45 protein-coding genes and 1 pseudogene are annotated in these 41,002 nt (G+C 46.8%); 26 read left to right on the forward strand and 20 right to left on the reverse strand.

From position 1 onward, the window contains the following. Positions 1–218 precede the first annotated feature (218 nt). The 4 genes from H0Z19_RS06440 to H0Z19_RS06455 all read left to right on the forward strand — a co-directional run bounded on the left by H0Z19_RS06440 (position 219) and on the right by H0Z19_RS06455 (position 5,065). The gene (locus tag H0Z19_RS06440) at positions 219–1,985 is read left to right on the forward strand and encodes a long-chain fatty acid--CoA ligase (RefSeq protein ID WP_290724977.1); all 1,767 of its coding nucleotides are present in this window, start codon (positions 219–221) and stop codon (positions 1,983–1,985) included. Positions 1,986–2,024: 39 nt separating this feature from the next. Next, positions 2,025–3,452 (forward strand): 4-hydroxyphenylacetate 3-hydroxylase family protein, encoded by a 1,428-nt coding sequence (locus H0Z19_RS06445; RefSeq protein WP_290724979.1) that lies wholly within the window; start codon positions 2,025–2,027, stop codon positions 3,450–3,452. A 22-nt stretch (positions 3,453–3,474) separates the two neighbouring features. Beyond that, entirely contained in the window at positions 3,475–4,638 is a 1,164-nt protein-coding gene (locus tag H0Z19_RS06450) for a 3-hydroxyacyl-CoA dehydrogenase (protein ID WP_290724981.1), read from the forward strand. A gap of 85 nt (positions 4,639–4,723) precedes the next feature. Next, the gene (locus tag H0Z19_RS06455) at positions 4,724–5,065 is read left to right on the forward strand and encodes a CGGC domain-containing protein (RefSeq protein ID WP_290724983.1); all 342 of its coding nucleotides are present in this window, start codon (positions 4,724–4,726) and stop codon (positions 5,063–5,065) included. Positions 5,066–5,098: 33 nt separating this feature from the next. Here H0Z19_RS06455 and metG read toward each other — a convergent pair whose 3' ends face one another. The 3 genes from metG to thsB all read right to left on the reverse strand — a co-directional run bounded on the left by metG (position 5,099) and on the right by thsB (position 10,174). Next, positions 5,099–7,081, reverse strand: a complete 1,983-nt coding sequence (metG, locus tag H0Z19_RS06460) for a methionine--tRNA ligase (RefSeq protein ID WP_290724985.1) — start codon at positions 7,079–7,081, stop codon at positions 5,099–5,101. A 41-nt stretch (positions 7,082–7,122) separates the two neighbouring features. Further along, the gene (locus tag H0Z19_RS06465) at positions 7,123–8,439 is read right to left on the reverse strand and encodes a PAS domain S-box protein (protein ID WP_290724987.1); all 1,317 of its coding nucleotides are present in this window, start codon (positions 8,437–8,439) and stop codon (positions 7,123–7,125) included. 97 nt (positions 8,440–8,536) lie between these two features. Further along, positions 8,537–10,174, reverse strand: a complete 1,638-nt coding sequence (thsB, locus tag H0Z19_RS06470; protein WP_290724989.1) for a thermosome subunit beta — start codon at positions 10,172–10,174, stop codon at positions 8,537–8,539. 118 nt (positions 10,175–10,292) lie between these two features. Between thsB and H0Z19_RS06475 the strand changes: the two genes are divergently transcribed. Next, positions 10,293–11,319 (forward strand): IS630 family transposase gene (locus H0Z19_RS06475; RefSeq protein WP_290724991.1). Its coding sequence is split into 2 segments (ribosomal slippage): positions 10,293–10,763 and positions 10,765–11,319, totalling 1,026 coding nucleotides; the frame shifts between segments, so codons are not numbered across the junction. 29 nt (positions 11,320–11,348) lie between these two features. Further along, positions 11,349–11,516, forward strand: a pseudogene (locus H0Z19_RS12030) (LSM domain-containing protein); the annotation flags it as partial. A 339-nt stretch (positions 11,517–11,855) separates the two neighbouring features. On the opposite strand, the gene H0Z19_RS06485 reads toward H0Z19_RS12030, so the two are convergent. Next, positions 11,856–12,419 (reverse strand): Lrp/AsnC family transcriptional regulator, encoded by a 564-nt coding sequence (locus tag H0Z19_RS06485; RefSeq protein ID WP_290724995.1) that lies wholly within the window; start codon positions 12,417–12,419, stop codon positions 11,856–11,858. A gap of 193 nt (positions 12,420–12,612) precedes the next feature. Here H0Z19_RS06485 and H0Z19_RS06490 point away from each other — a divergent pair, with 193 nt between their 5' ends. The 8 genes from H0Z19_RS06490 (at position 12,613) to H0Z19_RS06525 (ending at position 17,453) form a co-directional block, all read left to right on the forward strand. After that, positions 12,613–13,194: a DUF2589 domain-containing protein gene (locus tag H0Z19_RS06490; RefSeq protein WP_290724996.1), complete on the forward strand. Its 582-nt coding sequence runs from the start codon at positions 12,613–12,615 to the stop codon at positions 13,192–13,194. 19 nt (positions 13,195–13,213) lie between these two features. Then, positions 13,214–13,708 (forward strand): DUF2589 domain-containing protein, encoded by a 495-nt coding sequence (locus H0Z19_RS06495; RefSeq protein ID WP_290724998.1) that lies wholly within the window; start codon positions 13,214–13,216, stop codon positions 13,706–13,708. After that, a complete protein-coding gene (locus H0Z19_RS06500) occupies positions 13,705–14,178 on the forward strand; it encodes a hypothetical protein (protein ID WP_290725000.1) in 474 nt (157 codons plus the stop codon). The genes H0Z19_RS06495 and H0Z19_RS06500 overlap by 4 nt, the downstream gene beginning before the upstream one ends. Positions 14,179–14,260: 82 nt before the next feature. Then, positions 14,261–14,578: an H/ACA ribonucleoprotein complex subunit GAR1 gene (locus H0Z19_RS06505; protein ID WP_290725001.1), complete on the forward strand. Its 318-nt coding sequence runs from the start codon at positions 14,261–14,263 to the stop codon at positions 14,576–14,578. Continuing rightward, positions 14,496–15,476: a transcription initiation factor IIB gene (locus H0Z19_RS06510; RefSeq protein ID WP_010878796.1), complete on the forward strand. Its 981-nt coding sequence runs from the start codon at positions 14,496–14,498 to the stop codon at positions 15,474–15,476. The genes H0Z19_RS06505 and H0Z19_RS06510 overlap by 83 nt, the downstream gene beginning before the upstream one ends. A 92-nt stretch (positions 15,477–15,568) precedes the next feature. Next, entirely contained in the window at positions 15,569–16,483 is a 915-nt protein-coding gene (locus H0Z19_RS06515) for an ABC transporter ATP-binding protein (RefSeq protein WP_290725006.1), read from the forward strand. Beyond that, positions 16,446–17,252 (forward strand): ABC transporter permease, encoded by an 807-nt coding sequence (locus tag H0Z19_RS06520; RefSeq protein ID WP_290725008.1) that lies wholly within the window; start codon positions 16,446–16,448, stop codon positions 17,250–17,252. The genes H0Z19_RS06515 and H0Z19_RS06520 overlap by 38 nt, the downstream gene beginning before the upstream one ends. Before the next feature lie 51 nt (positions 17,253–17,303). Beyond that, the gene (locus H0Z19_RS06525; protein WP_290725010.1) at positions 17,304–17,453 is read left to right on the forward strand and encodes a hypothetical protein; all 150 of its coding nucleotides are present in this window, start codon (positions 17,304–17,306) and stop codon (positions 17,451–17,453) included. Here H0Z19_RS06525 and tpiA read toward each other — a convergent pair. From tpiA to H0Z19_RS06540, 3 genes are read right to left on the reverse strand one after another with little or no spacing between them, the layout of a single operon-like run. Next, positions 17,450–18,112: a triose-phosphate isomerase gene (gene tpiA / locus H0Z19_RS06530; protein ID WP_290725012.1), complete on the reverse strand. Its 663-nt coding sequence runs from the start codon at positions 18,110–18,112 to the stop codon at positions 17,450–17,452. The genes H0Z19_RS06525 and tpiA overlap by 4 nt on opposite strands. Positions 18,113–18,121: 9 nt before the next feature. Further along, a complete protein-coding gene (locus H0Z19_RS06535) occupies positions 18,122–19,306 on the reverse strand; it encodes a bifunctional 5,6,7,8-tetrahydromethanopterin hydro-lyase/3-hexulose-6-phosphate synthase (protein WP_290725014.1) in 1,185 nt (394 codons plus the stop codon). Between the two features lie 39 nt (positions 19,307–19,345). Next, positions 19,346–20,173: a DUF362 domain-containing protein gene (locus tag H0Z19_RS06540; protein ID WP_290725015.1), complete on the reverse strand. Its 828-nt coding sequence runs from the start codon at positions 20,171–20,173 to the stop codon at positions 19,346–19,348. Between the two features lie 78 nt (positions 20,174–20,251). Between H0Z19_RS06540 and H0Z19_RS06545 the strand changes: the two genes are divergently transcribed. Continuing rightward, positions 20,252–21,046, forward strand: coding sequence for a DUF166 domain-containing protein (locus H0Z19_RS06545; RefSeq protein ID WP_290725017.1), 795 nt, complete (start codon positions 20,252–20,254; stop codon positions 21,044–21,046). On the opposite strand, the gene H0Z19_RS06550 is transcribed toward H0Z19_RS06545, so the two are convergent. Both H0Z19_RS06550 and H0Z19_RS06555 read right to left on the reverse strand, forming a co-directional pair. Next, positions 21,018–21,584, reverse strand: coding sequence for a hypothetical protein (locus H0Z19_RS06550; protein ID WP_290725019.1), 567 nt, complete (start codon positions 21,582–21,584; stop codon positions 21,018–21,020). The two genes, H0Z19_RS06545 and H0Z19_RS06550, sit on opposite strands and share 29 nt — an antisense overlap. Then, positions 21,581–22,216, reverse strand: a complete 636-nt coding sequence (locus tag H0Z19_RS06555) for a diacylglycerol/polyprenol kinase family protein (RefSeq protein WP_290725021.1) — start codon at positions 22,214–22,216, stop codon at positions 21,581–21,583. The genes H0Z19_RS06550 and H0Z19_RS06555 overlap by 4 nt, the downstream gene beginning before the upstream one ends. A gap of 73 nt (positions 22,217–22,289) precedes the next feature. Here H0Z19_RS06555 and H0Z19_RS06560 point away from each other — a divergent pair, with 73 nt between their 5' ends. Next, positions 22,290–23,153 (forward strand): radical SAM protein, encoded by an 864-nt coding sequence (locus H0Z19_RS06560; protein WP_290725022.1) that lies wholly within the window; start codon positions 22,290–22,292, stop codon positions 23,151–23,153. A gap of 27 nt (positions 23,154–23,180) precedes the next feature. Here the strand turns inward: H0Z19_RS06560 and H0Z19_RS06565 are convergent, their stop codons facing one another. Further along, positions 23,181–23,540, reverse strand: a complete 360-nt coding sequence (locus H0Z19_RS06565) for a DUF4367 domain-containing protein (protein ID WP_290725024.1) — start codon at positions 23,538–23,540, stop codon at positions 23,181–23,183. 10 nt (positions 23,541–23,550) lie between these two features. Beyond that, positions 23,551–24,156 (reverse strand): outer membrane lipoprotein carrier protein LolA, encoded by a 606-nt coding sequence (locus H0Z19_RS06570; protein ID WP_290725026.1) that lies wholly within the window; start codon positions 24,154–24,156, stop codon positions 23,551–23,553. Positions 24,157–24,246: 90 nt separating this feature from the next. Here H0Z19_RS06570 and H0Z19_RS06575 point away from each other — a divergent pair, with 90 nt between their 5' ends. Then, positions 24,247–24,999 carry a DUF169 domain-containing protein gene (locus H0Z19_RS06575; protein ID WP_290725028.1) on the forward strand — a complete coding sequence of 251 codons (753 nt, stop codon included), beginning with the start codon at positions 24,247–24,249 and terminating at the stop codon, positions 24,997–24,999. Here H0Z19_RS06575 and H0Z19_RS06580 read toward each other — a convergent pair. Then, entirely contained in the window at positions 24,986–25,633 is a 648-nt protein-coding gene (locus tag H0Z19_RS06580; RefSeq protein WP_290725029.1) for a hypothetical protein, read from the reverse strand. The two genes, H0Z19_RS06575 and H0Z19_RS06580, sit on opposite strands and share 14 nt — an antisense overlap. Position 25,634: 1 nt before the next feature. Next, positions 25,635–26,630 (reverse strand): CaiB/BaiF CoA-transferase family protein, encoded by a 996-nt coding sequence (locus tag H0Z19_RS06585; RefSeq protein WP_290725031.1) that lies wholly within the window; start codon positions 26,628–26,630, stop codon positions 25,635–25,637. 49 nt (positions 26,631–26,679) lie between these two features. Between H0Z19_RS06585 and thrC the strand changes: the two genes are divergently transcribed. The 3 genes from thrC (at position 26,680) to H0Z19_RS06600 (ending at position 29,086) form a co-directional block, all read left to right on the forward strand. Further along, positions 26,680–27,870: a threonine synthase gene (gene thrC / locus H0Z19_RS06590; protein WP_290725033.1), complete on the forward strand. Its 1,191-nt coding sequence runs from the start codon at positions 26,680–26,682 to the stop codon at positions 27,868–27,870. Positions 27,871–27,934: 64 nt separating this feature from the next. After that, positions 27,935–28,510: an eight-cysteine-cluster domain-containing protein gene (locus tag H0Z19_RS06595; protein WP_290725035.1), complete on the forward strand. Its 576-nt coding sequence runs from the start codon at positions 27,935–27,937 to the stop codon at positions 28,508–28,510. A 24-nt stretch (positions 28,511–28,534) separates the two neighbouring features. Continuing rightward, entirely contained in the window at positions 28,535–29,086 is a 552-nt protein-coding gene (locus H0Z19_RS06600) for a GMP synthase subunit A (RefSeq protein WP_290725037.1), read from the forward strand. Here H0Z19_RS06600 and H0Z19_RS06605 read toward each other — a convergent pair whose 3' ends face one another. Continuing rightward, positions 29,087–29,953 carry an ATP-binding protein gene (locus H0Z19_RS06605; protein ID WP_290725039.1) on the reverse strand — a complete coding sequence of 289 codons (867 nt, stop codon included), beginning with the start codon at positions 29,951–29,953 and terminating at the stop codon, positions 29,087–29,089. Next, positions 29,950–31,455, reverse strand: coding sequence for a site-2 protease family protein (locus H0Z19_RS06610; RefSeq protein ID WP_290725041.1), 1,506 nt, complete (start codon positions 31,453–31,455; stop codon positions 29,950–29,952). The genes H0Z19_RS06605 and H0Z19_RS06610 overlap by 4 nt, the downstream gene beginning before the upstream one ends. A 70-nt stretch (positions 31,456–31,525) precedes the next feature. Here H0Z19_RS06610 and H0Z19_RS06615 point away from each other — a divergent pair, with 70 nt between their 5' ends. Then, a complete protein-coding gene (locus tag H0Z19_RS06615; RefSeq protein ID WP_290725043.1) occupies positions 31,526–32,899 on the forward strand; it encodes an aspartate aminotransferase family protein in 1,374 nt (457 codons plus the stop codon). Here the strand turns inward: H0Z19_RS06615 and H0Z19_RS06620 are convergent. After that, entirely contained in the window at positions 32,885–34,402 is a 1,518-nt protein-coding gene (locus H0Z19_RS06620) for an FGGY-family carbohydrate kinase (protein WP_290725045.1), read from the reverse strand. The genes H0Z19_RS06615 and H0Z19_RS06620 overlap by 15 nt on opposite strands. 88 nt (positions 34,403–34,490) lie before the next feature. On the opposite strand from H0Z19_RS06620, the gene H0Z19_RS06625 reads away from it, so the two are divergent. Further along, a complete protein-coding gene (locus H0Z19_RS06625) occupies positions 34,491–35,609 on the forward strand; it encodes an MFS transporter (RefSeq protein ID WP_290725047.1) in 1,119 nt (372 codons plus the stop codon). Here H0Z19_RS06625 and engB read toward each other — a convergent pair. Beyond that, positions 35,568–36,161: a GTP-binding protein EngB gene (gene engB, locus H0Z19_RS06630; protein WP_290725049.1), complete on the reverse strand. Its 594-nt coding sequence runs from the start codon at positions 36,159–36,161 to the stop codon at positions 35,568–35,570. The two genes, H0Z19_RS06625 and engB, sit on opposite strands and share 42 nt — an antisense overlap. 29 nt (positions 36,162–36,190) lie before the next feature. Next, positions 36,191–36,826, reverse strand: a complete 636-nt coding sequence (locus H0Z19_RS06635) for a hypothetical protein (protein ID WP_290725051.1) — start codon at positions 36,824–36,826, stop codon at positions 36,191–36,193. 282 nt (positions 36,827–37,108) lie between these two features. Between H0Z19_RS06635 and H0Z19_RS06640 the strand changes: the two genes are divergently transcribed. Further along, complete coding sequence (locus tag H0Z19_RS06640) at positions 37,109–38,446, forward strand: DUF1566 domain-containing protein (protein WP_290725052.1); 1,338 nt, start codon at positions 37,109–37,111, stop codon at positions 38,444–38,446. A 6-nt stretch (positions 38,447–38,452) separates the two neighbouring features. Here H0Z19_RS06640 and H0Z19_RS06645 read toward each other — a convergent pair whose 3' ends face one another. Both H0Z19_RS06645 and H0Z19_RS06650 read right to left on the reverse strand, forming a co-directional pair. Next, positions 38,453–38,725 (reverse strand): archaellum operon transcriptional activator EarA family protein, encoded by a 273-nt coding sequence (locus H0Z19_RS06645; RefSeq protein WP_290725054.1) that lies wholly within the window; start codon positions 38,723–38,725, stop codon positions 38,453–38,455. 9 nt (positions 38,726–38,734) lie between these two features. Next, positions 38,735–39,409 carry a hypothetical protein gene (locus tag H0Z19_RS06650; protein WP_290725056.1) on the reverse strand — a complete coding sequence of 225 codons (675 nt, stop codon included), beginning with the start codon at positions 39,407–39,409 and terminating at the stop codon, positions 38,735–38,737. A gap of 114 nt (positions 39,410–39,523) precedes the next feature. Here H0Z19_RS06650 and H0Z19_RS06655 point away from each other — a divergent pair, with 114 nt between their 5' ends. The 3 genes from H0Z19_RS06655 to H0Z19_RS06665 form a co-directional block, all read left to right on the forward strand. After that, positions 39,524–39,739, forward strand: a complete 216-nt coding sequence (locus H0Z19_RS06655; RefSeq protein ID WP_290725058.1) for a 4Fe-4S binding protein — start codon at positions 39,524–39,526, stop codon at positions 39,737–39,739. Between the two features lie 16 nt (positions 39,740–39,755). Further along, positions 39,756–40,436 (forward strand): ferric reductase-like transmembrane domain-containing protein, encoded by a 681-nt coding sequence (locus H0Z19_RS06660; RefSeq protein WP_290725060.1) that lies wholly within the window; start codon positions 39,756–39,758, stop codon positions 40,434–40,436. After that, positions 40,388–41,002, forward strand: a 615-nt coding sequence (locus H0Z19_RS06665; RefSeq protein ID WP_290725063.1) for an FAD-binding protein, incomplete at its 3' end; no start/stop codon positions are given. The genes H0Z19_RS06660 and H0Z19_RS06665, both read left to right, overlap by 49 nt.

Below are 41,002 nucleotides of genomic sequence, written 5' to 3' on the forward strand. Positions count from 1 at the left end.
CGCCGAGAACTGCTACGGTTTTTATCCTCTCCTTTACATCCATATTAATCACCTGTCCAAATTCACGAAATTTGCTTTTCTTAATTTTCTATCTTTATCATAATCCTTATTTAGGTTTTACGTTTTTGGTGCGAAATTTGTTCGTATACAGTGAAAAATTTTAATTTAAATAATCTTAAAAAACGAAAAGCTTAAATTAAAGAAAAAATAGTGGAAATATGGAAGTTCCTGAGTTTATCAAAAACAGATACTGGCTCGAAAAGTCGTGGGTTGAAGGGTTGCCAGCAGACGTGAAAATTCCAAAAAAGCCCATTTACGAAGTTATAGACGAGGCATGTCAAAAATACGCGGAAAGGACGGCAATAATTTTCTACGGATATGAGATAAAATACGGCCAGCTTAAAGAGTACATAGACAGGTTTGCAACCTCGCTTTCAAAAATGGGTGTAAAAAAAGGTGACGTTGTAGCCATTTATTCCCCCAACTGTCCGCAATTCGTCGTAGCCTACTACGGGGCAATGAAAGCAGGTGCGACTGTTACAGCCATTTCTCCACTCTTCGCTCCAAGGGAGGTGGAGTATCAGCTTAATGACAGTGGAAGCAAGATCCTCGTAACCGTAGAGCAGCTATATCCAAATTTCGCCAAAGTTCGTGAAAACACGGGTGTTGAAGAAGTCATAGTTGCAAACATCGCAGGAGGAGAGGCGAAGGTTGAGGGGAAGTTTGTAGACTTTCGCGAAATGCTCGCTTCTGAACCTAACCCTCCTGAAGTTAAGTGGAACGTCAAAGAGGATGTTGCAGTTCTTCAGTACACTGGCGGAACGACAGGATTGCCAAAAGCTGCGATGTTGACACACTACAACGTGGTCGCAAACTTGTACCAGCTCATTCCGTTTACCGAGATACTGAGGAAATGGTTCAAGTCGCACAAGGTAATCAGGGAGGAAGGAGAATACATAGTCCTAGATTTCGACGGGAAAGAGTACAAAACGTTCAAGGACTACTACGAGAAAGACTACAGCCCTAGAATCGCAATTCTGCCGTGGTACCACATTTACGGGCAGACAGTTGATTTGAACACGGGCCTTGCCACAGGAGATATTTTGGTAGTTTTTGCACGGTTTGAACCAGAGAAGATCCTCGAAGCTATTGAGAGATACAGAGTAACAACCTTCATGGGAGCTCCAACGATATTTGTTTACTTCGTCAACAATCCAGAACTTATGAAGAAGTACGATCTTACATCGCTGCTTTACGTGAACAACGGAGCCGGGCCCATTCCACCAGAAGTTGTGGAGAAATGGGATGAACTTACAAAGGATGCAGGTAGAGGTATTCTCGTAGAGGGTTATGGATTGAGCGAAACATCTCCTGTGACGCACACAACCTTCGGCCCACCTTTCAGAAAGAGGAAGGTTGGGTCATGTGGACCACCAATCCCCAACACCTATGCTGCAGTAATTGATCCGGAAACAATGGAGTTCCTCGGTATTGGCGAGGAGGGAGAACTGGTCATCTCAGGCCCGCAGGTAATGAAGGGCTACTGGAACCGCAAGAAGGAGACCGAGGATGTGTTTTTCGAGGCAGGTGGAATGAAATGGCTTAGAACAGGAGACATAGCAAAGATGGACGAGGATGGATACTTCTACATCGTCGACAGGCTGAAAGACATAATCAAGTACAAGGGACATAGCGTCTATCCAAGGGAAATTGAGGATGTAATGTACGAGCATCCAGCAATCAAGGAGGTCTGTGTTGTCGGAATTCCGGACGAGGTTGCGGGAGAGACCATCAAGGCCTTTGTAGTTCTCGATGAGAAGTACAAGGGCAAGATTACAGAAGAGGACATTATTGAGTGGTGCAAGGAAAGAATGGCTGCCTACAAATACCCGAGAATTGTGGAGTTCAGGGATGAACTACCTAAATCAGCAGCAGGAAAGTATCTGCGTAGAGTTTTGAGGGATGAGAGCTTAAAGAAGAGGTGAGGTGTTTTCAAATTTTAATATAATTTTGAGGTGGTATATATGAGAACGTCAGATGAATACAGGCAGGATTTGTATAGAATGAAGCCCAACATCTATGTTAGAGGTAAGAAGGTTGGTAGAGATTCACCGGATCTGAGTGGGGGGATAAACGTAATTTCCAAGACCTTTGACCTCGTGGAAGATGAGCGGTTCAGAGACTTGTTGGTTGCGAAATCACATCTGAGTGGCAAGAAAATCAACCGGTTTACTCACATAAACCAATCTGCTGAAGATCTGATGAAGAAGCAGGAAATGACGAGGAAGCTGTGTCAGCTTGTTGGAGGATGTATACAGCGCTGCATGGGGTGTGATGCGGTAAATGGGCTATCGGTTGCAACTTTCGCAGCGGACATGGAACACGGCACAGACTACCACAAGCGGTTCATGGAGTACGTGAAGGAGTTTCAGGAGAGAGATCTGGTTGCTGCATGCGCCCAGACTGATGTGAAAGGAGATAGGAGCAAGAGGCCGCACCAGCAGGATGACCCGGACATGTATGTTAGAGTAGTGGAGAGGAGGAGTGACGGAATAGTTGTGAGAGGTGCAAAGAACTGCATAACGATGGGAGCTGTTGCGGATGAAATAATAGTCGTGCCCACTAGGGCAATGACCGAAAACGATAAGGACTACAGCGTTGCCTTCGCCGTTCCGGCTGATACGGATGGTGTTAAGATAATTTCCAGGACTTCAAGATTGAGAGCGCATGAAGGCCTGGAAATGCCTCAGGGAGAGATTGGAGATGACGAGAACATGATAGTATTCGATGATGTCTTTGTGCCTTGGGATCGCGTTTTCATGTGTGGAGAGAATAAGTACGCCACTCTCGCAGCACACCTCTTCGCCCTCTTCCACAGGCACAGCTACACCGGCTGCAAGCCTGCAACGACGGATGTAATAATGGGCTTTGGGGCTCTGATTGCAGACTACAACGGAGTTTATGGTAGGCACAACATAAGGGAGAAGCTTGTTGAACTTGCTGCCACGGCCGAGCTGGTTTATTCTGCGGGAATAGCTTCTGCAGTCCACGGTCAGAAAACACCTGCAGGTACATTCATTCCCAACGAGGTTTATGCAAATGTTGGAAGGAGGCATGCTGGTTTGAACTACTACAAGGAGCTTGAGATTCTTGCAGAGCTAGCTGGCGGGCTGCCTGCTGCACTGCCATTTGCCGAAGACTATCTGAATCCTGAGACGAGGCCGTACATTGAGAAGTACATCAAAAGAAGGGCGGATGTGCCGGCTGAGCATGTATACCGCTGCCTGTTCGGAATATCGAACATACTCTGCTCCTCGCTTGGAGGCACAATGGCAGTTGCGGGAGTGCATGGGGGAGGTTCGCCGGTCATGGAAGAAATAGCGATCTGGAGGAGCTATGATTTTGAAGAGAAGAAGGAGATTGCAAAGTACCTGGTGGGGGTAAAGGAGTAGTCTGAGCACAAAAGGTGGTTTTGTGGATATAAGAGAGAAAATAAAGAAGGTTGCCGTCCTCGGAGCAGGCGATATGGGGCACGGAATTGCTGAAGTGTGCGCAATTGCCGGATACGAGGTCTGGATGAGAGATATAAGGGAGGAATTTGTCGAGAGAGGGATGGCAAGAATAAAAGAGAGTCTTGAGAAGCTGGAGGGGAAGGGAAAAGTGGACGATAAGAAGGTACTATCGAGGCTTCATCCAACAACTGATCTGGAAGAGGCGGTAAAGGATGCCGATATAATAATAGAAGCGATTCCGGAAGTTATGGACTTAAAGAAAAAGGTTTTCTCGGAATGCGACGAAATTGCCAAACCCGATTGCATATTTGCAAGCAACACGTCTTCGATGAGCATAACTGAACTCGCCAAAGCAACCGAAAGAGAGGATAAGTTCCTCGGTCTGCATTTCTTCAACCCTGTAGTACTGATGAGGCTCGTTGAAGTGATAAGGGGAGAGAAGACGGGTGATGAAGCGGTCAAAACATGTGTTGAGTTCGTCAAGAGCATTGGGAAAACGCCTGTTGTTGTCAGAAAGGATGTTCCGGGATTCATAGCTAACAGAGTGGTGGCTCCCGGCATGGTTCTGTTGTTCTCCATACTCGAAAAGGGAATCGCAACCCCGGAGGAAATAGACGCAACAATGAGAAAGATAGGCTTGCCAATAGGCCCGTGCGAGCTTGCAGACTATACGGGGCTTGACGTTAATTACCACGTCATGAAGTACTACGAGGAAACCGTAAGCCCCGACTATAAGCCACCGGAATTTCTGGAAAAGATGGTTAAGGAAGGAAATCTCGGAAAGAAGGCAGGTAAAGGTCTATACGACTGGAGTGCTGGAAGACCACAGATTGATTTGAGCATAGCAACGGACAAGGTAAATCCGATGGACTTCTCAATCGTTGAAATAAACGAAGCATGCAAGCTGGTTGAGATGTGTGTTGCCGACCCGGAGGATATCGACACAGCACTCAAGCTCGGATACAGCAGACCTCTTGGCCCGTTTGAGCTGGCAAAGAGTATTGGGGCTGAGCAGATAGAAAAGCGACTTGAGGAATTGGCAAAGCAGTTCGGAAAGAAAATATTCGAACCTGCCGAGTTCATAAAAAGTGGAAAGCTGAAGGCCGTGCTTGAAGAAAACCAGTAGGATTTGAAGGGAGTAATATAGAGCAGATAGGACACACGAAATATGGAAACAGCAAATTTTTTAATTCAGATGCTGACATAGTAGCATGAAGGACGTTTTTATTGTTGCATGTGGTAGATATATGGACACAACCTATGGTTGCCCCGGAGAGTGGCGCTGTCTGAAGGCTGCTGCGCTCGGTGAGGGAAAGTTTGACGAACCTGTTAGAGTGATGTCCTTCGTGAGGTGCGAGTGCCCGGGAACTACACTCGTTCCAAACATTGGTATGGCAATGAAGCTGTCTGAGGTTAAGCCTGAGGAAATATATCTCAGCTCTTGCATGCTGAGAGACCCCGGCTGTCCTTACAGAAGTGCAGAGGAGTGGGCGAAGATAATTGAGAATGCTTTCCAGATTCCCGTGAAGCTTGGAACTCACGAGTACAAGTAATTTTTTTCTTTTTTGATAAAAAATTTTAAAAAATCAGCAAACTCTTGTTCCCGGCTCAACTTCCTTCTCCGGAACCAGCAGCACAGCTTTCCCGTCTTTCTCAGCTGCAAGAATCATTCCCCTGCTTTCAACTCCCATGAACTTCGCAGGCTTGAGGTTCGCAAGCACGACCACAAGCTTGCCCTCAAGCTCCTCTGGAGTATAATCCTCTGCAATCCCGGACACAATCTGCCTCTGCTCCCCACCAATGTCGATTATCAGCTTTATCAGCTTCTTGCTCTTCTTTATCTTCTCAGCTTTCAAAACCTTGCCGATGCGGATGTCGAGCTTTTGAAAGTCCTCGATGCTTATTACCTCCTTTTCCTCAGCCTTTTCCTCATCTCCTTCTCCCTTAAACCTCTTCTCCATTATCTTCTGCAGCCTCTCAATTGTCTCATCCTCTATCTTGGTGAACGGGACTTCGGGCTTGCTGAGCTTCATAACCTCATCAACTGCGTAGGCATCGCTCAGCTTGGCTTTCTCAAGATTCAGACCAATAGCTTTCGCCATTCCCTCCATACTTGAGGGCATTACTGGATATGTGAAGATTATCAGGGCCTTGGCGAGTTGCAGGCATGATGCAACAGCTTTCCTTGCAGCCTCTTTGTCAGTCTTTATGAGCCCCCAAGGTTTTGCATTCTGGAAGTAAACGTTTCCGTATGTTGCAAGCTCCATGAAAGCGTCGCTGGCCATCTTGAACTCCCACTCTTCAAGTGCTGAAAGTATCTTCTGCTCTGTCTCTTTTATTTTCTGCAGAACCTCCTCGTCAACACCGTCCATCTTTACCTCTCCGAAGTTCTTCCACGCAAAGAGCAGAACCCTGTAGAGGAAGTTGCCGAGGGTAGCAATAACTTCGTTGTTCACCTTCTCTTTGAAAACCTCCCAGGAGAAGTTCAGGTCCTTCTGATGGCTCGTGTAGTTGACTATGTAGTAACGCAGGTAGTCAGGGCTTAGACCGGACTTGAGGTAATCCTCTTCCACCCATACAACGTATCCTCTCGACTTGGAGAAAGTCTTGCCCTCAACCTTGACCATTCCACTCGCAACAACTGAAGATGGCAATGCATAATCAGCCCCCTTTAGCATTGCGGGCCAGAAAATGCAGTGATGGTAAACTATGTCGAGACCGATGAAGTGGACTATCTCAGCCTCACCGTCAATCCAGATTTTCTTCCAGTCGCATCCCTTCATCTCGCAAGCTTTCTCAGTAAAGCTGATGTACCCTATCGGCGCATCAACCCAGACGTAAACGACTAAGTTTTCTTCTCCCGGAAACTTCACACCCCACTCAAGATTTCGAGTTATGCACCAGTCCCTCAGGTTTTTAACCCAGTTTCTGGCATAATTTAAAGCATTCTCAGTCCCCTTCAGGTTCTCCAGAAACCTCTCCAGAAAATCCTTGAACTCTGTCAGCTTGAAAAAGTAGTGCTTTTGACTCCTGAACTCGGCTTTGCTGCCGCAAATCTTGCATCTCGGCTCCTTAATCTCTCCTGGCTCCAAATGTCTTCCACAACCCTGATCGCACTCATCACCCCTAGCAACAGCACCGCAGTAGGGGCAGATCCCCTCCACATACCTGTCAGGTAGAAATCGCTGGCATTTCGGACAATAAGCGAGCTGAATTTCTTTTGGATATATGTATCCCTTCTCTATAAGCCTCTTCACGATTTCAGTCGTGCGGTGGTGGTGGTAATCGCTGTCCGTTCTGCCGTAAAAGTCGAACTTTATGTTCAGGGCATTAAAAATTTTGATAAAGTGCTCATGATAAATATCCACAAGCTGCTTTGGTTTCAGGCCCTGCTGCTCAGCATTCACGACGATTGGAGTTCCGTGACAGTCACTCCCGCAAACAAAAACGACTTCTTCTCCAGCCATTCTGAGATACCTGACATAAACGTCAGCGGGAACGTATGTTCTGAGATGTCCCACATGAGCTTTTCCGTTCGCATACGGAAGACCGCAGGTGACGAGCTTCATGGGGAGACAAAAGTTCGGGGGGTAAATAACGTTTTCACCTTTCACACTGCCCTGAACCTCACCTCAAAAACAGTTCCGGTGGGTTTGTTGTCGTAAACGCTTATTACACCTCCAAGGATGTCTGTGAGCTTTCTGACTATGAACAGCCCCAGCCCCGAACCACCTGTCGTGAAGCCCTCGTCGAAAATCCTTTCTTTAACATGCTCTGGAATGCCTTTTCCGTTGTCGGCCACTCTGAGAACTCCCCAACCCTTATCTTTTTTAACTTCGACAAAAACGTCTCCTCCTGAGTGCTTAAGGGAGTTATGAATGAGGTTGAAGGCTATCGTCCTTATGCTTTCGTTGGCCATAACTTCAACTTCTTCGCAATCACAGCTTGTCCCTAAGCTCTCTGCGACTTCCTCAACAATTCTGTCCATTCTTACTGGCTTTATCTCCTCAAGAGCCGATTCAAGGTTTGCGATCTCCCTGATGAGTCTTGTAATGTGGTCAACTCTGCTGAGGGCTTTCTTTGACAACTCACCCTCTCTTTCCTCAAGCACAGCCCTTACAAGAACCAGAGCATTGGCAATATCGTGTCGCAAAACTTTGTTGAGGAGGCGGAGGTAGTCTTCCCGTATCCTTAGTTTATCATTGAGAGTGTGAATCGAGGTCGTGTCAACCACAGTCGCAGCAACAGCCGGTCTTCCCTTGTAGGTTATTCTGCTCGGCCTTGCAGTGAGCCACCTCAACTCTCCGTTCTTTGTTGTTATCCTCCAGCTATAGGTATCTACATCTCTTCTTCCAGTTTCTCTCTCAATGTATTTGGTATAAACCTCTTCCCGGTCTTCAGAGTGAATTATGAAGAAGGGATCTCCCCCCAGGACTTCTTCCTTGCTGTAGCCGGTATACTCCTCAAAAGCTCTGTTGACGTAGACCATTTTCCCGTCCTGAATGATGTAAACCGGTGTAAGAGAGTCCTCAATCAGGCTTCTGTAGAATCCCTCACTTTCCTTTAGCTTCTGCTCCAGCTCCTTCACTCTGGTAATATCAATCCAGTTTCCGAGTACGTACCTTTCACCATTCACATGCAAGGGTCTTGCAAACCCCCATACCCACCTGACTCCTCCATCCTTCCTGCAATAACGAACCTCATAAAAAATCTCTTCTCCCAAAAGAGCTTTTTTAGCAGCGTCAAATGAAATCTGAACGTCATCAGGATGAGCCAAATCAAGAACATTCATTCCGATTAGTTCATCTTTCGAGTACTTCGTCGCCCTGACAACCATATCATTGACATAAACAATCCTAAAATTCTCATCATGAATGTATATTCCGGAGAGGGATTTTCCTGCAACTTCCTCAAAGTTTATTTGCATGTAGGTTTGGCCAACAATTTTGATTAAATAGTTTCCTCTATCTAGTAAAATAGTGTGCCTTGCAGTAGTAATGCCAAAAAAGAACAAAAAATTAAATTTAGAATTCGGGCATCTCAGGCATTCCGCCTTCTCCGCCTGCTCCCTTCTCCTTCTCAAGTCCCTTGGCCGCGATGATGTCGTCGATTCTGAGAATCATCACTGCAACTTCTGTTGCAGAGCCGATTGCCTGGGTCTTGACTCTAAGCGGTTCAAAGACACCTTTCTCTTTCATGTCTACAACCTTACCGCTGTCAACGTCTACTCCAGCGTACTTCTCTCCCCTCTCGTGTGCTGCCTTTAGCTCTACCAGCACGTCGATCGGGTCGATTCCAGCATTCTCTGCAAGAGTCCTCGGTATGATTTCAAGTGCTGTAGCGAATGCTTCGACTGCAAGCTGCTCTCTACCGCCAAGTGAGGGAGCCCACTCCCTGAGCTTCAGACTTACTTCAATCTCCGGTGCGCCAGCACCAACAACAACCTTTCCATCCTCAACAGCACATGCAACTGCCCTCACTGCATCCTCGATACCTCTGGCAATCTCCTCAACAACATGCTCCGTTCCGCCCCTCACGAGTATAGTTACCGCCTTGGGGTTCTTGCAGCCAGTAACGAAGACCATCTTCTCATCGCCGACTTTCCTCTCTTCAACAAGCGCAGCTTCTCCAAGGTCCTCGCTGCTAATGTCTCTAAGGTCGGTAAGCACTTTTGCTCCCGTTGCCTTAGCCAGCTTCTCCATGTCGCTCTTCTTAACTCTCCTTACTGCAAGAACTCCGGCCTTTGCGAGGTAGTACTGGGCCAGGTCATCGATGCCCTTCTGGCAGAAGAGAACGTTTGCACCAGCGTTGACTATCTTGTCAACCATTTCCTTGAGCATTGCCTCCTCCTGCTCGATGAACTTCTGGAGCTTCTCAGGATCAGTTATTCTGATCTTTGCATCAATCTCCGTCTCCTTAACCTCCAAAGCCGAGTCGAGGAGCAGAATCTTTGCGTTCTCCACCTTCTTTGGCATTCCCGGATGGACGACCTCTTTATCAAGCACTATACCGTCAATCAGCTCTGTCTCTTCAATGCTTCCTCCCTGCCTCTTCTCAATCTTGATGTAGTCTGTGTTGACCTCATACTTACCGTTTGTCTCCTCTGCAATCATCTTAACAGCGTTGACAGCAATTTCAGCAAGCTTGTCGATGGCTACCTCCGCCCCTTTACCGGTCATCGCGGTTGAGGCGATCTTCTTCAGAATTACGTCATCATCCTTGCTGATAGGTATCGCAATTTCATTCAGAACTTCCAGGGCCTTATCTGCAGCATATCTGTAACCGTTAGCTATTATCGCCGGATGAATTTCCTGATCAAGGAGTTCCTCAGCCCTCTTCAGCAGCTCTCCGGCAAGAACTACTGCGGTGGTTGTACCATCACCAACCTCATTGTCCTGAGTCTTTGCAACTTCAATAATCATCTTTGCCGCCGGGTGCTCCACATCTATCTCCTTGAGAATCGTAACTCCATCGTTTGTTATGACCACATCGCCAAGGCTGTCGACGAGCATCTTGTCCATTCCCTTTGGACCGAGAGTGCTCCTAACGGCCTCTGCAATAACACGAGCAGCCATTATGTTCATTCTCTGGGCGTCTCTACCAACAGTTCTCTGAGTTCCTTCTCTCAATATCAGCACAGGTTGACCCTGTAACGTTGCCATTTCACATCACCTCCTATGTTACAGAAATTGGTGGATTGGTACTTCTATATAAATTTTTCTATCATGAATTTATGGTTCTGAGCAAAACTATTTATACCAAAAATAACAGACCAGCTGCATGGGCAGAAAGCGAATCTACGAAGTTGTAAAGCATTTACCAGCAGAAGAGCTCGATAAAAGGATCAAAAAGCTCGAAAAAGATACAAGAGTTCTTAAAAGACTGTACTTCATAAGACACCTTTACAGAGGAATGAGCGTTGAGGAAGCTGCCGACCTAGTAGGAGTTACCAAAGCTACGGGCTATGCATGGCTTAAGAGATGGAATTCCAAAGGTTATGAAGGCTTAATTCCGGAGTTTGGTGGAGGAAGACCATCCAAGCTAACGGAGGAGCAGAAAGAGAGACTGAAGGAAATGCTAAAGAAAAAGGATTCCTGGACGACGAAGGAAGTTCAGGAGCTCATTGAAGCAGAGTTTGGAATAACATATTCTTCGTGGCAGGTCAGGAGAATTCTCAGATCTTTTGGAATGAGATACGCCAAACCCTACCAGAAGGATTACAGGAAGCCAGAAAATGCTGAAGAGACTTTAAAAAAACTTAGATGAGGCTGAAATTCGTCAATCGGACGTAATAGGATTTATCGATGAGATGGCTGTCGAAGCTAACGCAAATACAGCAAGACTATGGAGCTTCGATAAGCCTGTTAAGAGAGTTGCTACCTACGTCAAAGTTAAGATTTCAGGATTCTACAGCTTGAACGGAGAGAGCGTAATAGAGTTTCCTGAAAGAAATAGGGCTGAGGACTTTATATCCTTCCTGGAAAAGGTGAGGAAAGCAAATCCTGAGAAAAGGATCGTGGTGATTCTGGACAATTTCAGGACGCATCATGCTAAGAAGGCCATTAATGAGGCTGAGAAGCTGAACATAGCTTTGGTTTATTTACCTCCTTACTCTCCTGATCTGAATCCAATTGAAAACGTTTGGAAGAGCGTTAAAAGAGCAGTTTCAGAGAAATCTCCGCTCAATACGGAAGAGTTGGAGGAAGCGATTGCTAAAGCCTTCAAAAAGCTGACAGAATCGATATCCTTTGCAAAAAGGTGGATTGAGAAGTTTCTGGGTGATAAGTTTAAGATGTTATGCACTTAACCATAAATTAGAGTTTTTAGCAGTTAGATATAGTTATAAGGGTAGAAATGAAAGGAGAGGAGAACCAGTTAGTCGGAAAACTTGAGGGCGTTGACGACTACATGAACTTGTATCTAACCAACGCAATGGAGTGCAGAGGAGAAGAGAAGGTTAGAAGCCTTGGAGAGATAGTTCTCAGAGGAAACAACGTTGTTCTGAGCGTAATTCTCAAAGAAACTAACAGGGCAACCACGAGGCTGAAAACGAAGAAAAATCCGATTATATACATTGCGTGCTTTTCCAGACCTGTTCTGACCACCGGTGATATAAGCAGTACAGCTACACAAAGCGAAATCAGTGTAAAAAAAGAAACTTAGCTGACATTTACTTTCACCTCAAAACTGTCTGTAGATGCAGGAATTGTAACCGAGATGATAAGTCCTAAACAACAAGGTTTGCTAAAAGCCGTAAATGGGGCCTCACTAACGGGCTTGTTCATTTATTACACCTCATCCGATATAAGTTTCTTGCTTTCTCTGCTCCAAAACGTCTTTACCCTACAACCTTCCCCGGTAAAACTTCGTAGATGGACAGCCGAGGCACCTTTTTGCCTCATATCTGTAGCAACCCTTGCAGAGAACACCGCATGGAGCTTCTTCCCTCTCTTTCTCTGCCACAACTTTTATGTCCAGATAGCCATCATAGAACATTTCCTGAACGGGAAAAATATCGTACCTTCGAATTCCTGGCTGGGCACGCAGCGAGCACTTCTCCAGTGATATGCTCTCCAGAGAGTGGTAATCCTCAGCGTAAATTAATGCAAAGAGGTTGTAACTGCCTGTTGTTACGAAAAACTTGATTATTCTCGGGCAATCCCTGAATTTTTCAATGATTCTCCGCAAGGCTTCTGAACTCTCCACCTCCATAGCGATAATGGCAGTTATAATACCGAGTTCCTCCACATTTATTAAAGGAGTGAGTTTAATTTTCCCTTTCCCTAGCTTGTCAAGCCTTTTTTTCACACCCATCGCAGACATTCCCATTTTCTCGGCTATCTGAGAGAGCGTTGCCTTTCCGTTTTGCTGAAGGATGGAGATGATTTTTCTGTCTTTCTCATCCATGGATGGTTTGTACACTTTTGTGGTAAATAAAGTTTACCTTATAAACCAAGCTTCAGTTTAGACTCTTTGACCTTTCCCCAGTAGGAAAATTCAATTTATTTTTACAAAAATTCCACCAATGAGGAAAAACTTATATACCTTGTCGTTAACTTTTTGTTATCAGTTGACATTTTGATTGAAAGTGGTGGTTTAAATGGTAGGCGCAAATATTCCTGCAGAGCTTGCTGCTCTGCCTATAGAAAGTTTGATTGGTAAACCACTGGAAGCTGCAGTAAAGGCTCAGGCTTTTGCTGCGATGACGACAGCGAGGTTTGTGCAGGAGGTTGGGACTGATGAGGACGGAAACGTAAAAACAGTTACGTTTAAATTCAAGAGAAAGGAAGTAGACCCTGATACTGGCGACATTGTTGATACAGACACGACGATTGAAGCACCACTCCTGTCAATACTGCCCGTACCCTACATAAGGATAAAGGACATGACCATCCACTTCAACTTCACAATAAAAACTGCTGCTCAGGATAAGTCGTCACACGACTTCTCAAGCAAGCTCACAGCCAAAGCAGGATGGGGATGGGGGAGTGTGAAATTAACCGCATCCTATGGCTTCAAAAAGGAGACAAGGTCTCAGGTTGACAGAAGCTCAGAACTGGACATTACTGTTAATGCTGTTCAGGATGAGATGCCCGAGGGGATGAGAACGCTCCTGAGTCTGCTCAAAGAAAGCATATCCCCTTCAACCTCTAGTTCTGGATCTGGTTCTGGAGGAGGCTAAACCAAAAGAGGTGCCATAATTGGCCAGCAACCTTGCTCTGCTGCTTGAACAGATAATAGCCTCACCACTTAAGGCGATAGTTGACGCCCAGAGTGAATCCGCAAACGCGACGGTTGATTTTCTTTTAAGTCTAATGGATATGGACGGAGAAAGAACCATACCCAAATCTGTTCAGGTAGTTTACAACCAAACCTACCTTGACCCCGAATCCGGGGAGCTCAAGCAGGAAGCTCAGAAGCTCAGCATCCCGCTCGTAACTCTCGTTCCAATTCCATATATCAGCGTGGATGAAGCAGATATAGAGTTTAAAGCCAAAATTGTTGCAGCTAAGCCTGTAGCTGGCAGAAAAGCTGTTCCGCTTTATGCAGTTTACGCGAGTAAGCAAACCTCTAAGGTAGATGTTAGCGGCGATTTGCATATCAGGATAAAGGCAAAGAGAGCAGATGTGCCTGAAGGAATTGCGAGAATGATAACCGCACTCAGTAACTCACTCAACATCACAGGGGAGGAATGATGCCAGAAAGAAGGCGTGTCAGGAAAACTCCTGATATAAAGAAGGTCAACCTGAGCGAGAAGAAGGGAGCTGTTGATATTAAACCAGAGCCAGAAGGCAAGCCAGAAATTGCAAAGTCTCCATCTGCCGACATACCAAAACTTACGCTCAAATCTCTCACTTCAGGAATTGCGCTTGCAGCACTAAATGCAAAGAAAATAATCGATTTTGAAGCTGCAGGAATAAAGAAAGAATACGAGAAAAACGAGCTACTGAGAAATTTTCCAGTTCCAACATTTGAGCTTTCCGAAATTGAGGTTGAGCTTAACTTTCTGATAGAAGATGTCGAGAAGGACGATGTTGTTATTGTTACTGATGCAGAAAAACTCTCCGAGCTTGTCAGTTCAGCATCGAAGGTTAGGTTTAAGCTGACCAGCAAGACTCTCAGTGAGTACATACTGCCAACAGGAGAAAAAGTAATCAGAGATTAAACCCTTCTACTTTTGCCTGGCACAAACTCTATCAAGTTTGACCGAAAACCTTATATACCCCGCCGAAAACCTTATATACTGCATGAGTAGGTTGCGGACACTTGGTAGAGCAAAGCATATGTCAAAAACTGGAATGCTTGTGGTAGCGTTAAATCCTGCATACATCCCCAAAATCGGGGATAAGGTTGTTACAAGAAGGAACGAACACATCGGATTTGTTGCTGACGTTATAGGGCCAGTATCTTCACCCTACGCTCTGGTTAAGCCAAAAAATGTGGATAAAATAATATTTGAGGAATTATTTGTGGTGAAGGAGTATGGCGGAAGTAGAAAAGGTAAGGGAAAAGGAAGTAGAGAAGGAAGTAGAAAGAAAGGAAATAGAAAGAGAAGAGGACGTTGAAGTTTGCCCAGAGTGTGGAAGTCCCAGACTTATTCGTGATTATCGCAGAGGAGAGTTCATCTGCCAGGATTGTGGGCTTGTAATTGAAGATACTTACATCGATGCCGGGCCGGAATGGAGGGCGTTCGACAGCGAACAGAGAGACAAAAGAAGCAGAGTTGGAGCTCCGGTAACTTATACCATCCACGACAAAGGTCTCTCAACTATCATAGACTGGAGCAACAAGGACTACTACGGAAAGGCAATATCCGTGAGAAACAGAGCACAGCTATTCAGGCTGAGAAAGTGGCAGAGGAGAATCAGAATCAGCAACGCAACAGAGAGGAACCTCGCATTCGCTCTCAGCGAGCTTGATAGAATGGCCTCAGCCCTCGGTCTGCCGAAGAGTGTGAGGGAGACGGCAGCGGTAATCTACAGAAAGGCCGTTGAGAAGAACCTCATAAGAGGTAGGAGCATTGAAGGTGTCGTTGCCGCAGCTTTGTATGCTGCCTGCAGGCAGGCAGGTGTGCCAAGAACACTCGACGAAATAGCCACATACTCAAGAGTTGACAGAAAGGAGATTGGAAGAACATATAGGTTCATTACGAGGGAGCTCGGCCTGAAGCTGATGCCGACAAGCCCCGCAGACTACATCCCGAGGTTCTGCGCTGCACTTGGCCTAAGCGGTGAGGTTCAGAAGAAGGCCATCGAAATCATCAAGAAAGCTGAGGAGAGGGAGCTTACAAGCGGCAGAGGGCCGACTGGTGTTGCCGCTGCTGCGCTCTACGTGGCATCAATACTGCTTGGAGAAAGGAGGACCCAGAGGGAAGTTGCTGAGGTGGCGGGAGTTACTGAGGTAACGATAAGAAACCGCTACAAGGAGCTTGCAGAGAAGCTTGGGATTGAAATAATCCTTTAACTTTCTTTGATTTTTTTGATAAAAATTCAATAAAGTTTTTAATTTTCGCCTTTTTAAACCGAAGCCGTAAAAAATCTTATGCCAAATCTGCCATGGTGAAGGCAGTCGAATGCAGGGACGTCTGGATGGTTTACAGGACTTTCATGGAGAAAGACACTGTTGCTTTAAGAGGTGTTAACCTCGACGTTGAAGACGGGATTATCTTCGGATTGCTTGGCCCAAACGGAGCCGGAAAAACAACACTGATTTCAATTCTTGCAACAATCCTGATCCCCACGAGGGGGGAGGTAAGAGTTCTTGGCATGGATGCCTTCAAAAATACCAGAAAGGTTAGGGAGAGAATCAACATCTCAAGCGGGGTGAGAATGCCGTGGGGGATGAAGGTTTACGAGTGCCTCCGCTTTTATGCAATGTGCTACGGCATTACCGGCAGGAAAGTTGTAGAGGACGTCATCTCTGAGTTTGAGCTTGAAGAACACAGGAACAAGAGATTTGATGACCTCTCTACCGGAAACAAGCAGAAAGCCAACCTGGCGAGGGCTTTTCTGAACAATCCAGAGGTCGTTTTCCTCGACGAGCCGACTGCAAATCTTGATCCAGACATGGCAAAGAAGATACGGGAGATGATTTTGAGGATAAAGGAGGAGAGAGATATAACCATTGTTCTTACAACTCACAACATGAAGGAGGCGGAGTTGCTGTGTGACAGAATCGCCTTCATCAAGGATGGGAAGATAGCGGCAGAAGGGACTTCTGAGGAACTGAAGAGGTACACGAAAATGAGCGAGAGGATAATTTTGAAGGTGAGAGGTGACGTAAGCAGACTAAGTTTTCCGTATCCATTCAGGCTTGACGGAAATTCTTTGACAGTATTCGTTGAAGATGCTGAAAAAGCACTTCCGTCAATTGTGATAAAGCTGGCAGAGCAGGGTATAAATGTTGAATCGGCAAAAATGGAGGAGATCACCCTTGAGGACGTCTTTATCGAGCTTGCAGAAGGTTCTTAGCGAAATTCTGGCCTTTGCGTACAGGAATTACGCTCTTACAAAAAACGAATTCTACGCCATATTCGAGATGCTTTTCTGGCCGATGATTAGCTTAATCTCCGTTGGATTGCTCGGAGAGTTTCTTTACCTCGAAAAAGATGCCGTTGCGTTTATAATTATAGGCGTAATCACGCTGAGCGTTATCCAAATCGCCCAGATTGATGTTACATATGTTATGCTTCTCGACATGTGGAGCATGAGCCTGAAATACATAATAGTCACCCCAACACCGTTCTACCGCATGGTGACAGGAGCGTGGCTTTTTGGCTCAGTGAGAGGTCTTATTTCGCTTGTCCTGTTAATTCTGCTGAGTGCCTGGCTATTCGGATTTACCTTAACTCTGCCCTTAACAGCAATGGCCGCTTTCGTTTTGGGAATACTGTTAAGTGCGATGCTCATCGGTATTTTCAACTGCATCCTGATCCTCGTCTTTGGCAGGAGGGCAGAGATATTCGCATGGACTCTCACTGCAATAGTAATGCTCTTCTGCGGAATCTACTACCCAGTAACAATTCTGCCCGAACCATTCAAAACGCTGGGCCTTTTGATACCGATAACACACTATCTTGAGTTCTTCAGATCCTTTTACGGGTTCCAGACCGTCTTTCCGAACCCTCTGGCAATTGCCATAGTAGAAACGATAACATACCTCGCTCTACTGCTCGTTGTGGCTGAGATCAGTATGCTGAGGGCGAGGAAGACGGGGCTTGTGCTCAAGCTCTCGGACTGACTCTCGGAAAGATTATATACCAGTAATGACAAAAAACCTCTAGACTAGAATATGAAGCGGGCGAAAAAGTTTAAGGACTACTTCGAGGACATAAAGCCTGTTACGGATGAGGAGCTTGAGGAGCTTCTGAACGATCCCCCAAAAAGGAATAATAGAGAAAACTTCAAGAAGGCAAAAAAGAAGTTTTACAAGGATTTTTAAGATAGTCCAACAAGCTCCTCAAGTGCCCTCTTCTGGTCTTCAGCCTTAACAACCCCACTTGCGAGTAGCACACCCTCTGCTCCGAGTTCAAGAGCTTTGACGTAATCCTCATGTGTGGTTATTCCAGCTCCACACAGAACTCTTACCTCTCTGTTAACGTTCTTTGCAGCCTTAACGGAGTTCTCCACAACCTCTGGCTCAGCCTTGCTCACGGGTATTCCGCTTCCAATCAACTCCGGAGGCTCAACAGCCACAAAATCGGGATTTAAAGCTGCTGCTGCAGCCGTAGTGGGGACGTTGTTGGTGCAAACCACGGAAGTTAGGCCGAGTTCTCTCAGCTTGGCCACGTTGTACTCGATATCGGCAAGCTTAAGCCTTCTCTCAGAGTGGTTGATGAGACTGCCTTTTGCCCCATACTCTGCAATCATCTCGGCGTTTATTCTGCCCGTGTGACTTCCGAAACCTACAGCATCAACGTGCTGCGCGTAGACATCAATATTGACTTCCCTCGCAATTACCGGCAGATCGAGGAAAGATACTGCGATGCCTATGTACTCGTCACACTTCGATGCTACGTCTTCAGCAATTTTTGCGAGTTCAAGCGCCCTTTTTCCGAATCCCTCTTTATACGCCTTGAAGTTGATTATAATAACTCCCATTTTCTCACCTCAGAAGTCAGTCATTATGCGGAACTGGTCAGTGTCGGGCTTCATGTGACTCATAAACTTCCTGACTGCCCCCTCAACATCCCTGGCCTTTGTAACAGCCCTGCCCACAACAATAACGTCAGCTCCAGCCTTAATCACTTCTTCAACGTTTTCGGGCCTTATTCCGCCCGCCACAGCTACAAGAACGTTGTACTTCTCCTTTATCTTCCCCGCAAGCTTCCAGGGTGGCTCGCTCTCCTCACTGTCTATTGCTCTGTGCAGCTCAACAACATTCGGCAAAACTCCTGCCTTACTGATTTGCTCAAGCCTCTTAAGCGGGTCTTCGACGTTCATCATGTCAACGTAGCTTAAAATACCGGTTTTTTCAGCTTCTCTTATGCCCTTAACGATCGTGCTTGTTGGAGCAAGCCCCGAAATCACCACGGCGTTTGCAGTGGCGTCAGCGGCCATCCTCGCCTCAAGATTGCCGACATCAAGGGTCTTCAGGTCAAGGATGTAAAAGGCATCTGGCTTTACTTCTCTCAGCTTTAAAATTACCTCACATCCGTATCTCTTGGCCAGAGGCGTTCCTACCTCGAAAATGATGTGGTCGCTGTCAGGAACCTGCTCAAGAACCTTCAAAACCTCGTTCAAGTCCGGAATGTCGATGGCAATCTGCAAGTAGGGTGGATCCCACAGCTTGGTGAGCTTCCTTCCAACGAATGGGTGGAAGCTCCTGTCCTTCTCGTACATGACCGTGTCCACATCCGGGAAGTTCTGCATGGCCCTCTTTATTGCAAGCTTCGTTGCACCGTAGTTGTAGTAGTAAATCTTGTGCTTATTACTCGCGTTCGGATGAATGAAAACGCTTGCAACCACCACATACTCATCTGCCTTTTCCTTTGGGATTATTCCCTCTTCAACCGCATCTGCAACAGCTTTCGCAACAGCAGCCTGAGCTGGACCGAAAATCAGCTCGGCCTGTGCCATATCCCTGACCGTTACCTTTGGAACTATCACTGCTGGCGGCTTCGTGATTAGGTTTGGTCTGAGAACCGCGAGAAGCGGTGTGTGGCCGGCAGAAAGGTTAGCAAGGGCGTTTGCAAAAGCGATTCCCGCAGGGCTGTCCTTTGTGCCAATTATCAGATCAACATGAGCTACCTCAAATCCCTCTCCAATAAGAGCCTCTCCTATTCTGAACTCCATGGCACTACATCCCCTGATATGTAATAAATTTTTTGCATTTCAAATACCAAGCCTTCCCAAAAATCTGCTGCCCAGAGAAAGCCTGTAATCGGTCTTCACGAGTTTCTCGATGCCCGGATTGGATATGACCTCTATCTCATCTTCGCTAACTCCAAACCTCTCCATGGCGTTTCTTATGTGCTCCACCTCTCCCGGCTGAAAGCCCATGAGCTTTGCTGAAATAACGTCAACAGCCACGACGTTGTTTCCAGCGACAAGAACACCGTGTTTTACAGGTTTGGTATTCATCTCAGAATTTGTCCCGCCAATAATTCCGTCCACGATAGTTAGCGATGGCTGGAAGAATCCAAGCAAATCGACGAGCTTTCTGTGAATTCTGGGATGCATGTAAACCGCAGGCTTCTTTAGAAAACCCATATTGTTCTTTATTCCCAACGTGACTTTCGTGAGGTGGTGGACTTTCATCTTTGGAAGTGAAACGTATCCCTCCTTTTTCGCATCCAGTGCTGGTCTGGCAACTTTAACGGTCTTGAGGACTTCTCCTTCTATCTCAACTTCCACAAACTCCTCCTCGTTGAGGTTTACGCATTCAACAAAGCTGTCAAGCCCGAACTCCTTAAAACACTTTGAAGCGGAGTTTTTGTAGAACCCTCCCTCAACAACAACAGGCTCAATTCCGTAGCTTCTCGCAACTTCAACCACAGCCTTCAGCAGTTCAGGGTGAGTAATGCAGCCATTCTCAGGATTATCATGCTTGAGGAAGTTAGGTTTTATATACTTGAACTTTGGATTGAAAATCTCGAACACCTTTTCGACGAACTTTCTGGCATCTTTGTAGCTTTCAACCCTCTCAACGAGAACCTTCATGATGCTCCTTAACCAAGTCATTAAAAATTCTTTTTCTTATAAGCAAAACAGATATTATCGAGAGTTCAAAAAGCCTCTGTGGAACTGGGAATTATCTACAGCGGTGAGTTCGGAAAAAGGTTTGTGAGCAACCTTGCCTATCCGTACCTATGTCCAACTTTTGGTGCGTGCGGAGTTAACGGCTGCGACTACTGCAAGAGGTACGTCTTCTCATCAAATCTGGTCTACGTTAGAGAGTTAGCGGAACCACATGAACTTGGACTCTACATCGAGGAGCCGGAGAACTACCTTGAACCATTCGAGTGCGATGTTGCAATAGCCATCAACCTCCATCCGGACATCCTCGTCTCCCTACCGGAAATCGGAGAGTTTAAAGCTCTTATAGTCCCCGCATGCAACCAGAACTGGTGTCTACCGGGACTGAGAAAGCAGATGGAAGAGAAGTGCAGCGAAATCGGCGTGGAATTCATATCACCAAAGCCATTCTGCAGCCTCACCAGCGTTTCCGGTTTAATCTCAAAGTTCAGTGAGGAATTCCGAATTGGCAGGCCAGAGTTCAGAGTGGAGAGAGAGGGCAAAATGATTAGAAAAGTAGAGGTTCTCAAAAGCGACCCGTGCGGTTCTGCATACTACGTGGCCAAGAGGATGAGCGGCTACATAATAGAGAGCAAGGAGGAGTTCTGGAAGGAGATACACCAGCACCAGTGCGCCTACCCCTGCATGGCGAGCATGGACAGGGATGTTGAGCTAAAGGAGGCTCCATTCCACCTTGCAGGTTACATAATGGTTTACCAGTTCAGCAAGGCTGCGGGAGTTGAGGCAGAAGAGTTCATACCGGAGCATTTCAAGAAAATCGTCTGTCGAGCTCGTTGAGTATTTCTTCAATCTCTTTCCTCGTCTCCTCAATCGATCTGTTAGTGTTGATGAACTTCCATCCGTCGAGTATTCTGAAAGCCTTCTCCCTCACCTTTTTGAAATCCTCAATGTTCTCGAACATCTCGCTCTCCTCTCTCACAGCCACTCTCTTCATGCAGACCTCAGGCTCTGCCTCGAGGTAAAACATGTAAGGGGAGGTTGGAAGGACTGAACAGAATAGTCTGTAAAGGAGTTTTGCAGGTTTTTCCGGCAGGTAAAGCACACCCCCGAGGTATCTGACGAAGATGACCGTGTCGGCCTTTCCGTAGTATCTCAAAAGGGAGTAGATTACATCAAAGAAGTAGAAAATTGCTGCAAGAATATGAAAAACTTTCCCCCTTCGAAGCAGACTCGCTTTTGCGAGTCTCCCAAACAGGGAGTCTGAAGGATGAGTCCTAATGATGACCTTACCATTTTCCGCATATCTCTGCCTGACAAACTCCGCGTGAGTGTCTTTTCCAGCACCATCCATCCCGTCGATTACTATGAACCTCATGCTATCCAAAAGTAAAGCACTGCTGTTAAAATCGAAACGCTCAGATTGTCCAAGCCTTTGGGTGTTATTGCTTCAACAAGCGTTGCAAATGCTGCGAGGGATATTAAAGACAAGCTCACAGATCCGTGGTAGTAGAAATAAACTGCTGAAAATGCTGCAATACAGCTTAGAAACATTGCTATACTGCCTTCAACGCTTTTCTCGTCTCCAAAAATCCTGTACTTCGTCCTTCCATACTTCCACCCAACCAAGGAAGCAAAGCCGTCACCGTATGACATCGCCATAATGCCGACAGCTATTGCGTCAGGTCTATCAAAGAACGCATACGCAAGGACTGTCCAGGCTATGGAGTAATAAACCAGCCCCAAACCGTGGCCCGCAACACTCGTCCTGCTCGTGAGCTTCACGGGAGAGTAGGGACTGATAAGAAAAGTGAGTATGACGAAGGGAAATGCCGCAAGAAAGGCCATCACAAACCTTGATTCAAAGAATGGGAGAATGAAGGCTATGTTTCCGACCATTATGTGGAGAAATTTTCTGCTCACCACCTCATTCTTTATCAGATTCTCTGAAATCAGGAGCAGGATTGCAACGTAGCCGTAAACCGAAATCAGCGGTATCAAATCGGACATCTTTGACCGACTAATTTAACCATTATAAAAACTTTTTGAAAACAGTTAATAGCAGAGTTTCGAAGTTTAAGCAATGAGATACGAGGAACCAGTCTTCAGACCGCCAAGCGAGGCTTTCAGCCTTATTGTCCAAGCAACGATAGGATGTTCGTGGAACAAATGCACGTTTTGCGGGATGTACAAGATGAAAAAGTTCAGAGTGAGGGATATTGAAGAAGTTAAGGAGGACTTCAGACTCGCAAAGGAGATTTACGGAAACGTAAGAAGAGTGTTTCTTGCCGACGGTAATGCTCTTACCGCAGATACAGATTACCTGCTCGATGTTGCCGAATACGCAAACAGGCTGTTCAACCTCGAAAGAATAAGCTGCTACGCTACACCTCAGGATATTCTCGAAAAGAGTAAGGAGGAGCTCAAAAAAATCAGAAATGCGGGGATTAAGCTGCTCTACGTCGGAATTGAGAGCGGGGATGATGAAATACTTGAAAAAATAAGAAAAGGCGTAACTTCCGACGAGATTGCAGAGGCATGTAACAAAGCTCACGAATGCGGTTTTGACCTGTCCGTGACAGTACTGACGGGGATAGGTGGAAAAGAGAGGAGTTATGAAAATGCGAGAAACACCGCAAGACTCCTGAACCGCGTATCTCCGAAATACACGGGTGTTTTGACCTACATCCCGGTTCCGAACACACCTCTTTACGTGAAGATCAAGAGGGGGGAATTCCTGCTTCCTGACGCGCTTGAAAACCTGCTCGAACTCAGGTGGATGGTTGAGAGGATTGAGGCTAAGACGATTTTCCGCTGCAACCACGCATCCAACTATCTGCCTTTGAAGGGCACTCTGCCGGAGGACAGAGAAAAGCTTCTGAAAGCAATCGATTATGCTATTGCACATCCAGAGGTGCTGAAGCCTGAATGGTTGAGGGGGCTGTGAAAGCTAAAAATGGTTAAAATAGAAAAATTAGCCAAGAGATTCAGCAATTTGTAATATCTCCTCTTTCGAAATCTTTCCACTGATTTCCACCCAAACGCCGTTTTTCTCCAGATAAAGGACTGAATAGCCGTAGATTTCGCCGTAATAAGCCTTTTCACCGCCAACCTCAACCTCTTCCAGATTTTCGGGAATCTTTGGTTTCTCTGTTGACTCTCTAATTACCAAGAAGTTATCGTCTTTCAGGTAGGAAAGTGTGACGTTATTCTTCAAAACGCTGACACTCTCAAGCTCGTATCCTGCTGTATATGATGGAACAAGAATCGTGAAGTTCACGTGCTTCTGAGCTTCCTCAACGCTATCGTAATATTCTGGAAGCGTTATTTGCATTTTTTCAACCTCAGCACCTTTCAGGTGGTTTAAACTCGAAGAAGCTGTCGTCGATGCCATTGTTGAAGCTAAGATTCCTGTATTCGATGAACATACTAAACTCCCCGAATTTGTACTCCATCTTTACGGGGAACCAGAACTCCTTGTCAACCCACATTTTGGTCACGTTGCCCTCATCACCCTTTGGCTTCAAATTCAGGACGTAGCAATCCCTTCCAGAAACTTTCTCCTCCCCCAGAAGCTGCACGTCGTAACGCTCAAGCAAGTCTTTGATTATCTCCGTGTAGTCCAGCTTGATGGGTTCGCGGTTGCTGAAGTTGCTTTCCAGCACCATTACCTTGTTGTTTATCTTGTCGTAGCTCCACATTACGCTGCCATTGGACACAGTAATGAAGTTCTCGCTTTCCATGTAAATTTTATAGGGTTTCTTGAAGACGTAAGTGTAACTCTGCTTAAACTCCCCAAGAGGACTTTCAGTTACAGCAAGAACCTCAGCCCTTAAATCCTCAATCTGCTCCTCCTTTTCCTGCATTTTCTTCGCTATTTCTTCTGCGCTCATTTGCACGCAGCCTGCGATGAGTGAAGCCAGCATTAGAGCTATGACTAGCTTTTTCATATTGCTATGTCTTGTTTTGGATATATAACATTTGCTATATGTGAACAAAATGTCATAAAAACATTTTAAATTGTGAGATTAAGACTGTGCATGGAATGGAATGAGAAGAGTAAGAAAATTATCGAACTTCTGAAGCTACGCACACCACCAGTCGGTGTGAGATTTTACGAGGAGAAGTATGAGCCAGAGAAGGCGTTTAAGCCGTCCAATTATGGGTTAAAGATGGCAGTCTGCCAGGCCATCGCATTTGCACGCTACATTGGCAGGACAGTTCTGCTTGAAGCAGAAGATTTTGCCTGCCCTCCGGCAACAGTTCTCTACGGTGTTATGAAGTACGATGGGAGTCTGAAGGATATACTGGTTGCTGCGGAGTGGATAAAGGATGAGAATTGCGAGTTTGCGGAGCAAAAACTTCCCGAAGGGAAATACAAGAGCTTCGTTTTTGGAGACATGACCAAAATGAAGGAGGAGCCTGAGGCAGTGCTCATCTTCGGAACTCCCGCTCAAATAGGAAGGCTCATTCAGTCCGCAACCTACTTTGGAGGGGCGGTGAAAGCCAATCTGACTGCAAAGACTGCCTCGTGTGCCGAGGCGCTGTTCCCCGCTCTCAAAGGAGAGGTTGCAATTGCCGTGCCGGGAGCGGGAGACAGAGTTTTTGCGGCAATTCAGGAGACTGAGATGATCTTCGCCATGCCCTACGGCTGGACTGATAAAATCATAGAGGGGCTTGAAAATGCGGGGAGGGGTGCGAACATCAGCTACCCACCCTCACCTTTCCTGATGTTCTCACCCCGCTTCCCCAAGCACTACAGAGAGATAGCGGAGAAGTTCAAACCCGTCTGAGAGCTGTGATCACACCATGACACCTGCAGGCGGTTGCAACAACAACTCTTTCCCTTTTTTCCGCCTGCCTCATCAACTCGGCAAAGTCTTTTCCCTCGATTGCCCCAAGTCCGGGTTCAAGCTGCCTGCTGATAAGAACAATTGCATCAGGGTAGGCAAACTTAACCAAATCATGCATCGGGCAGGGCTTTTTGAGTTTTGTGACTGGACAAACATCAGGGGCTGAGCACTTCTCCAAGCAGTCTGCATCCCTGTTGTAGCTCACGACCACACTGCCTCTACCAGCAGAAACAACAACTCTCGCGGGTAAATTTGCAATTATGCAGTCCACAACGTCATTCCAGGGTTTGAGGTTAAATTTAACCCTAACGGCCTCTGCCGCGACATGAAGATGGGCAGTCGGGAAAATGTACTCCGGTTCAAGTTTGAGCATCTCTGGAAGAACCTCAACGCCACCTTCCAGAAAATACCTTCCCTCCTTTATCCCCTCAACACTTTCCACCTTCTGCAGGTTTAGCTCCCTTACAGCCAAACAATCTGGATTTCTGTCCAGGACAACATAGCTCCTAGCCTTCTTTTCCAGAAACTTCGCAGCCTCAACCCCATACTTCCCCCCGCCAACGATTATGTCCATTCTACCACCTGAAGGGTGGCTTAACCAGCCTTATCTTCTTTCCTTCCCACTCCACTTCATCTACAAGCTTCTCTCCAACCCTCTCCTCGATTTTTTCAACTTCTTTCAGGCTCATAACTTCAAATGCCGGAACGTCTGCACTTTGCAACAGCTCTACAGCTTCCTCCGTGCTCATCTGCCCAAGCCTTTCCTCAATGGCTTTCCTGACCTCATCACACCTCGAAAAGCTCTCCACCAGTGAGAAGTTGAAGTCGAGGTTTAATGCCTGGCACAAACGCCTCCAGAAGTGTTCTTCCGCAATGATGCCCAGCGTGATGAAACCGTCCTTCGTCCTGTAAATTCCGTATGCAGGGTTGCTCGAAAATGCTGGCAGGATCCCAAGTCCGTTTAGAATTGATGATGTGTGGATTGGAGCTGAATACAGGGCGGAGTGGAACATGCTTATGTCGACGTATCTCCCCTTTCCCGTTCTTCCCCTTTCAATCAGGGCAGAAAGAATTGCGATGACAGCATAGACTGCTGATGAGAAATCAGCAAGCTGCAGGTTAGGGTCTCTCATCTCTCTCCCCATAGACGAAATCTCAAGTATACCCCCCAGTCCAAGGCAGTTCAAATCGTGCGCAGGGAGGTGTGAAAGCCTGTTTTCCTGACCGAATGCGGAAATGGAGCAGTATATTATGGACTCATTAACCTTCTTCACGCTTTCGTAGTCAATCCCCAGCTTTCTTGCCACTCCAGGCCTGAAGCCCTCAACCACTACATCAGCACTCTCAACGAGCTTCATGAACTTTTCATGCCCCTCCTCTGTTTTCAAGTCGAGAAACAGGAACTGCTTGCCGTGATTCATTGCAGCAAACACTGCATTGAGCATTCTCCCCGGCTCTCCACCCGGAGGTTCAACCTTCACAACATCTGCCCCCAGAGTTTTCAGAATCTGACAGCAGAACGGGCCCGGGTAGAAGGCGGCAACCTCAACGACTTTTACATTTTCAAGCATGTTATGCTGTGATTTTGAAGATTTATAAAGTGCGTGATTTACTTGCTGCATGTACTCTCTCAAATGCATTGAATGTGGCAGAGAATGGGGCGATGACCGCTATACATGCGAGTGTGGAGGGCTTTTAGAGGTTGAAATCGACCTCAATGCCGTTGATATTGACTTCAAGCTTGACGGAAACAACATCTCCGTCTGGAAGTATCGCTCCCTCCTCCCGGTCAAGATAGACCCCGTAACGCTGAAGGAAGGTGGAACCCCCCTTTACAGGGCTGGAAGGCTTGAAAAGGAGGTGGGAGTGAGAAGAGTTTATGTGAAGCACGAAGGACTGAACCCCTCAGGTTCTTTCAAGGACAGAGGGATGACCGTTGGAGTTACAAAAGCCATAGAGCTCGGCAGAAATGCTGTTGCATGCGCCTCTACCGGCAACACATCAGCCTCTATGGCGATGTACGCTGCCAAAGCCGGTTTGAGAGCTTACGTTTTGCTTCCCGCAGGAAAGGTTGCGCTGGGAAAGGTCGCTCAGGCTCTAATGCATGGAGCCAGGGTTATAGGAATCGAAGGAAACTTCGATGACGCTCTTAGAATTGTTAGGGAGGTTTGCAGCAGGGAGCCGATATATCTCCTGAACTCCATCAACCCCTTCAGGCCTGAGGGCCAGAAAACGATAGCATACGAGATTGCAGACGAGATTGGAGTTCCGGACAGAGTTGTCCTACCAGTAGGCAATGCCGGAAACATTTCTGCAATCTACAAGGGATTCAGGGAGCTAAGAGATTTGGGGTTGACTGACTCAATGCCGAAAATGACCGGAATTCAGGCTGAAGGGGCTGCACCGATTTACAGGGCGTTTAAGGAGGGTAAAGAGGACATAGTTCCAGTGGAGAATCCGGAAACGATAGCAACGGCGATAAGAATTGGAAATCCGGTTAGTGCGAAGAAGGCGTTGAGGGCCATATACGACACGGGCGGAATGGCTGAAATTGTGAGTGATGCTGAAATCATTGAAGCCCAGAAGTTTCTGGCGGCGAAGGAAGGGATTGGCGTGGAGCCTGCTTCAGCAGCAAGCGTTGCGGGGTTGAGAAAGCTCGCAGCCAACGGGATGATTGATCCCGACGAGACGGTAGTCTGTGTTGTGACGGGCAATCTGCTGAAAGACCCCGAAACCGTAGTCAAGGTTTGCGGAGAACCTATAACGGTAGAGGCAAGCGTTGATGCTGTTATAAATGCGATGAGAGGTTAATTTACGCAATTTATTTTTTATTCCAGAAAAATTAGTTTTATAATGTTTTTCGTGTATTCTGAGCATGAAACGGTACATTCTGCTGTTAATGCTTGCATTAGCCCTGCCTTTGTGCATTCAGAGCGACTGGGGAAAGAAGGAGAAGGAGCTGAACTACTCCGTTACTGGTTGTGGAGCACAGAAGGTGCCTTACGGTGTAGAAGGCTATGAGCTGTCGGATGGCGTTCTGACAGTACACATTATGAGGAACTGCTGCAGCGATGAGATTGTTGTCGAGAAATCCGGAAATGAGTACAAGATAATCGAGAAAGACAGCGATAGAGAAATCTGCAAGTGCAACTGCATGAGCACTGTTGAGATTAGAGGTGTTAAGGAGGAGGATTTCAAAGTTACGTTCACTGACTTCAACGGAGAGGTTAAGGAAATCAAATCCTTAGAGGGAGAGTTCTGCGGGTGGTCAACTTACGCGGAATGTAGAACTGACAGTGATTGCAAGGTTGCCGGCTGCTCTGGACAGGTGTGTGCAGGAGTTAAGGAGGACATTGTAACAACCTGTGAGTGGAAGGAGTGCTTTGATGCTAAGAAATACGGCATGTTTTGTGGATGTATCAACAACCAGTGCCAGTGGGCACAAAGTTAATTTTTCCTTCACCAACCTGAAACCATGAAAATTTACGTGGTCTACAACTACGGCCAGTACAACCACCTCATTCACAGAACCTTAAGGGACTTGGGAGTCGAAACGAAGCTCATCGAGAACACAACTCCAGTCGAGGATCTCAGGGATTTGGACGGACTTGTCATTGGCGGAGGTCCATCTCTCGACAAAACTGGAAACTGCGAGCTATATTTGAAGGAGCTTGACATTCCGATGATAGGAATTTGCCTCGGACACCAGCTTATGGCGAAGGTATTTGGCGGTGAAGTCGGGAAGGGGGCAATGGGCGGCTACTCAGAGGTCAAGGTAAGAATTATCGAGGACGACGAGCTTTTTGAGGGAATTCCAAAGGAGATAACGGTGTGGGCAAGCCACATGGACGAGGTGAAAAAGCTTCCCGAAGACTTCAAGGTTCTCGCAGAGTCAGACATCTGCAAGATTGAGGCAATGAGACACAAAGAAAGGCCCCTTTACGGCGTGCAGTGGCACCCTGAGGTTTATCACTCCCAGTACGGTGTGGAGCTGTACAGAAACTTCGTTAAAATTTGCAAGAGGTGATCACCTTGTGAGCTTTTCCTTCAACCTGCAGAATGCACAAATCTCCCCGCTCGCAACCTCTCCGCAAATTTTGCAGTATCTAGTCTCCTCAAACTCCTCTGCAGGTCTCACAAGCCCCCTAACGAAGTTCTTAACGAAGCCCGGCTTTCTTCTCTCTATTTCATAAACAATCTCCTTCCACTCAGGTTTGGGGGCGTGGGGGCATTCCATCGGAGTGTAAGGGATGTTCTCAATAAGAACGTAAAGCATGTTCTCCTTCTCACTCATCTCAAAGAGCGGTTTTGCCCTCGCAACAATCTTCTCATCAAACGGCTCGTTTCTCGGCATTAGCTTTTCCGCCCAAACCTTTGCCCCTCCAGCAACATTCTTGATGTAGAAAGAAACGATGTCTTCAGCAGTGTGGCCAGTAGCGACGACTTCGAAGCCATTCTCCCTCGCAAATCTATTCATGATGTACCTCTTCGCCGTACCACAGGCAGAGCAGGTTTTTCTCCTCATTCTCCTCGCAACATCGTCAACTGTAAACCCGTAGTCTCTCAACCTCACAACGTTGAGCTTTGCATCGAGATTTTCCGAAAGATCCTTCACAACTTTCTCCGAGACTTTCGAGTACTCACCAATCCCCAAATCGATGTAAAGCAGCTCAATATCATATCCAAGCTCTTTAAGCACAGCAGCCATTGCGGAGCTGTCTTTTCCACCCGAAACAGCCACAAGCACCCTCTCATCCTGATTGAGAATCCCGAACCTCTTTATGCTCCTTTTGACGAGGTTTTTGTAGAACTCCGGATAGCATTTCTCACACAAAGAGATGCCGTAGGCTTTTAAATTCACAACAGCTTTTCTTCCACACTTCTTGCACTTCATATCAGCCCCTCGATGTTGGGAATTGTTATCGACATAAGGATGGAAAAGAAGACGATAAACGCGAAGAACTTGACAACTTTCATGGAAATTTCCTCAGCCCTCTCGCCATACTTTCTCGCAAGCAGTTTTGCGAAAACTTCGTGGAAAACTCTCCCCCCATCAAGTGGAATTGCCGGAAGACAGTTGAAGAGTCCAACGTAGAAGTTTATCCACCCCACCCAGTAAAGCGTGTTGAGAGCCCAGAAAACCCACTGAGGGGCGATGAAGAGAGATTCAAAAGCCCCTGTAAAGCCCTGAAATCTGAAAGGCATCGCGATGAGATAAAGCCACCCTCCAACGGACTTGACAAGCTCAGGCACAGATTTTAACTCGTCGAGCAATGGTTTGGAGTAGAAGACATTTACACCGTCGATAGAGTCAAAGGTGCTGACATAAACCCCCAGAAATCCTTTCTCACCTTTTCCCGCAAGCGTCACGTTGAAAGTTCTGAAGGTTCCGTTGTCGTAAACAACTACACTAACTCTCTGGTCAGGTTTAGTTTCCTGCATCTTCTTCTGAAAATCACTGTAACCGGTAATTGGCGTATCGTCTATCCTGACTATCAGCATACCCGCTTTCATCCCTGCAAGCTCCGCAGGGAATTTCTCGCCATTTTCAGAGTATAGGCCTATCACCTTTACGCCCATCACCGCCGGAACGCTAAGCTTCTCCAGTTCCCCGTCTTTCTCAATAGTTATTTCCGCAATCTCCGCGTTCTGCAAAACAGCCTTCACATCTTCGATGTCCGCAACCTTAACACCGTTAACCTCAACAATTCTCCCCTGCACAACCCCACTGTCGTTTATAGCGACTAGTGCTGGCTGGACTGACGGGACCATTGAGAAGAAGAGGGCAAACGCAATAAATGCAACAACGAAGTTGCTCACAACTCCAGCAGAGAAAATTCTGATTCTAGCAGAGCTTTTTGTCCTCTCCTTGTCCATTATTTCGCTCTCTTCAGGTTCTGCAAACCCGCCTATGGGGATAAAAGCGAGAATAATCCCCAAAGATTTTACAGTAACACCCTCAACCCTGCAAAGGATAGCATGGCTGAACTCGTGGACGATGAGAGTGACAACAAGCCCTATCGTCCCCCAGACAATTGGGATGAAGGGGTTAACGCCGGGCAAAAGCAGAGCAGCTCTCGGGCTTGTCAGTTCCGATGGCTCAGGAGGAGTGGTGAGCATGACGTAATCGGCAATCAGAATTAAGGAGAACATGAAAACCATTCCGGCAAAAACAGCCGGCAGGCCGAGGTCAGCGAAAAGCCTCCAGAGTCTTTTTGGCCTTGAAAGCTTTTCGAGTAACTCAAGCCCCTTCTTAGTTCTGATCATCAAAATTGGGCCGTAGGCAGTTATGTTAAGCCTCTCAAGAGTGCCCCTTCTTCTAAGCCATTCAACAACTCCCCAGTAGACTCCAAAAGCTATCAGTGCGAAGGCAATGGATTCCGTTTCGGTGGGCATTGATTTAAATAAGAGTGAGCATAATAAAAGCTTTGAGGTAAAATTTTTTGAATTCAACTCAACTTAAATCATGAACTTTCCTGAAGGAAACGATGCGGAAGAAGTTATAAGAAAGCTCAATGATCTCGCGAAGAATGACTTTGACCCCCACAGCAAGAGAATGTGGGGGCACATCTACTACGCCGGGCTGAAGGATGTTGTGGAACTCGCAAGAAAGGCATACCTTATGTACATGGACAAGACAATGCTCGACTTCACGTGCTTCCCAAGCCTCCTGAGAATGGAGAAAGAAGTTGTGCGAATGACGGCATCACTACTGCACGGGGATGAAGAGACTGTGGGAAACTTCACCTACGGAGGGACAGAAAGCATAATGCTCGCCATGAAGGCTGCAAGGGAGAAGTTCAGGAAGGAGAAGGGGAAAGACGTGGTTCCTGAGGTTGTTTTACCAGCAACTGCCCATCCTGCTTTCTGGAAAAGTGCAGAATACTTGGGAATGAGGTGTTTAAGAGCAAAACTCGATGATGAGCTGAGGGCTGATGTTGAAAGCGTAAAGGAGCTTGTTAATGAGAAAACTGCGATGATCGTTGGCTCGGCACCAAACTATCCTTTTGGCGTTGTGGATGACGTTAGCAGTCTTGCTGATGTTGCCAATGACCAAAAAGTCTGGCTGCACGTCGATGCCTGTCTCGGTGGATTTCACCTCCCCTTCTTCAGGGAGCTTGGAGAGAAAATTCCCGATTTTGACTTCAGCGTTGAGGGCGTTCATTCCATCTCTGCTGACTTCCACAAGTACGGCCTGTCTCCAAGAGGTGCTTCCGTGGTTCTCTACAGAAATGCAAAGCTGAGAGAAGGGCAGATTTTCGTCATGGCCTCGTGGCCGGGTTATCCGCTCGTTAATACTGCCGTACTCTCAACCCGCTCCGCTGGAACACTCGCTGCAACATGGGCAGTGATGAACTACCTTGGATTTGATGGCTACCTCAGACTTGCAGAGAAAACGCTCTACGCCAAGAAAAGGTTGATTGAAGGTCTTAGAGAGCTGAGCTTGGATTTAATAGGGAAGCCAGAGGGGGCGGTTATGGCCTTCAGCTCAGACAAACACAATCTCTTCAAGGTGAGCACGCTTATGGCTGAAAAAGGGTGGTATGTACAGTCACAGCCGGGTTCTAAGGCACTGGGCTTTCCGCGCAGCCTGCACTTCTCAGTTATCCCTGCCCATGCGGAGGTGGTTGATGAGTTTATCAAAGATATGGAGGAAGTGCTGCCCAAAACCGTGGGAAGCTATCCGGACGTTTCAGCCTTTGACCTTTCAGAGCTCAAGTTCGGAGAGGATGGACTTCCCGAGGATTCCGAGCTGATTTCAGAGCTTATCCACTCAATGCCGCCAGAAGTCGTCGAAAGTGTGTTCAGGTATGTCATCAACGAGCTAATATTCCGCTGAGTTCAGCTTTCTGTAAACCTTTTTCAGCCTGCTGTACAGCTCCTTGTAGTACTCGAAAAGCCTGTCGTAAACTCTTGCCTCCTCCTCGACTGGCTTGAATATTCTGTCAACCTCGAACTTCGCTGCCGCGCTCTCAAAGCTCTCCTCTCCCAGCCCTACAGCAGCCATTGTCGCCAAACCTCTCAAACCGGTCTGCTCAGGATGCTTTATCCTTTTCAGCGGTCTTTTGACGGCGTTGGCTATGATCTGGCACCAGATGTCAAAAAGCGCTCCGCCTCCAACTATACTGACCATCTCTTGCGGAGCGGTCATCTTTTCGACATAACCAAAGACCCACTTGATGTTTAGCGCAACTCCTTCCATCATTGCCCTCAGCACCTCCTCTCTACCGCTGTCAAGCCCAACGTTCACCAGACCGCCTCTGACGTAAGGATCGTCAATCGGAGCCCTCTCACCATAGAACCACGGCATGAAGATCAGCTTTCCAGGCGGTGATTTCTCAACAAGCTCCTTTACCAGATCATAATCTCCCTCTATGCCCACCAGCCTCATCGCCCACTCCAAAGCTCCTGCCGCAACTTCCTGCTCTGCAATGAGGAGGTACTTCTCCGGGATAGCGCTCAGAAGGCTCCCTATGAAGTGGAAGATGTCCGTCTTTCTGCTTGGAATATGCGCGGCAACCCAATCGCTCGTTCCAACATAAATGTGACACTCGTTATCCTTAGCAGCACCAGAACCGATGGCTGCTGCAGCGATATCTCCTGAGCCGACCATTACCGGAACTTCTCCGCTAACTCCAAGTTCTTTCCTCACCTCCGGGCGTAGGTAACCTGCAATTTCTGTGGAGTTCTTTATCTCAGCGAAAAGCGATATCGGCAAATCGTAATCTTTCAGAATGCTTTCCGACCATCTCGCCTTCCCGCCGCGAGTGTCTGCAAGCCAGGTCAAATGGGCTTCATCAGGAGACGTTACAAAGCTTCCGGTTGCCCTCGTGACGATGTAACCCCTTACATCAAGCATCTTGTAGGTTTTGTTGAAAACGTCAGGCTCGTTCTCCCTTATCCAGACAATTTTGGAGATTGGATCCTTCCCTGTCCTTGATGGCGCTCCACCTGTAAGGCGAAGGAACTTTATGAGCTTTGTCAGAGAGTACCCCTGAATCTTAACCAGCCCCTTCCATATGTCCTCTGGCAGACCTGCGGCCCTTTCATCAAGCCACGTTATTATGTTCCTCAGCGCGTTGCCTTCTTCATCAACCGGAACAACACCAGCCATGTGCGCTCCGAAAACGATGGCGTCAGGATTCACCTTTTCCGCTAGAGGTCTGCAAACCTCAACAATGCTGTTCCAAAGCTTGTCGGGATTCTTCTCGGCCCAGTGCTTTTTGGGATACTCCACAACAGCCTTTGTTGACTCAGTAAGCTCTGCTTCGAAATTTTTGGTATTAATTACGCCAGCCTTGATGGAGGTCGTTCCAACATCAACTGCAAGAATTGAACTCATCAAAAATATTTGGTGGCAAAATATTTATAATTTTCTACAATTAACTACAAAGCCCTAACTTTAAATACATACAGAAAGACTTGGTGTAATGCTAAGACTTATACTTTCTGGATTCTTCGCATACGCCGCACTTAGCTGCGTTATTCCTATAATCCCCTCTTACGCATCATCCCTCGGAGCTTCTGTTCTTTTGTCGGCAATCGCAGCAGGAGTTTTTGCTCTCGTTCCAGCTTTAGCCATGACCCCCTTTGGCTTCCTCAGTGAACTGTATGGGAGAAGGCGTTTTTTGGTTGGTGGGGCTTTAACGAGCGTTTTTGCTTCATTCCTGTATCTGCAATCCAACACCGCTTTGCTCCTCGTTTTTTCGAGAACTCTTCACGGCTTGGGAAGCGCTCTCTACGTCCCGTCATTGAACGCTCTGGTAGCGGACATCTCGGAAGAGAAGAGAAGAGGTGAGGCCATAGGAAGGTTGCAGACCGCACTCATGCTTGGCTTCTTTGCCGGGCCACTTGCAGGAGGACTCGTTTCGGATTTGCATGGAATGAAATCTGCATTCATTTTGGCCCTGCTCTTCTCACTACTGGCTCTTTCTCTGCTTGTCGGAGTTAGAGATAGTTGCAAACCCAAAGATATGGCAAGACCCAAGCTCATCTTTCCGAAAGAGTTGGCTTCATTTTATGCCGTCATGTTTGTAGGAACGGCGACATCTTCCTCTCTCGCTCTTTTCGCAATTCCATACTACGCTCCGGATATGGGACTCTCACCACAGCAGGCTGGAATACTTGTGGCTGTGCTTTTCTTCTTCTCCGCCTTAATACGAATACCCGCAGGAATACTGGCAGATATGGCCGGAAGAGGTTTGGTTGCGGTCTTCGGGATGGCTGTCACCGCAATCGGGCTTTTTTCAGCTACAAAGCCAGATTTGCCCTTCATTTTCCTCGCCTCTCTGCTCTGCGGTGCTGGAAACGGGATTGTCAACACAGCAGTTTTCGCTGCTGCGTCAGACTACGAAAACAGGGGCTATGCGATGGGTGTGGCCAACACCGTTCTCAATGCAGGGATTTTTGTGGGAACGACTTTAGCTGGCTACATGGCAGGATTTCTGAGCTACCAGAACATGATGCTGACTCTTGCCATTGTAACTCTTGCCTCCTCCCCTCTGACACTATCGGAACGCTTTGGCCGCATCTTTAAGGTTGAGAGATAGAAGATACTGCTTCAAATCCCGTTTGAGGGTTGAAACCTCGCCTTTTTTAGCACAGACCGGATAAATGACGTGCTTCCAGTTCTCCCAAGGCGGCTGCATTCCGAGTTTCTCGGCGATTTGATTGAGGACTGAGGGATCATCAACCTTATCCATCTTGTTGGCTGCAAGGAAAACTTTCGGAGTGACTTCGTTAAGAAACTCAAACATCTCTATCTCGACCGGGATGTAACCTCTCTTCTCCCACCTCTCGGCGATTTCAAGGAAGGAGCTTGCGTCGATTACCTCCACAGAGGCAACTATTCTTCTGGCATTTGTTTCAATGTACTCCACAACAAAGTCCTTAACTTTCTCACTGAAACTCCTCTTATAACCGCTTACGTAACCGAATCCCGGCAGATCGGTGAAAATCACCTTCCCAAACTGGAAAGAGTTGGGTTTGATCGTTGTTCCGGGCTTCTTTCCCCTTCTCACTTCAACTTTTAGCAGAGATGAGAATAAAGTTGACTTCCCCACATTCGATCTGCCAGCAAATATGACCTCTTTTACCTTCATGCTTCAAAAAATGTAGGATGGCTTAATAATTAAATCCATCCGAGAATCCCGCCAAAGATTACAAGCAGTGCGGCATCGAAAGACAGTATTGCACTAGCCGTCATGGCCTGTTTTCTCGTCGAATCCATGTCGTAAACCCAGTAAGCCACAAGGAAGAACGGGAGGTAACCGATCAGGAAAATAAGAATGGGCATTCCGGCGTTCCACCAGGGATACTCCCAGACGAGAACTCCAGCAGCATTAAGAATAACTTCAACAAACACGCAGGCTGCAGAAAGCACAATAGCGTAGAAAAGCCTGTTAGGGATTCCAAGGACTCTGGCGTTTTTGTCTTCCGGAAGAAGTTTGGTCGCAGCAACGCCCATGATTGCGAACATCATCGAAATCTCGATGTTTAAGCCAATCAGGATGAGGTAGGCAGTACTTCCAAGAGCCATCCACACCGCAGCGTAGTTCGTGAAGTGGAAAACCAAGGCATTCCATATCTCGTTAAACCAGTCCATTCCCCAGAAGGCGAGGCCTGCGAGGACAGCTCTGTAGTTCTTCTTTTCCAGCTCTACCGCATAGACATAAATCACAACCAGAAGCAGAGTTATGACGTACCACTTGAACTGTCCCGCGTCCCTCAGTATAGCCAAAGCCTGCAAGGCAGAGTCAGTTGGCATGCTATGATTTGACATTTTATACTATTAAAAGATTTTCAATTTTTTGGAGCGCACCAAGGATGCTACTAGCACTTGGACTCTTCATCCTACTGATCGATTTAGATACTATCTCTCGGCAATCAGCCAAACTTTAAAGACATCTTAAACTTACAAAAGCAGAAAGGAGAGCACGACAGAATTCCTGCAAAAAACTACAAGTATCCCCATAACACCAATGATAGATTTTAAATGTACACTTCTTTTTCTCTTCGCTTACATATCTCAAAGATTCAACTACCTGAAATGAGGAAAATGGTCTTTGCAATTGCGTTGTTGGTGCTTGCAGGAGTGATAGGCTACCACTTAGTAAAAATCGAAAACACCTCTAAAGAAATAACGTTGGAGAATAAAGAAGCAAACATCGAAAACCATGGTAGTGACACGGAGAGTGAGCCTGAGTCCATAAAAATACCTTACAGGATAGTCGATACCGCTCAGGAGAAGTGCTACGACAACTTCGGAGAGATTTCCTGTCCCAATCCGGGGGAGCCCTTCTACGGCCAGGACGCGCAGTATCGAGGATATCAGCCAAGTTACGTCGATAACAGTGATGGAACAGTTACTGACCTCAACACAGGGCTGATGTGGACCAAAACTCCGGACTGGAACGGAGATGGTATAATTAACTACGACGACAAGATGACATACGAGGAAGCCCTTGCTTTCGTGAAGAAGCTGAACGAAGAAAAGTATCTCGGCTACGATGACTGGCGCCTGCCCTCGATAAAAGAGCTCTACTCCCTCATCCAGTTCAGCGGCATTGATCCGAGCGGGTACAGCGAGGGGAGCGGAGAGAAGTTCGTGCCGTTCATAAACACGGATTACTTTGAGTTCGCCTACGGGGATATCAACGCTGGAGAGAGGATAATAGATGCCCAGTTCCTTTCCTCGACGAAGTACGTGGGCAGGGTAATGAACGGCCAGGAGGCCGTTTTCGGCGTTAACTTTGCGGACGGCAGGATTAAGGGCTATCCCGCAACCAAAAAGTTCTACGTCCTGTTTGTGAGGGGCAACCCAGACTACGGGAAGAACGACTTCGTTGACAACGGCGACGGCACAATAACTGACAGAGCTACAGGCCTCATGTGGGCCAAGGACGACAGCGGCTACTGCATGACGTGGGAGGAAGCTTTGGCATACGTTCAGAAAATGAATGAGCAGAACTACCTCGGCTACAGCGACTGGAGACTGCCAAACGCGAAGGAGCTTCAGTCGATAGTGGACTACACCCGCGCTCCCGATGCTGTAGACCCATCAAAGAGGGGGCCCGCAATAGACCCGATATTCAACATCACACCGATAATCAACGAAGGTGGAGAGGTTGACTATCCGTACTACTGGACGAGCACAACCCACGCCTCCATGCATGGCGGGGAGAATGCAGTCTATATAGCCTTTGGAAAAGCCCTTGGATGGATGCAGACACCCAGTGGTGATTACAAGCTCTTCAACGTCCATGGGGCAGGCGCTCAGAGATCAGACCCAAAAACAGGAGATCCAGAAGATTACCTATATGGACGCGGCCCGCAGGGCGATGTTGTGAGAATCTGTAACTTCGTTAGACTCGTAAGGTCAGTTTAAAACTTCTCAAAGCCCGAACTCCTCAATAAACTCCCTTATTTTTTGGTACTTCTCAAGGAATTTGAAGCCCTTGTCGGTGAGAGTGTAGTATCTCCTTCCATTTTCATCCTGAATTTCTCTCACAAGCCCCTTCTCAATTAACTCGCTCATGTACCGGTTGAAGTTCTGCGTTGATAGATTGGAGTACCGCAGGAGTGGAGTGGGCAGAATCGAATTTCCATGCTTCCTTATTATTGAGAGGATGTCGTGGATGATCTCAAGTCTGTCTCTCCGCGTCATTTTACCACCTCAGAGCTTTTTAAGAACTCTGTACGCAATTACGAGAAGTACTGCCACGGAGAGTCCGTAGATTGTGAACCTCCATTCAATAGGGAGGAGGAGCAATGCTAATGAAAGATTGAGCAGCCAGAAGACGAACAGAAGGATGTAGAGCGGGTAGGCTCTCTTCACCTTCCCGTCGAACTTGTAATGTCTGTAGTTGATGAATATTGCCATCAGCAAAAAGAGGGTAAGGATAAGCTGAGATGTTACGAATGCGAGTGGTGACCTTGCGATTATAGATATTAGGGCTATAAGCACTGCAATGATGTGGATTAGAGCCTCACTCGGAATCTTCTCCAGCCACCTCCACAGCAGGCTGTAGATGTTGTAGAGGATAGCTACGGATCCCGAATAAGCGAGAAAGGCAACGCTGAACAGCATTAATCCTCTAACTCCCTCAAAGCTTAATTCATCCAACAAAACTCCTGAAGTAAACAGTAGGAAGGTCACAGACCTGAGAAAGTATGCGACACCGAGAAAGAGGAAGGTGTTTGAAAAAAAATAGAATCCTTTGTAGTCAGTGATCTTGTAAACCTCTCTCAGTTTGTAATAGAGGATGAAACAGAGCAAGAAGATTACCGAAAAGTAAAGGGCTTCAAAAGCGATAAACTCTGTTGGCGGCAATGGCTTGGGTGGTGGCATGCTGTTAATTTTGGACAGGTGTTTATAAACAAAATGGATCAAAGATGCACATTTTCATTTCTTCCTACTTATAAACCAAATCCTCAAAATTTGCACCGCGGAGGTGAGAGGAGGGTGGTTGTGGAGCAAATAAACGGTTGCATCGGATGCGGCACTTGTGTGAAAGTCTGTCCCACAGATGTCTTCCGGCTTGATCCAAAAAGCGGAAAAGCCATCGTAAAGTATCCAGAGGACTGTCAAATTTGCCACCTGTGCAGGCTGTACTGTCCGGTCGATGCAATAACAATCACTCCCGAAAAATCACTCCCGGTAATCGTTTCGTGGGGATGATGTGGAAATGAGGTCTATGAAAAAGCTTGTGGAAAAATACGGTTTCCTATGGAGAAGATTTCTATTTGTTTTTGTTGCTCTGATGATCTACTTGCTGGGAGATTTTCCGAGGCGAAATGCTTTGAAAGAGACCATTTCGTTGCTGACAATCATATCATTCATCCTAATGATCAACCAGTTCTACCTTACAAGAGGGTTCAGGTTTATAGATGGAAAAGGCAGAATGAGTGATATCGTGAGAGTGCATAAGTTAATCGGTTACCTTTCAGTTAGTATTCTGCTGATCCATCCATTCTTGGTAGTTTTGCCGAGACAATTTGAAGGGGGAGTTAAGCCAATAACAGCTTTTTGGGAGATTATCTCTACCTACAACAATCCAGCTGTTTTGTTGGGAATTTGTGGGTGGGCTGCTATCTTGACAATGGCAGTAACTTCTGCATATCGGAGAAAAGTTTTCAAAAATTACATTAAGTGGAGGACGTTTCACGGTGTTCTGGCCATTGTTTCTCTAACTATATTGGGATACCACGTTTTACTTCTGGGAAGGCATTCGAACTTAGTGATGAAAGCTTTATACCTGGTTTTGATGGCTGGAGGGTATGTGACGATTGTCAGGACATACATTTCTGATATTAGGAGGGGAGATAAGTGGAGGATTCGAGATTCAAAATCAGTAGAAGACAGTTCCTTACCATAGCTGGAGCCACTGCTGGTATAGCTGCAATGGGTTATGCATTCAGGTGGTTTAGCCGCGAGCCGTTCATTGAAAACGAGTCGGATATTGATGAAGATAAGTTCACAGAGGAGTTCGTCACAACCGACGTCTTGGTAATTGGTGGCGGTATGGCAGGGTTGTTCGCTGCTGTAAAGGCTCACGACGCAGGTGCGAAGGTTCTGATGGTTTCCAAAGGGCGTCTGGGGTGTTCTGGACAGACACCGTTTGCGAAGGGATTTTTTGTTTTCGATGAGAAAACAAGTCCTTACACACTGGATGAGTACGTGGATGCCGTTACACGCTCAGCATTGGGCTCAAACAACCGAGCATATACAAGGCAGGTCGCAATGTACTCAAAAGATAGGGCTGAAGAACTCAAAAAATGGGGATTCTTTGATTCATCGCTTTGCCACAAACCTTTTCTCAGACCGATCAAAGAGAGAGGTATTGAAGTCAAGGAGCGTGTTATGGTTACACACCTTATAAAGGAGAATGGAGTGATCGCTGGAGCTGCCGGATTTAGCTTGGATGAAGAAAAGATATACTTT

The organism is Archaeoglobus sp. (assembly GCF_017656475.1).
Taxonomy (GTDB): domain Archaea; phylum Halobacteriota; class Archaeoglobi; order Archaeoglobales; family Archaeoglobaceae; genus Archaeoglobus.

Excerpts from the sequence above, each read along its gene's own strand:
- H0Z19_RS06560 (WP_290725022.1), top strand. The coding sequence starts at position 22,290 with ATGAGATACGAGGAACCAGTCTTCAGACCGCCAAGCGAGGCTTTCAGC.
- H0Z19_RS06615 (WP_290725043.1), top strand. The coding sequence starts at position 31,526 with ATGAACTTTCCTGAAGGAAACGATGCGGAAGAAGTTATAAGAAAGCTC.
- engB (WP_290725049.1), bottom strand. The coding sequence starts at position 36,161 with ATGAAGGTAAAAGAGGTCATATTTGCTGGCAGATCGAATGTGGGGAAG.
- H0Z19_RS06585 (WP_290725031.1), bottom strand. The coding sequence starts at position 26,630 with ATGCTTGAAAATGTAAAAGTCGTTGAGGTTGCCGCCTTCTACCCGGGC.
- H0Z19_RS06525 (WP_290725010.1), top strand. The coding sequence starts at position 17,304 with ATGAAGCGGGCGAAAAAGTTTAAGGACTACTTCGAGGACATAAAGCCT.
- H0Z19_RS06510 (WP_010878796.1), top strand. The coding sequence starts at position 14,496 with ATGGCGGAAGTAGAAAAGGTAAGGGAAAAGGAAGTAGAGAAGGAAGTA.
- H0Z19_RS06620 (WP_290725045.1), bottom strand. The coding sequence starts at position 34,402 with ATGAGTTCAATTCTTGCAGTTGATGTTGGAACGACCTCCATCAAGGCT.
- H0Z19_RS06580 (WP_290725029.1), bottom strand. The coding sequence starts at position 25,633 with ATGGACATAATCGTTGGCGGGGGGAAGTATGGGGTTGAGGCTGCGAAG.
- H0Z19_RS06625 (WP_290725047.1), top strand. The coding sequence starts at position 34,491 with ATGCTAAGACTTATACTTTCTGGATTCTTCGCATACGCCGCACTTAGC.
- metG (WP_290724985.1), bottom strand. The coding sequence starts at position 7,081 with ATGAAGCTCGTCACCTGCGGTCTTCCGTATGCGAACGGAAAAGCTCAT.
- thsB (WP_290724989.1), bottom strand. The coding sequence starts at position 10,174 with ATGGCAACGTTACAGGGTCAACCTGTGCTGATATTGAGAGAAGGAACT.
- H0Z19_RS06650 (WP_290725056.1), bottom strand. The coding sequence starts at position 39,409 with ATGCCACCACCCAAGCCATTGCCGCCAACAGAGTTTATCGCTTTTGAA.
- H0Z19_RS06440 (WP_290724977.1), top strand. The coding sequence starts at position 219 with ATGGAAGTTCCTGAGTTTATCAAAAACAGATACTGGCTCGAAAAGTCG.
- H0Z19_RS06570 (WP_290725026.1), bottom strand. The coding sequence starts at position 24,156 with ATGAAAAAGCTAGTCATAGCTCTAATGCTGGCTTCACTCATCGCAGGC.
- H0Z19_RS06595 (WP_290725035.1), top strand. The coding sequence starts at position 27,935 with ATGAAACGGTACATTCTGCTGTTAATGCTTGCATTAGCCCTGCCTTTG.
- H0Z19_RS06485 (WP_290724995.1), bottom strand. The coding sequence starts at position 12,419 with ATGGATGAGAAAGACAGAAAAATCATCTCCATCCTTCAGCAAAACGGA.
- H0Z19_RS06645 (WP_290725054.1), bottom strand. The coding sequence starts at position 38,725 with ATGACGCGGAGAGACAGACTTGAGATCATCCACGACATCCTCTCAATA.
- H0Z19_RS06500 (WP_290725000.1), top strand. The coding sequence starts at position 13,705 with ATGATGCCAGAAAGAAGGCGTGTCAGGAAAACTCCTGATATAAAGAAG.
- H0Z19_RS06535 (WP_290725014.1), bottom strand. The coding sequence starts at position 19,306 with ATGGAGTTCAGAATAGGAGAGGCTCTTATTGGAGAGGGATTTGAGGTA.
- H0Z19_RS06610 (WP_290725041.1), bottom strand. The coding sequence starts at position 31,455 with ATGCCCACCGAAACGGAATCCATTGCCTTCGCACTGATAGCTTTTGGA.
- H0Z19_RS06660 (WP_290725060.1), top strand. The coding sequence starts at position 39,756 with ATGAAAAAGCTTGTGGAAAAATACGGTTTCCTATGGAGAAGATTTCTA.
- H0Z19_RS06540 (WP_290725015.1), bottom strand. The coding sequence starts at position 20,173 with ATGAAGGTTCTCGTTGAGAGGGTTGAAAGCTACAAAGATGCCAGAAAG.
- H0Z19_RS06600 (WP_290725037.1), top strand. The coding sequence starts at position 28,535 with ATGAAAATTTACGTGGTCTACAACTACGGCCAGTACAACCACCTCATT.
- H0Z19_RS06605 (WP_290725039.1), bottom strand. The coding sequence starts at position 29,953 with ATGAAGTGCAAGAAGTGTGGAAGAAAAGCTGTTGTGAATTTAAAAGCC.
- thrC (WP_290725033.1), top strand. The coding sequence starts at position 26,680 with ATGTACTCTCTCAAATGCATTGAATGTGGCAGAGAATGGGGCGATGAC.
- tpiA (WP_290725012.1), bottom strand. The coding sequence starts at position 18,112 with ATGGGAGTTATTATAATCAACTTCAAGGCGTATAAAGAGGGATTCGGA.
- H0Z19_RS06505 (WP_290725001.1), top strand. The coding sequence starts at position 14,261 with ATGAGTAGGTTGCGGACACTTGGTAGAGCAAAGCATATGTCAAAAACT.
- H0Z19_RS06445 (WP_290724979.1), top strand. The coding sequence starts at position 2,025 with ATGAGAACGTCAGATGAATACAGGCAGGATTTGTATAGAATGAAGCCC.
- H0Z19_RS06635 (WP_290725051.1), bottom strand. The coding sequence starts at position 36,826 with ATGCCAACTGACTCTGCCTTGCAGGCTTTGGCTATACTGAGGGACGCG.
- H0Z19_RS06555 (WP_290725021.1), bottom strand. The coding sequence starts at position 22,216 with ATGTCCGATTTGATACCGCTGATTTCGGTTTACGGCTACGTTGCAATC.
- H0Z19_RS06465 (WP_290724987.1), bottom strand. The coding sequence starts at position 8,439 with ATGCAAATAAACTTTGAGGAAGTTGCAGGAAAATCCCTCTCCGGAATA.
- H0Z19_RS06640 (WP_290725052.1), top strand. The coding sequence starts at position 37,109 with ATGAGGAAAATGGTCTTTGCAATTGCGTTGTTGGTGCTTGCAGGAGTG.
- H0Z19_RS06565 (WP_290725024.1), bottom strand. The coding sequence starts at position 23,540 with ATGCAAATAACGCTTCCAGAATATTACGATAGCGTTGAGGAAGCTCAG.
- H0Z19_RS06490 (WP_290724996.1), top strand. The coding sequence starts at position 12,613 with ATGGTAGGCGCAAATATTCCTGCAGAGCTTGCTGCTCTGCCTATAGAA.
- H0Z19_RS06575 (WP_290725028.1), top strand. The coding sequence starts at position 24,247 with ATGGAATGGAATGAGAAGAGTAAGAAAATTATCGAACTTCTGAAGCTA.
- H0Z19_RS06455 (WP_290724983.1), top strand. The coding sequence starts at position 4,724 with ATGAAGGACGTTTTTATTGTTGCATGTGGTAGATATATGGACACAACC.
- H0Z19_RS06550 (WP_290725019.1), bottom strand. The coding sequence starts at position 21,584 with ATGAGGTTCATAGTAATCGACGGGATGGATGGTGCTGGAAAAGACACT.
- H0Z19_RS06515 (WP_290725006.1), top strand. The coding sequence starts at position 15,569 with ATGGTGAAGGCAGTCGAATGCAGGGACGTCTGGATGGTTTACAGGACT.